Below are 56,287 nucleotides of genomic sequence, written 5' to 3' on the forward strand. Positions count from 1 at the left end.
AGATCGCAGCCTTCGGCAGCTGTGGTCGAGGCGAAGGTTTCAGTGTTGGGCTTTGTGATCCAGCGCGGCGTAGAAGTTGGCGCTCTGTTGCAGGTATTTCTGGGTGTAGCTCTGGGTGTGGGATTTTTTGCTGTTGATTTCAACGTTGGCACTGGCTGGCAGTACAACGGTGGCGGAGATGGCGGAAGCGGCGATGACGGAGAAGAGATTGAAGTTCATGGCGGTAACCCTCGTGTTCGGTTGGCTTGCTTGCCCGGTTGGGCTGTGGAGCAAACTTAACGCTCGAGGGTTGATCGCTTGAAATGCTTTGTAGCATTACCGGATATCAGCGCGATTAATACAAAGAGACAGGCCCCGTAAACCGGGGCCTGTGGCTTATTGTCGCACCAGAAACTTGAGGTCGCTCGGCGCGTCCATCGGCAGTTTTTGCACGGTTTTGCCGAGCAGACCGGTCTTGCCATCACGTTCGACGACGACAATCTGGTTGCTCTTCTGGTTGGCGATCAGCAGGAATTTGCCACTCGGATCAAGGCTGAATTCGCGCGGGTGATCACCTTCCACCGAGCGTTTTTGCAGCTCTTTGAGCTGGGCAGTCGCCGGATCGATCGCGAACACCACCAATTGATTGGCGGTACCACGGTTGCTGACGTAGAGGAACTTGCCATCCGCCGAGGCGTGCAAAGCGGCACCGGCCTTGTCCGAAGTCGGCTGGCCGGCGGCCAGATCGACCAGTTGCGTCTGGGTCAGCACGCCGTCGTTGTAATCGAATACCGCGACTTGCGCGCTCATTTCCATGGTCAGCCAGGCGTGTTTGCCATCGGCGCTGAACAATAGATGACGCGGGCCGCTGCCGGCGGGCAACGTCACCGAGGCAGTTTTCGCCGGGGTCAGCGGCAGGTCTGGATTGGCCTTCGGGTCGAATTTGTAGATGAAGACCTTGTCCGCGCCCAGGTCATTGGAGAACACGTAACGACCGTCCGGCGAAGAGATCGTCGAGTGCACGTGGTTCGACGCCTGACGCTCGGGATTAACCCGGCTCGCCGGGTGCGCGCTCATCTGCACGACGGGTTTGAGTTTGCCGTCGGCACCGACTGGCAACACCGCCAGGGTTCCGCCCGGATCTTCCACCACCGAATAATTGCTGACGAACAGGTGACTGGCGTCACTGCTGAGGCTGGAATGAGTTGGCTCGTTGCCCAGGCTCTGCACCTGATTGATCAGAGTCAGGGCGTGGGTTTTCGGATCAATCGAATAGCTGCTGACGCGGCCGACCGGGTCTTTTTGGCCCGGGCCGTTTTCATTGACCACGAACAGCCGATGCTGGTCTTTGGACAGGGTCAGCCACGACGGGTTTTCGCTCTTGACCACTTGCAGCGGCTTGGCGTCGATCTGGCCGGTGGCGCTGTCGAAGTTCATTCGATAGATGCCCTGGCTGGTGCCGGCGGTGTAGGAACCGACCAGCAACTGGAAGCTTTCTGCCGATGCCGTGGACAGGCCCATGGCACCGACGCTGCCGGCCATCAGCAGCGGCCAGAATTTACGCATTTTCATCAGTGTCATCCTCGTCGTCGCTGCTGCTGACTACATCGCCATGACACACCAGGCGGTGTTCGCCGATCGCTTTGGTTTCATTGAAGTAGCCGACGATCAACCAGCTCTGCAGTGAGTCATCGAAGGTTGCCGCGGCAACCTGAGCCGGCGTGAATTCCCAATGCTTGGCCGCTCGGCCATCGATACATTCGATGTGCAGGTTGTCGTCTTCGTCGAGGGCGAATTCGAAGGCATGCAGGCCGTCGATTTCGACCATACCGCAGTGTTCGAGGGCGTTGAGAAGGGTTTGGGCAGTCATGGCAAACAGTCTTTCTAGGGGGGAAAGGGCCAATGATAGCTCAATGTGATCCAGAGGCCCCGCTGTTACCCCTGTGGGAGCGAGCTTGCTCGCGAATGCAGTGTGTCAGTCGACAAATATGTTTCTGATACACCGCTTTCGCGAGCAAGCTCGCTCCCACAGGGGATATTGGCTGGCAGTTACAGCGCGTCGCGCGAGGGCTTGCCGTCGACCAGGCGCTGGATGCGCAGCGGGTTGGCGTTTTTCAGCGGCTCGGGCAACAAGCTGTCCGGGTAGTTCTGGAAGCACACCGGGCGCAGGAAACGGTCGATCGCCAGCGTACCGACAGAGGTGCCGCGCGCATCTGACGTCGCCGGATACGGCCCGCCATGCACCATCGAATCACACACCTCGACACCGGTCGGATAACCGTTGAGCAGGATCCGCCCGACCTTCTGTTCCAGCAACGGCGTCAGCTCAGGGAAACGCTCGAAGTCCGCCTGCTCGCCAATGATCGTCGCCGTCAGTTGCCCGTGCAGGCCATGCAGTGCGGCGCTGAGTTGCGCCTTGTCCGCCACTTCGACAATCACCGTGGTCGGACCGAACACTTCTTCCTGCAGCACTTCATCGCCATTGATCAACAGGCTGGCATCGGCCTTGAACAACTGCGGTTGCGCCTGGTTACCCTGCTGCGGATTGCCGGCCAGATGCTCGATGCCGGAATGCGCCAACAGCTTCTGCAAACCTTTGCCATAGCTCCCGAGGGTGCCGGCGTTGAGCATGGTTTGTGCCGGCTGATCACCGATCAAACCGACGACTTGCTGCACGAACGCGCTGAACTGCGGTGAGCTAATACCGATCACCAGACCCGGATTGGTACAGAACTGGCCGCAGCCCTGCACCACCGAAGCGGTCAGCTCGCGGGCAACCGTTTCCGAACGTTCGGCAAGCGCCTGCGGCAAGACAATCACCGGGTTGATGCTCGACATTTCGGCGAACACCGGGATCGGCTGCGGGCGTGCCGCGGCCATGTCACACAGTGCCCGACCGCCCTTGAGCGAACCGGTGAAACCGACTGCTTGAATCGCCGGGTGCTTGACCAGCCACTCACCGACACCACCGCCGTAAATCATATTGAACACACCGGCCGGCATCGCGGTTTTTTCGGCGGCGCGGATCAGCGCGTCGGCAACCAATTCCGCTGTCGCCATGTGGCCGCCGTGGGCCTTGAACACCACCGGGCAACCGGCGGCCAATGCTGAAGCGGTGTCGCCGCCAGCCGTGGAAAACGCCAGTGGAAAGTTGCTCGCACCGAACACGGCTACGGGACCGAGACCGATGCGGTATTGGCGCAGATCAGGACGTGGCAATGGCTGGCGATCCGGCAACGGAAGATCAATCCGTGCACCGTAGAAATCACCCCGGCGCAACACTTTGGCGAACAAGCGCATTTGCCCGCTGGTGCGTCCGCGCTCGCCTTGAATACGCCCGGCTGGCAACGCCGTTTCGCGGCAGACCACGGCGACGAAGTCATCACCGAGGGCATCCAGTTCATCGGCAATCGCATCAAGGAACTGCGCGCGGCGTTCGGCGCTGAGGCTGCGATAGGACGGGTACGCGGCAGCGGCGGCTTTGGCGGCGGCGTCGACTTCTTCAGCCGTGGCCTGGATGAAATCGTGGGGCAGTTGTTCGCCGGTGGTGGCGTCGACGGATTGCAATTTGACGTTGCCAGCGGCGCTGCGCTGACCACCGATGTAGTTGTGACCGAGAATCTGAGTCATGGGATCTCCTTAAAGGGTGGCGATGCTGTCCGGTTCGAACGCGGTTGCAATCGGCACGATGCCGTTGACCAGCGGCGCGCCGAATTCGGCCTGGCTGATTTCGAACAGGTCGCCCGGCTGCGTGCGAATGCCGTCGGCAAACGACAGGGTCGCAGTACCGAAGAAGTGAATGTGCACGTCGCCCGGACGGAGGAACTGACGGTATTTGAAGTGGTGGTATTCGAGGTTGGCGAGGCTGTGGCACATGTTCGCCTCGCCGCTGAGAAACTCGTTCTGCCAGAGCACTTCACCGTCACGCAGGATGCGACTGGTGCCGGCAAGGTGTTGAGGCAATTCACCGGTGCGAAGTTCCGGGCCGTAGCTGCAACTGCGCAGTTTCGAGTGCGCCAGGTACAGGTAATTCTTGCGCTCCATGATGTGATCGGAGAACTCGTTGCCCACCGCAAAGCCCAGTCGATACGGCTTGCCGTCGTTGCCGATGATGTACAGCCCGGCCATCTCAGGTTCTTCGCCGGCGTCTTCGGCAAACGGTGGTACCGGGAAGGGTTGGCCCGGGCGGACGACGATGCTGCCGTCGCCTTTATAAAACCATTCCGGTTGCACACCGGCCTGCCCCGCCGCCGGTTTGCCGCCCTCCACGCCCCATTTGAAGATGCGCATGGTGTCGGTCATCGTCGCTTCGTCGCCGGCCTGCTGGTGCATTTTGTCCCGCGCCGAAGCGCTGCCCAGATGGGTCAGGCCGGTGCCGCTGATCAGCATGTGTGCCGGGTCCGGGTGGTCGAGGGGCGGCAGGATGCGCAGTTGCGCGAGCAGTTCGGCGTAGTCGTGGCTGATGCCGAGGCCGAGGGTCTGCACTTGCTGCTCCAGGGTGCTGCCAGCCTCGATCGCGGCCAACGCCAGATCGCGGGTGCTGCGCGCGTCCTGCACTTCGCGCACCAGACCGTTGTCGACCACGCCGACGCGGCGCTCGCCGTTGCTTAATTCGAATTGAACCAGATGCATGATTTTCTCCTATTCCCTCAAAAACACCGCCTATCCCTTGTGGGAGCGAGCCTGCTCGCGAAAGCGGTGCATCAGTCACCGGAGATGCTGGCTGTGCCGGCCTCTTCGCGAGCAAGCTCGCTCCCACAGGGGGGTCAGCGTTGGTCTGTCAGGTTCGTGTGGCGCCTCGGGCACTGGCGGCAAATTGGTCAACGGGCAGGACGTGTTTGCGTTCCAGCACGCGGTAAACGATTCCGGTCAGGATCAAGCCAAACACCATCACCCCCGAGAGGAAATACAAGCCGGACGCAAGATTTCCGGTGTATTCCTTCAACGCCCCAATTACGAACGGCCCGATGTAGCCACCCAGATTCCCCACCGAATTGATCAAGGCAATCCCCGCCGCCGCACTCGCGCCGGCAAAGAACCGGCCCGGCAAGGTCCAGAACACCGCCGTGCAGGAAAACAGCGCGAACGCCACCAGACACAGCGCTGCCAGTTGCGCCACCGGCAACGACAGCCACGCACTCAGGAACAAGCCAATCGCACCCAGCACATAAAGCACGGCGAGATGGCCGTAGCGATCATTCATGCGATCGGAACTGCGCGGCACGATCAGCAAACCGATGATCCCGAAGATGTACGGCACCGACGACACAAAACCGGTGACCAGATCGCTGCCGCCGAACTGTTTGATCAGCGTCGGTAACCACAAACCCAGGCCATAAATACTCAACGTTACCGGCAGGTAAAACAGCGCCAGCAGCAACACGCGTTTGTCTTTCAGCGCATGCAGCGGATTGCCGTGACGGGTCTGGCCGTATGCCTGCAGATCCTTTTTCAGCTCGCCGGTCAGCCAGTCTTTTTCCGCCTGATCCATCCATTTCACTTGCTGTGGGCCGTCCGGCAACCAGCGCAGCACCGGCCAGGTCAGCAGGATCGCCGGGGTGCCGATGACAATGAACAGCCACTGCCAGCCATGCAGGCCAAGGACGCCGTCCATGCCGAGCAAACCGCCGGACACCGGGCCGGTGATCATCATGGCGATCGGTTGCGAAAGAATGAACAGCCCGAGGATCTTGCCGCGATGGCGCACCGGGAACCATTGGGTGATGTAGTAGAGAACGCCGGGGAAGAACCCCGCCTCGGCCGCGCCGAGCAGAAAGCGCATCACGTAAAAACTGTGCGGCCCCTGGACGAACGCCATGCCGATGGTGATGGCGCCCCAGGTGATCATGATTCGTGCGAACCAGCGTCGGGCGCCGAAGCGTTCGAGCATCAGGTTGCTGGGGATTTCGAGGAGGAAGTAGCCAATGAAGAACAGCCCGGCGCCGAGGCCGTAAGCCGCATCGCCGATGCCGATGTCGGCGCCCATGTGCAGCTTGGCGAAGCCGACGGCGGAGCGATCCACATAGGCGATCAGGTACAGCAGGATCAGGAAAGGAATCAGTTTCAGCGTGATGCGCCGTATCAGCCGCAGTTCCTGGCTCATGAGATCGGTCTCCGATTGTTGTTTTTATAGAACCTCGGGGGACGCCTCTCACGGAAAACCGTCAGGGCCATCCCTCCGTCGAAAACGACTATATAGTAATACTAATTCACCAACAACACTTCCAAACCTAGGTTTTTGAGCTTAGATTAAGCCGTAGCTGGAACACTATAGTCATACAATAAGAGAATCGATCATGTCTGATAAGAAACCCACCCTGCGCTCCGCCCAATGGTTTGGCACGGCCGACAAGAACGGCTTCATGTACCGCAGCTGGATGAAGAATCAGGGCATCGCCGACCACCAGTTCCACGGCAAGCCGATCATCGGCATCTGCAACACCTGGTCGGAACTGACCCCGTGCAACGCGCACTTCCGTCAGATCGCGGAGCACGTCAAACGCGGGGTGATCGAGGCTGGCGGTTTTCCAGTGGAATTCCCGGTGTTCTCCAACGGCGAATCGAACCTGCGCCCGACCGCCATGCTCACCCGCAACCTGGCGAGCATGGACGTTGAAGAGGCGATTCGTGGCAACCCGATTGACGGCGTAGTGCTGCTGACCGGTTGCGACAAAACCACCCCGGCGCTGCTGATGGGCGCGGCCAGTTGCGACGTGCCGGCCATCGTGGTGACCGGCGGGCCGATGCTCAACGGCAAGCACAAGGGCAAGGACATCGGTTCCGGCACCGTGGTCTGGCAACTCAGCGAACAGGTCAAGGCCGGCACTATCACTATCGACGATTTCCTCGCGGCCGAGGGCGGCATGTCGCGTTCGGCGGGCACCTGCAACACCATGGGCACGGCGTCGACCATGGCCTGTATGGCTGAAGCGCTCGGCACTTCCCTGCCGCACAACGCGGCGATTCCGGCGGTGGATGCGCGCCGTTATGTGTTGGCGCACATGTCCGGCATGCGCGCGGTGGAGATGGTTCGCGAAGACCTTCGTCTGTCGAAGATCCTCACCAAGGAAGCCTTCGAAAACGCTATTCGGGTTAACGCGGCCATCGGTGGTTCGACCAACGCGGTGATTCACTTGAAAGCCATCGCCGGGCGCATCGGTGTCGAGCTGGATCTGGATGACTGGACGCGCATCGGTCGCGGCATGCCGACCATTGTCGACCTGCAACCGTCGGGGCGTTTCCTGATGGAAGAGTTTTATTACGCCGGTGGTTTACCAGCGGTGTTGCGCCGTCTCGGTGAAGCCAATCTGATTCCGAACCCGAATGCGCTGACGGTGAACGGCAAGTCCATCGGCGAGAACACCAAGGACGCGCCGATCTATGGCGAAGACGAGGTGATCCGCACGCTCGACAATCCGATTCGCGCCGACGGTGGCATCTGCGTATTGCGCGGCAATCTGGCGCCACTCGGCGCGGTGCTCAAGCCGTCCGCCGCAACGCCTGAGCTGATGCAGCATCGCGGCCGTGCGGTGGTGTTCGAGAACTTCGACATGTACAAGGCGCGGATCAACGACCCGGAGCTGGACGTCGATAAGGATTCGATTCTGGTGATGAAGAACTGCGGGCCAAAGGGTTATCCGGGCATGGCCGAAGTCGGCAACATGGGTTTGCCGGCCAAGCTGTTGGCCCAGGGTGTGACCGACATGGTGCGCATTTCCGATGCGCGGATGAGCGGCACGGCGTACGGCACGGTGGTTTTGCACGTGGCGCCGGAAGCGGCGGCTGGCGGACCTTTGGCGACGGTGCAGGAAGGCGACTGGATCGAGCTGGATTGCGCCACCGGGCGTTTGCACCTGGACATTCCGGATGCCGAACTGGCCGCGCGCATGGCGGATCTGCAACCACCACAGCAGTTGTTGGTGGGCGGGTATCGTCAGTTGTACATCGACCATGTGCTGCAGGCGGATCAGGGGTGTGACTTTGATTTCCTCGTGGGTTGCCGAGGAGCTGAAGTGCCGCGTCATTCTCACTGATCACACAAATCCCTGTGGGAGCGAGCTTGCTCGCGAAGGCGGCGGTACATTCAACAGTTATGTTGTTTGACCCACCGCTTTCGCGAGCAAGCTCGCTCCCACAGTTGTTCTTTACCCGCCTCAAGATTGTGCCGTGCCTGCTATGATGCGCGGCATCTCCATCGCTCAGGATTGCCCCGCTCCCCATGGATTACCGCAAACCTTCCGACCGCAAAAGCATGCACTCGCGCATCGTCCAGGAACTGGGCATGCAGATCGTCTCCGGACGCTTCTTGCCCGACGACAAACTGCCCGCCGAAGCCTTGCTCTGCGAGGAGTACGCGGTCAGCCGGCCGGTGTTGCGTGAAGCCACGCGGGTGTTGGTGGCCAAGGGTTTGGTGTATTCGAAGCCACGCGTCGGCACAGTGGTGAAGGCGCGCCGCGAATGGCACATGCTCGACCCCGACGTGCTGCACTGGTTGATGCAAAGCAGCCCGCAGAATGAATTCTTCAATGTGCTGACCAGTGTGCGCAGCATCATTGAGCCAGCTGCCGCTGCCCTCGCCGCTCAACATGCGACCGACGCTGAAATTGCGGGGATTGGTGAGGCGTACCAGCGCATGGAAGCGGCGCCGACGCCGGAAGCGTTGTTGCAGCCGGATCTGGATTTCCATAGCCGGATCGCCGATGCGACGCACAATGATCTGTTGGCGAATCTGTGCAATATGTTGTCGGTGGCGATTGCCGAGGCGTTGAAGCATTCGAATCAGCGGCCGAATCTGCATGAACTGGCGCTGCCTCGGCATAAGGCGATTTTGACGGCGATCGAGAATCGGGATGCGCTGGGGGCTCGGCATGCGACGTTGGTGCAGCTGGATGATGCGCGTAGTGCGTTGAGTGTTGTGCTTGGCGCTGAACTTACTTAACGCTTGAGATCTTCTGCCCTCACCCTAGCCCTCTCCCAGAGGTAGAGGGGACCGATTGGGGGATATTCCAGATCTACGCCGACTTGAACGATTTGTAGTGAATCCAAAATCGACTGGCATCTCAAGTCGAACGATCTGTTGTGAATCCATAATCGACTCGGTATCTCAGGTCGATGTATCAAGCCGCACACCTCGGTCAGTCCCCTCTCCCTCCGGGAGAGGGTTAGGGTGAGGGGCTCTTGATCTTGAGCCACAAAAAAAGCCGCAACCCCAAGGTTGCGGCTTTGTCGTTTCAAACCCTCGGATCAGTGGGCAAACAACGAATTACCCTTCTGCCCCGCCAGTTTCTCCGGCTTGATCAGGAACTTCGCCAGTGCCGGCAGCAGCCACAGCGCACCGAACATGTTCCACAGCAGCATGAAGGTCAGCATCAGGCCCATGTCGGCCTGGAACTTGATCGCCGAGAAGATCCAGGTGCACACGCCGATCGCCAGGCACAGGCCGGTGAACAGCACCGCTTTACCGGTGGATTTCAGCGTCTGGTAATAGGCTTCCTGCAAAGGCAGACCGGCCCGCAGGAAACTCTCCAGACGGCTGTAGATGTAGATGCCGTAGTCGACACCAATCCCCACGCCCAGCGCCACCACCGGCAGCGTCGCGACTTTCACGCCGATGCCCATGAACGCCATCAGCGCGTTGCCGAGTACCGAGGTCAGCACCAGCGGCAGGACGATGCACAAGGTCGCCGCCCACGAACGGAAGGTGATCATGCACATCACCGCCACGCAGATGTACACCAGAATCAGGATGGTCAGCTCAGCCTGTTTGATGACTTCGTTGGTGGCCGCTTCGATCCCGGCGTTACCGGCCGCGAGGATGAATTCCAGGCCGTCCTTGTTATTGTCCTTGGCGAATTCCTGCACGGCGGCCACCGCACGATCGAGGGTTTCAGCCTTGTGATCGTTGAGGAACACCAGCACCGGCGCCAGTGAGCAACTGTTGTTGTACAGGCCATCCGCACGGGCAATCGAGTTGTTCAGCACGTCCGGGTTGCGCGACAGGGTTTCCCATTTCAGGTTGCCCTCGTTCATGCCCTTGATCATCTGCTTGGACACGGTCACCAGCGAGATCGCCGACTGCACGCCCTCAGTGTTCTGCATCTTCCACATCAACTCATCGATCGGCGCCATGGCTTCATAGCGTGAGCAGCCTTCAGCCTTGGTCTTGACCATCACCACCAGCACGTCGGAACTGGTCGAGTAGTTGTTGATGATGAAGTTGTTGTCCTTGTTGTAGCGCGAGTCCGGACGCAGTTCCGGCGCGCCCTGGTCGAGGTCGCCGATTTTCAGGTTCTGGCTGTACCAGAGGCCGCCACCGAAAGCGATCAGCGCCAGCACCACCGAGATGCGCGCGACTTTCGGGTTGGCGAAGTTCGACAGCAGGCGCCAGAACGGGTGTTCGCGGTTGGCGTCCTTCTTGCTTCGGGCAATCGCGCGTTTGCTGATGCCGACATAGGAAATCGCCACCGGCAGCAAGATAAGGTTGGTGAACACGATCACCGCGACGCCGATCGACGCGCCGATGGCCAGCTCACGGATCACGCCGATGTCGATGATCAGCAGTGTGATGAAACCCACCGCATCCGCGAGAATCGCGATCATCCCCGGCAGGAACAGTTGCCGGAAGGTGCGTCGCGCAGCCGTCAGTGCGTTGTCGGCCTCGCTGGATTGCAGGGCGATACCGTTGATCTTCTGCACGCCGTGGGAAATGCCGATGGCGAAGATCAGGAACGGCACCAGCATCGAATACGGATCGAGCCCGAAGCCGAAGAAGTGCATCAACCCAAGCTGCCAGACCACCGCCACCAACGTGGTACTCAACACCGCGATGGTGCTGCGCAGGCAGTTGGTGAACCACAACAGCAGAATCAGCGTGATGACGAAGGCGATGCCGAAGAACATCACCACCATCACCAGACCGTCGATCAGGTCGCCGACCTTCTTGGCGAAACCGACGATGTGGATTTTGACGTTGGGGTTCTGCGCTTCGAACTTGTTGCGGATCTTGTCTTCGAGTTCATGGGAGAACTTGCGGTAGTCCAGGGCGAGCAACTTGCCCTGGTCTTCCGGGTCCGGGTAGGACTCCAGCAGCGGGATGTCGACGATGCTCGACTTGAAGTCGTTGGCCACCAGACGCCCGACCTGACCGGACTTGAGCACGTTGTTGCGCAGCAGATCGAGGCTGTCCTGTGAGCCGTTATAGCTCTGCGGGATCACTTCACCGCCGGCAAAACCCTCTTCGGTCACTTCGGTCCAGCGTACGCTCGGGCTCCACAGCGACTTCAGGCCGGAGCGGTCGACGCCGGAGATGTAGAACACCTCGTCGTTGATCTGGCGCAGGGTCTCCATGTATTCCTTGGAGAAGATGTCACCGTCCCTGGCTTCCACCGAAATGCGCACGGTGTTGCCCAGGTTGGCCAGATCGTTGCGGTGCTCCATCATCTTCTCGATGAACGGATGCTGGAGCGGGATCATTTTTTCGAAACTGGTCGACGGCCGGATCAGCGTCGCCTGCCAGAACAGGAAAATGCTCACCACCAGGCAGATGAGGATCACGGCCGGGCGGTTGTTGAAAATCAGGCGTTCAAGATACGTCGCCTTTTCCTGCTGAGGAGTGATCAAGGAAGTCATAGCCCCGCCTTCTTATTATTAACTTCGGCGCCGTTTGGCTGTGTGGTGTGGACGCCACCCTGCCCGGTCAGAATCAGGTTGCCGTCGCCGGCAGCGGTGACGGAAGACAGCGAGATGCGGTCCGGACGGTTGAACACGCTGAAGGTTTCGCCATTGTCGCTGCTGCTGATCACCGAGCCGCCGTTGCCGACGATCACGATCGAACCGTCGGCGAGCAAGGTTGCGCCGGACAGGCCGAACTCCAATGCACCACGTGCGGCTTTCAGTTCGACCTGCTCCCAGGTGCTGCCGAAATCAGTGGAGCGGTAGAGGTTGCCGCGCAAGCCATAAGCCAGCAGGGTCTGCGGTTGCGCCGTGCCGATCACGCCGAACAGCGAACCTTCGTACGGGCCTTCGAGTTTTTCCCAGGTCTGGCCCCAGTCGGCGGAGCGAAACATGCTGCCCGACTCGCCAACGATGAACAGCCCGGCTTCTTTCACCGCCGCGATGGCGTTGAGGTGGAATTGATCTTCGTTGTCGAGGCGGTCGCTGACGTCTTCCCAGTTTTTGCCGCCATCGGTGGTTTCCAGCAACGCGCCATAAGCGCCCACGGCGAAGCCGCTGTTGACGTCCTTGAACCAGACGTCGAGCAGCGGCGATTCACGTTTGAGGTCTTCGAATTGCTTGGTCCAGGTCAGACCGCCGTCTGCGCTGGCGAGGATTTGCGCGTCGTGCCCGACCGCCCAGCCGTGCTTGTCGTCGACAAAATACACCGCGGTCAGCAGTTGCCGGCTCGGCACCTTGGCCTGGGTCCAGGTTTTGCCCTGGTCATCGGAATAGACAATGTGCCCGCGATCCCCGACCGCGACCAGGCGCGTGCCGGCGTGGACGACATCGAGAATCAGGCTTTTCGCGGCTTTGGTGGATTCAGTGGCATAGACCACGTCGGCTGGCGCCTCGGCGGCCATCACCGGTGCCGATAACGTGGCAAAGCCCAGCAGAGAGAGTGCTGTGGCCAGCAACGCGGTGTTGCGTAACGCCGGCGGGCGGCAACGACTCATAGACCTTCCCCTATTTATTATTGTTAGGCCATTTGGCCTTCAAGGGCGCCGCAAGTGTGCTCCGCTGATGGCTGCTCAGGAGCATAGTCCTGAAACCCGCAATCCAGAGCCACTTCGGAAGCTGGCTCATCCTATCGGGCTTTCGAAACGTCTGACAATCGGCGCCACGTTATCTTTTGTTAACCGAAAGCCGCCCTCTGTAACGAAGAAATTCCCCTGTGGGAGCGAGCTTGCTCGCGAAAGCGGTGGGTCAGGCAATGAAGATGTCGACTGAAAGGGCCTCTTCGCGAGCAAGCTCGCTCCCACAGGGGTTGGTGGGGGCTTTGGGACCTGAATACATGACCATTCGCCGGGGTGATGCGGCAAAAGTCATCGAGGGGACTTGCACGATCGGTATTATGGTATACCATCAGACGCACAGACACTCTCAATCCCCCAACGGAGCAGCTCATGAGTTTCGAAATTCGCAAGATCGTCAGCTATGTCGAAGAAACCTTCATCGAAGGCGGCAAAGCCACTGACAAGCCAGTGACCATGGTCGGCCTCGCCGTGGTGATGAAAAACCCTTGGGTGGGCAACGGTTTCATCGAAGACCTCAAACCGCAGATCCGCGCCAACTGCTCCGACCTCGGTGCGCTGATGGTCGAGCGTCTGGTCGGCATCATCGGCGGTGCCGAGAAGATCGAGGCCTACGGCAAAGCCGCCGTGGTCGGCGCGGATGGCGAGATCGAACACGCCTCCGCCGTAATCCACACCTTGCGCTTCGGCAACCACTACCGCGAAGCCGTCAACGCCAAGAGCTACCTGAGCTTCACCAACAAGCGCGGCGGCCCGGGCACCTCGATCCAAATCCCGATGATGCACAAGGACGACGAAGGTCAGCGTTCGCACTACATCACTCTGGAAATGCAGATCGAAGACGCGCCGCGTGCCGACGAAATCGTTGTCGTGCTGGGTTGCGCCGACGGTGGTCGTCTGCACCCGCGCATCGGCAACCGCTACATCGATCTGGAAGAACTGGCCGCCGAAAAAGCCCAGTAACCACAATAAAAAGGCATTGCAGGAGCGCTCCATGATTCGGCTCACCGCTGAACTCACCCCGGCTGGCACCAGTTACCTGGCGACCGGCCAAGGCCAGCCCGTGGTTTTGATCCACGGCGTGGGCCTGAACAAAGAAATGTGGGGCGGCCAGATTGTCGGCCTGTCCAGCCAATATCAAGTGATCGCCTACGACATGCTTGGCCATGGCGCCAGCCCGCGACCGGCCAGCGGCACCAACCTGCTCGGGTACGCCGATCAGTTGCTGGAGTTGCTCGATCACCTGAATCTGCCACAGGCAGCGGTGATCGGTTTCTCCATGGGCGGTCTGGTCGCGCGGGCTTTTGCCCTGCATTACCCGCAGCGCCTGCAAAGCCTGGTGGTGTTGAACAGTGTGTTCAACCGCAGCGAAGAACAGCGAGCCGGCGTCATCGCACGTACCGCGCAAGCCGCCGAACATGGCCCGGACGCCAATGCCGAAGCGGCGCTTTCGCGCTGGTTCAGCCGCGAATATCAAGCGGCCAATCCGGCGCAGATCGCCGCATTGCGCCAGACCCTTGCCAATAATGATCCGCAGGGTTACCTGACCACCTACGAATTGTTCGCCACCCAAGACATGTACCGCGTTGACGACCTGGGCAGCATTCAGGCGCCGACGCTGATCGCCACCGGCGAACTCGACCCCGGTTCGACCCCGGAAATGGCCGAGCAACTGGCCCGGCGCATCCCCGGTGCGAAGGTTGCCGTGCTGCCTGAGCAACGGCATATGATGCCGGTAGAGTCGCCGCGTCTGGTCAATCAGACGCTGCTGGAATTTCTGCAATTCGCACACTCCCGACAAAACCATATAAAGGGGATCGTTGCATGACACTCGCACGCTTCCAGATGTGCATCGGCGGAGAATGGGTCGATGCCCTCTCCGGCAAGACTTTCGAAAGCCTCAACCCGGCCACGGCGCAAGCCTGGGCGCAACTGCCTGACGCTGATGAAGCGGACGTCGAACGCGCCGTGCAATCGGCACAGACTGCTTTCGACAGCCCGGCCTGGCGTAGCCTGACCGCCACCGCACGCGGCAAATTGCTGCGTCGTCTCGGCGACCTGATCGCGGAAAACAAGCAACAACTGGCGCAGCTGGAAAGCCGCGACAACGGCAAGCTGATCCGCGAAACCCGTGGCCAGGTCAGCTATCTGCCGGAGTTCTTTCACTACACCGCCGGCCTTGCCGACAAGCTCGAAGGCGGCACGCTGCCGCTGGATAAGCCGGATCTGTTTGCCTACACCGTGCACGAAGCCATGGGCGTAGTCGCCGCGATCATTCCGTGGAACAGCCCGCTGTATCTGACCGCAATCAAACTGGCCCCGGCCCTCGCCGCTGGCAACACGATTGTGATCAAACCGTCCGAGCACGCCTCGGCGACCATTCTTGAGCTGGCGCGTCTGGCCCTCGAAGCCGGGATTCCGCCGGGCGTGGTCAACGTCGTCACCGGTTACGGCCCGAGCACCGGCGCCGCCCTCACCCGCCATCCGCTGATCCGCAAAATCGCTTTCACCGGCGGCGCGGCGACGGCGCGTCATGTGGTGCGCAGCAGCGCCGAGAACTTCGCCAAGCTGTCGCTGGAACTTGGCGGCAAGTCGCCGAACATCATCTTCGCCGACGCCGATCTGGACAGCGCGATCAACGGCGCGATTGCCGGAATCTATGCGGCGTCCGGTCAGAGTTGCGTGTCCGGTTCGCGCTTGTTGGTGCAGGACGAGATCTACGACGAATTCGTCAATCGCCTGGTCGAACGCGCCCAGCGCATTCGCATCGGCAACCCGCAGGAAGACAACAGCGAGATGGGCCCGATGGCCACCGCGCAGCAACTGGCGGTGGTCGAAGGTCTGGTCGCTGATGCCATCGCTGAAGGCGCGCGTTTGCGCACCGGCGGCAAGCGTCCAACGGGTCTCGGCGAAGGCTGGTTCTACGAGCCGACGCTATTCGAGTGCGATCGCAATTCGATGAAGATCATGCAGGAAGAAGTCTTCGGCCCGGTGGCGTCGGTGATCCGCTTTAAAGATGAAGCCGAAGCGCTGGCCATCGCCAACGACTCGCAGTTCGGCCTCGCGGCCGGCATCTGGACCCGCGATCTCGGTCGCGCCCATCGTCTGGCGCGCGATGTGCGTTCGGGGATTATCTGGGTCAACACGTACCGCGCGGTGTCGGCGATGGCGCCGATCGGCGGCTTCAAGAACAGTGGCTATGGACGCGAAAGCGGCATCGATTCGGTGCTGGCCTACACCGAACTGAAAACGGTGTGGATCAACCTTTCCCAGGCGCCAATGCCTGATCCGTTTGTGATGCGCTAGGAGTCCTGCGAAATGATCGAACCCGGCATTTACAAAGACGTCATGAGCTCGTTCCCGTCCGGCGTCACGGTGGTTACCACTGTTGACCCGGAGGGCGGCATTGTCGGCATCACCGCCAGCGCCTTCAGCGCGCTGTCGATTGATCCGGCGCTGGTGCTGTTCTGCCCCAACTATGCTTCCGACACTTACCCGGTGCTGCGCGACAGCAAGAAGTTCGCGATCCATTTGCTGTCGGCTGACCAGACGGCTGAGGCCTATGCGTTTGCCGGTAAAGGCAAGGACAAGGCCGCCGGTATCGAGTGGCATTTGAGCGAGTTGGGCAACCCGATCCTCGCCAAAGCCACCGCAATCATCGAGTGCGAGTTGTGGCGGGAATACGATGGTGGCGATCACGCGATTATTGTTGGCGCGGTGAAGAACCTGATCCTGCCAGCGCAACCGGTGACACCGATGATCTACCACAAGGGCAAGCTTGGGCCCCTGCCGACCCTGGCCTGAGGCGACAATGCGAAACCCTGTGGGAGCGAGCTTGCTCGCGAAGGCGTAGTGTCAGTCGACATCAATGTTGAACGTAGTGACGCTTTCGCGAGCAAGCTCGCTCCCACAAGGGATAGTGGTGACAGGAGGAATGATGAGTAACGAAAAGTACGAAAAAGGCCTGAAGATCCGCACTCAGGTATTGGGTGAAGCCTACGTGCAGCGCTCGATCGACAACGCCGACGACTTCACCCGTCCCCTGCAGGAAATGGTCACCGAATACTGCTGGGGCCATGTCTGGGGCCGCGAGGGCTTGTCGCTCAAGGAACGCAGCATGATCAACCTGGCGATGATCTCGGCGCTTAACCGTCCGCACGAACTCAAGCTGCATGTGCGCGGCGCCTTGCGTAACGGCCTGAGTCGTGAGCAAATACGCGAAATTCTGCTTCAGGTCGGCATTTATTGTGGCGTTCCGGCAGCCGTGGACAGTTTCCGGCTGGCCCGTGAAGCCTTTGCCGAAGCCGACGCCGAAGCCCCAGTTAACCCCTCGGCTGTTTAGATGCCCGTCTGGCATGGACAGCCAACCGAAAGAGCGGACCCCATGAAACGCCAGCCCCTCGACGACAGCTTCAAGGTCAATCGCAACCCCGTTACCCTGCGCGAAATCGTGCTGGATAAACTGCGTAGCGCGATCATGAATTTCCAGCTCATGCCAGGGGATCGTCTGGTCGAGCGCGATCTGTGCGATCGCCTCGGCGTCAGCCGTACCTCCGTTCGCGAGGCCTTGCGTCACCTGGAATCCGAAGGTCTGGTGGAATTCGCCGATGCCAAGGGCCCGCGAGTCGCCATCATCACCTTGGCCGATGCCGTCGATATCTACGAACTGCGTTGCGTGCTCGAAGGTTTGATCGTGCAGTTGTTCACCCTGCGCGCCAAAGCCAAGGACATCAAAGCCCTGGAAAAAGCCCTCGACGACAACCGCAAGGCGTTGAAAGACGGCGAGTTGCAACAGGTGATCGACTCGGTGCAGGGCTTCTATGACGTGCTGCTCGAAGGCTCGGGCAACCATGTCGCGGCCACTCAGTTGCGTCAGTTGCAGGCGCGCATCAGCTACCTGCGCGCGACTTCGGTTTCCCAGGAAAACCGTCGCGGCGCGAGTAATCAGGAAATGGAAAAAATGGTCGCGGCGATCAAAAGCGGCGATCCGCTGGTGGCGCATCAGGCCTGTGTCGATCACGTTCGCGCTGCCGCTGCGGTAGCGCTCGACTACCTCAAGCGCAAACAGGAAGAAACCGGCGCTACGCCACCGATCACCCTGCCCATCGCGCTGAAAGAACCCCGTATAGGTCACTGATATGTTCAGCCCGAGCTTTTGCCCGAAATGCGGTGGCCCTGACCTCGGTCAGCAGGTACCGGCGGGCGATACGCACGAGCGCCTGATGTGTCGCGGCTGCGGCTACATCCACTACGTCAATCCGAAGATCATCGCCGGCTGCATCATCGAGCAGGACGGCAAATACCTCTTGTGCCAACGGGCGATTCCCCCGCGCCCCGGCACCTGGACGCTGCCGGCCGGTTTCATGGAAAGCGGCGAAACCACTGAGCAAGCCGCACTGCGTGAAGTCTGGGAAGAAAGCGGTGTGCGCGCGGAAATCGTCTCGCCGTATTCGATTTTCAGCGTGCCGAAGATCAGCGAGGTGTACATCATCTTCCGCGCGATCGCACTGGAGATTACCGGGCAGTACGGGCCCGAAACCCTGGACTACAAGTTCTTCGCGCCGCAAGACATCCCGTGGGAACAGATCTATTACCCGGCGATCCGGCAGATTCTTGAGCGCTATATCGAAGAGCGTCAGGCTGGGGTGTATGGGATCTATATGGGCAATGATGACAGCGGGAAGATTCACTTTATCCGCTGAAGATTGCCCATCTCCTGTGGGAGCGAGCTTGCTCGCGAAAGCGTCGTGCCAGTCGATACAAATGTTGAATGAATGACCGCTTTCGCGAGCAGGCTCGCTCCCACAGTGTTTTGTGGTGTTGCTTAAATTGGGGCGATGCCTTCGACGATGATGATTTGCGCCCTCGCCCATTCTTCGCGATAACTTTTCGCTTCCTGGTACGCCGCCGAGTGGTAGCACGCCACGGCTTTTTCGTAACTCTCAAACTCGATCACCACGCTGCGTTGCGGCGTCTCGCGCCCTTCCATCGCCTCGCTGCGCCCGCCTCTGGCCAGAAACTTCGCGCCGAATTCGGCGAAAGCCGCCGGCGCGCGCTGGGTGTATTGGCTGTAATGATCGGCATCGGCTATATCCACATGAGCAATCCAGTACGCCTTCATAGTGACCTCTTTGCTGATTTTGTATTATGGTATACCAATATATTTCCAACAAACCCTGAGAGTCCAGCATGGCCTTCAACAGCATCGAAGAAATCATCGAAGATTATCGTCTCGGCAAAATGGTCCTGCTGGTCGATGACGAAGACCGCGAAAACGAAGGCGACCTTCTGCTGGCCGCCGACCGCTGCACGCCTGAGGCGATCAGCTTCATGGCCCGTGAAGCGCGCGGGCTGATTTGCCTGACCCTGACCGACGCACATTGCCAGCGTTTGGGCCTGGAGCAAATGGTGCCGGCCAATGGCAGCGTGTTCAGCACCGCGTTTACCGTGTCGATTGAAGCGGCGGTTGGCGTGACCACCGGTATTTCGGCGGCAGATCGCGCCTGCACCGTGGCCGCGGCCGTCGCACCGAATGCTCGCGCTGAAGACCTGGTGCAGCCGGGCCATATCTTTCCGCTGCGTGCCAAGGAAGGCGGCGTGCTGACCCGCGCCGGGCATACCGAGGCGGGTTGTGATCTGGCCCGTTTGGCCGGTTTTACCCCGGCCTCGGTGATTGTCGAAGTAATGAATGACGACGGCACCATGGCCCGGCGCCCGGATCTGGAAGTGTTTGCGCGCAAGCACGGCATCAAGATCGGCACCATCGCCGACCTGATCCACTATCGCCTCAGCACCGAGCACACCATCGAACGGATTGGCGAACGCGAACTGCCGACGGTGCACGGCACCTTCCGTTTGATCACCTTTGAGGATCGCATCGAGGGCGGTGTGCACATGGCGATGGTCATGGGCGACTTGCGCCGTGAAGAGCCGACGCTGGTGCGGGTGCATGTGATTGATCCGCTGCGCGATCTGGTCGGCGCTGAATACAGCGGGCCGACAAACTGGACGTTGTGGGCAGCGTTGCAACGGGTCGCGGCTGAGGGGCATGGGGTTGTCGTGGTGCTGGCCAATCATGAGTCGTCGCAGGCGTTGCTGGAGCGGGTGCCGCAATTGACCCAGCCGCCACGGCAGTTCAGTCGCTCGCAATCGCGGATTTATTCCGAGGTGGGGACTGGGGCGCAGATTCTGCAGAATCTGGGGGTGGGTAAGTTGCGTCACCTAGGCCCTCCTCTGAAATACGCCGGCCTGACCGGGTATGACCTGGAGGTGGTCGAGAGTATTCCGTTCACTGAATAAAGTTGCCCTCACCCCAGCCCTCCCGAAACGTCGGACCGCCCGTAGGGAGAGGGAGCCGACCGAGGTGTTTGCCCACTTAGACATCGACCTGAAATACCGAGTCGAACTCAGATTTTGAACAGCACAAAGATCGGCTCCCTTTCCAATGCCGAGTCGAGCGCGGTTTTGAACGACATGAAGATCTGCTCCCTTTCCCCCTCTCCCATTGGGAGAGGGCTGGGGTGAGGGGCTGGATCTAAAATTTCTACACATCTCTCAAGTGAAAAACCATCAGCCTCCAGATAACCGGTAAGGCAAAGTGCTTGCACAAAGTTTGGAATACCATAATATGATATTCCATAGACCGGACACTCGAACGAACGTCCGGCTACTGCTCCCGACAGGCGGGCAACAACGCAAGCCCGCTCAAAAACACAACAATGAGGGCGTGAAAATGGTGTTGAACAAAGCTGCAACCGCGATCTTTTTGGCGGGACTGCTCAGCGTCACCGGCCAGGCTGCAATGGCTGCCGACAGCGTGAACTTCGTCAGCTGGGGCGGAAGCACCCAGGATGCGCAGAAACAGGCCTGGGCCGATCCGTTCAGCAAGGCCAGCGGCATCACCGTCGTGCAGGACGGCCCGACCGACTACGGCAAACTCAAAGCCATGGTCGAGAGCGGCAACGTGCAGTGGGACGTGGTCGATGTCGAAGCCGATTTCGCCCTGCGCGCCGCCGCTGAAGGCCTGCTCGAACCCCTCGATTTCAAAGTCATCCAGCGCGACAAGATCGACCCGCGCTTCGTCAGCGATCACGGCGTCGGCTCGTTCTTCTTCTCCTTCGTCCTCGGCTACAACGAGGGCAAACTCGGCGCCAACAAGCCGCAGGACTGGAGCGCCCTGTTCGACACCAAAACCTACCCCGGCAAACGCGCCCTCTATAAATGGCCTAGCCCTGGCGTACTCGAACTGGCGCTGCTGGCCGACGGCGTACCTGCCGACAAGCTCTACCCGCTGGACCTCGATCGCGCCTTCAAGAAACTCGACACCATCAAGAAAGACATCGTCTGGTGGGGCGGCGGCGCGCAGTCGCAGCAACTGCTGGCGTCCGGTGAAGCGAGCATGGGCCAGTTCTGGAACGGTCGCATTCATGCCCTGCAAGAAGACGGCGCCCCGGTCGGCGTGAGCTGGAAACAGAACCTGGTCATGGCCGACATTCTGGTGATTCCAAAAGGCTCGAAAAACAAGGACGCGGCGATGAAGTTTCTGGCCAGCGCCAGCAGCGCCAAAGGCCAGGCCGACTTCTCCAACCTGACCGCCTACGCCCCGGTCAACCTCGACAGTGTGGAGCGTCTGGATTCGACGCTGGCCCCCAACCTGCCGACTGCCTACGCTAAGGATCAGATCACTCTTGATTTCGCGTACTGGGCCAAAAACGGCCAGGCCATCGCGACACGGTGGAACGAATGGCTGGTCAAATGAAAATGGCGGCCACCGCGTCCCGTCCCTCCACTGCCACCGGGAGCGCCGCCAGCGCTGCCGGTTCGGCCCACGGAAACCAGGCGGTTGCGATGCAGCAAGCCCCGTCCCTCAGACAACGCTGGCGCGGCGCCGGCAACCTTGCGCCGGCGCTGCTGTTCATCGGCCTGTTCTTTCTCGCGCCGTTGATTGGCCTGCTGTTGCGCGGCGTGCTCGAACCTGTGCCTGGCCTTGGCAACTATGAACAACTGTTCGCCAACTCGGCGTATGCCCGGGTGCTGCTCAACACCTTTTCGGTGGCCGGGCTGGTGACGCTGTTCAGCCTGCTGCTGGGCTTTCCATTGGCTTGGGCGATCACTCTGGTGCCGCGCGGCTGGGGGCGCTGGATCCTCAACATCGTGCTGCTGTCGATGTGGACCAGCCTGCTCGCCCGCACCTATTCGTGGCTTGTGTTGCTGCAAGCGTCCGGCGTGATCAACAAGGCGCTGATGGCGATGGGCATCATCGATCAGCCGCTGGAGATGGTGCACAACCTCACCGGCGTAGTGATCGGCATGAGCTACATCATGATCCCGTTCATCGTGCTGCCGTTGCAGGCGACCATGCAGGCCATCGACCCGATGATCCTGCAGGCCGGCTCGATTTGCGGCGCCAGCCCGTGGACCAACTTCTTCCGGGTGTTCCTGCCGCTGTGCCGGCCGGGTCTGGCCTCCGGCGGCTTGATGGTGTTCGTCATGTCGCTCGGTTACTACGTGACCCCGGCGCTGCTTGGCGGGGCGCAGAACATGATGCTGCCGGAGTTCATCATTCAGCAGGTGCAATCGTTCCTCAACTGGGGCCTGGCCAGTGCCGGCGCCGCGTTGCTGATCGCGATCACTTTGGTGCTGTTCTACTTCTACCTGAAGCTTCAGCCGGAATCCCCGGTTGGCGCCAGTAACGCGAGGTAAGCCGACATGCTCCTGACCCCCAATGCGATGAGCCGGCGCATGCGCTTCGGCTTGTATGCAACCACCGGGCTGATCGGTCTGTTCCTGCTGTTGCCGATCGTGTTCATCGTGCTGCTATCGTTCGGCTCATCCCAGTGGCTGGTGTTTCCACCGCCGGGCTGGACGTTGAAATGGTACGGCCAGTTCTTCTCCAACCCCGACTGGATGAACGCCGCAGCCGCCAGCCTCAAGGTCGCCGTGCTGACCACGATCTGCGCCGTGGCCCTCGGTTTGCCGACTGCGTTTGCGCTGGTGCGCGGACGTTTTCCGGGCCGGGAAATGCTCTACGGTCTGTTCACCCTGCCAATGATCGTGCCGCTGGTGATCATCGCCGTGGCGGTGTACGCGCTGTTCCTCAAGCTCGGCTACACCGGGACGATGTTCGCGTTTGTCGTCAGCCATGTGATCGTCGCGCTGCCGTTCACCATCATCTCGATCATCAACTCGCTGAAACTGTTCGACCAGTCGATTGAAGACGCGGCGGTGATCTGCGGCGCGTCACGCCTGCAAGCGGTGTTCAAGGTAACGTTCCCGGCGATCCGTCCGGGCATGGTCGCCGGCGCCCTCTTCGCCTTCCTCGTTTCGTGGGACGAAGTGGTGCTCAGCGTGATGATGGCCAGCCCGACCCTGCAAACCCTTCCCGTGAAAATGTGGACCACCCTGCGCCAGGACCTGACGCCAGTGATCGCCGTCGCTTCGACGCTGCTGATCGGTTTGTCTGTTTTGGTCATGGTCATCGCCGCCGCGCTGCGCCGGCGCAACGAAATCAGCGCCTGAGCGCCCAGGAGTACGACATGAGTGCCGTGATCAAAGACGCTTCCCAGCAGAATGACAAACCCCTGGTCAGCCTGCGCAATCTGAACAAGCACTACGGCGACTTTGCCGCCGTCGACAATATCTCGCTCGACATCAAGGACGGCGAGTTCCTGACCTTCCTCGGCTCCAGCGGCTCGGGCAAAAGTACCACGCTGTCGATGCTCGCCGGGTTTGAAACGCCGAGCAGTGGCGAGATCCTCGTCAACGGTCAGTCGCTGGTCAATGTGCCGCCGCACAAGCGCGACATCGGCATGGTGTTCCAGCGTTATTCGCTGTTCCCGCATTTGTCGGTGCGCGACAACATTGCCTTCCCTTTGGCGATCCGCAAACTAGCGGCCGCCGAACGTGAAAAGCGCGTCGATGCGATGTTGAAACTGGTGCAGCTTGAGCAATTCGCCCATCGCCGCCCTTCGCAACTGTCTGGCGGCCAGCAGCAACGTGTCGCCATTGCCCGCGCGTTGGTCTACGAGCCGCGAATTTTGTTGATGGATGAACCGCTCGGTGCACTGGATAAAAAGCTGCGCGAGGATTTGCAGGATGAATTGCGCCAACTGCATCGGCGCTTGGGCATCACCATTGTTTACGTGACCCACGACCAGGAAGAAGCCATGCGCTTGTCGCAACGCATCGCGATTTTCAGTCACGGCAAGATTGTTGGTCTGGGTAGCGGTTATGACCTTTATCAGAATCCGCCGAATGCGTTTGTCGCGTCGTTCCTCGGCAACTCGAACTTCCTCAAACTCAAGGCGCAAGGCAATGCGGCGGCTGCGTTTGAAGGGCAGTCATTGTCGATTCGCCTGACCGCTGGGTTGCACACCGATCAGGATGTTTTGCTGATGGTGCGGCCGGAAAAGGCACTGGCGTTGAGCGTGGCACAGGCGATCAGTGAACCGTTGCCGTCGGGCTGGAATGAGGTATCAGCGAAGGTTGTGGAAGTGTTGTTTCTGGGTGAGAGCCAGACGTGCAGCGTGGTCACTTCGGGCGGGACTTCGATGACGGTGAAAGCACTGTCGGCGGCGGGCATGCCGCTCCAGGCCGGGGATCCGGTTCAAGTGCGCTGGGCTACGGCTGATGCTTGTGTGTATACCGAATGGACTGAAAGCGACCTGAACAAAGCGGCCGGCTCCCACTGAAATCCCCTGCGGCAGCTCCTACAGGAATGCATTCCGAATGTGGGAGCGAGCTTGCTCGCGAAGGGGCCGTGTCAGTCACCAGCAATGTTGAATGACACACCGCATTCGCGAGCAAGCTCGCTCCCACAGGGTCTGCCGTCATTTCAAGAATGTCCCCCTCAGGGCCACCCCGGCGTCGGGCTGCGGTGGCTCTTTTTTTGGTCTCAAGGCGCGACCGTCACATCGCCCTGCCCACTCTCGGCCAGCGCTGCAGCGACAACCCCCTCAGCCTTCTTGCGCTCGACAAACGCTCGCACATACTCCGCGCCTGCCTCTCGCCCACGGGGCACCGCCATGGCCTGGCGAATCGCCGTGAACGCGCCGTCCAGCACGCGGTAACGCGCGTCGGCATCCGCGACTTTCTGCAATGGCTGACGGACACCGGCGGCGGCATCCAGGTGTTGCTCGATAAACAGGTCAACGGCACCCGCCGAGGTTTCGGCACGCTCCAATTGTGCGTGCTGCAGCGTGCGACTGAGGAACAGGTCGTAGGCTGCGCCTTTGCCAACGGCCAGTCGCAATCCTGGCTGATCGAGGTCCTCGACGTTGCGATACGGGGCCTGCGCCTCGACCAGATAAGTCCCTTCAATGATCACGTACGGCTCGCTGAACGCAATCTGCGCCTCACGTACCGGCTCGATGGCGAGGAATGCCAGGTTCCACACGCCCTCCTCCAGCGCCGCGAAAACCTTGCCCGCCGCATCATACGTGCGCATCTCCAATTCGACACCCAGTTCGGCAGCCAGCGCGATCGCCAAAGCCACCGAAACACCTTGCGGCGCACCATCCGCCCTGCGCTGCGCCAGCACCGGGTTACCGAAGTTGATCGCGGCATGCAGCACGCCGTCGGGCGCGAGATCGGCCATCACGGCCGGGGTGATTGCACTCATGGTGTTGCTCCCTGATTGGATAAGAAATCAGTGTGTGTGTCGTGACTGACAACTGTCGAGGACACAACATCCAGCGGGTAAGCCTTATGTCGGTGCCTGACAGGCACTCAAGTGTTCTAGCGCCCGACGCGTCACCGCATCGATGTAAGCCGCGTCACCATAGACCCGCGCCAGCAGAATCGCCCCCTCGTAATCCGCCACCCATTGTCGAGCGGTCAGCAAGGCTTGTCCCTCATCGACCTCGCCTTCCAGCAAATGCGCAAACGCCTTGGCCCATGCATCGAAAAAGCCGCGAATCGGCTCCAGCAATTCACTTTTACCGTACGCCGCATCGACCGCCACCACGCCCATCAGGCAACCAATCGAGTCATCCTGAAACAGCCGCGCCGCCTTGCGGCCCATTTTGCTCAGGCGTTCTTGTGGCGTGAGTTTTTCGTCGAAGGCCACGGCAAACAGGGTCTGGTTGATGACCTGATGCGTCCAGTCGAGCACGTCACGCAGCAAGGCCTCCTTGTTCGGATAGTGGTGATAGAACGAAGCCTTGGTAAAGCCGCAAGCGGACGCAAGCACGTCCATGGTGGTGCCATGATAGCCAAGGCGCTTGAAGGTATTGGCGCACCGCAGAAGCAGCTCTTCACGGGGGATTTTCAACGGTCGCACGAGTATTTCCTGATCCGGATAACTGGCGGTGATTCTATGACATAAGCCTGCCCTTCTCAATTTGACGGTTACCAACTGTTCGTTTAGTTTCTATTTACCGAACGGATGGTCAGTAACTGGCCGCCGACAAAAAATCAGGGAGAGCAGAGATGAACGAAGCCAACAGTGGCCCCGGCCGAGTCACCCGCGAACAACGCGGTCAGTTGTTTTTGATCGGTCTGGATCGCGCCGGCAAACGCAACGCATTCGACAGTGCAATGCTGACGGACCTGGCATTGGCCATCGGCGAGTATGAGCGCAATGACGAACTGCGCTGCGCCGTGCTGTTCGCCCATGGCGAGCACTTCACTGCGGGTCTGGACTTGATGGAACTGACGCCAAAACTGGTGTCAGGCGCCTTCAAGTATCCTGAAGAAGGCATCGACCCATGGGGCGTTTCCAAACCACGCAGGCGTAAACCGGTGGTGGTTGCCATTGAAGGCATTTGCTGGACGGCAGGCATCGAATTGATGCTCAACGCCGACATCAGCATTGCCGCCACCAATGCCCGTTTCGCTCATCTGGAAGTGCTGCGCGGAATCTCACCCGCCGGCGGTTCCACCGTGCGCTTCACCCGTGCAGCGGGCTGGACCGCCGCCATGCGCTACATGCTCACCGGTGAAGAGTTCAATGCCACTGCCGCCCTGCACATGCGCCTGCTGACCGAAGTAGTCGAGCCCGGTCAGACACTGCCTCGCGCCATCGAGTACGCCGAGCGCATCGCCAAAGCTGCACCGCTGGCGATTCAGGCGACATTGCAATCGGCGTTTCTGGCGCAGGACCAGGGAGACGATGCGGCATTGTCGAAGCTTGATGAACAACTGCTGGCCCTGATCAAAACCGAGGATGTCCGCGAGGGCGTCATGGCGATGATGCAGAAGCGCGAACCGCAGTTCAAAGGCCGCTGAAGGCTTTGCTCAACTCACTCGGAACAATTTCATGAACACCATGGCCGCAGCCTTTGCCGAATCGATCCAGAGACAGGACATCGCCCTCATTGCCCGCGATGGTTATCCGTTGTCAGCCAAGCGCTACAGCGCGGCGGGCGCGGTCAAAGGCAACCTGATCATGGCCGGCGCCACCGGGGTGCAACAGCGCTTTTATCGGCGTTTTGCCGAGCACGCGGCGCGCCAGGGCTTTCACGTGCTGACCCTCGATTACCGGGGCATCGGTGAGTCGAAACCGGCTTCCCTCAAAGGCTTTGAGATGTCTTATCTGGATTGGGCTTATCAGGATCTGGCGGCGGCAGTGGATCTGCTAAGCCAGGAAGCGTTGCCGTTGTATTGGGTCGGCCATTCGTTTGGTGGTCACGCGATTGGTCTGTTGCCCAATCACCACGCCCTGACGGCTTGCTACACCTTGGGCAGTGGTGCGGGATGGAGCGGCTGGATGTCCAGAGCCGAGGCCTGGAAAATCCGTCTGATGTGGACGTTTGTGCTGCCGGTGATTGTCGCCCGCAAAGGCTACATGGCCTGGAGCATGCTGGGCATGGGCGATGATTTGCCGCTGGGCGTTTATAACGACTGGAAACGCTGGTGCAAATTACCCCACTACTACTTCGACGACCCCGAGATGAGCCATCTGCAAGCGCTCTACGGCGAGGTCACAACGCCATGCGTTTTCGCCACGTCGGTCGATGATCCGTGGGCGCCGCCGCGTTCGCGCGATGCGTTTGTCAAAGCCATGGTGAATGCACCGCTGACATTGCTGGATCTGCAGCCGCCACTGGGCAGCAAACCGTACGGGCACATGGGTTACTTCCGCGAAAGCGCACAGCCGTTGTGGGATGAGGTGCTTGATTGGCTGCAAAGCGCCCCTGCACGCACCCCATAACCTGAGCTGCTGCAGGCTGCGATCTTTTGATCTTGCTTCAAAACAAGATCAAAAGATCGCAGCCTCGCTTCACTCGACAGCTCCTACAGGAGTGCATTCCAACTGTGGGAGCGAGCCTGCTCGCGAATGCGGTGTGTCATTCAACGTTGAGGTTGACTGACACGGCCTCTTCGCGAGCAAGCTCGCTCCCACAGAGGGTTATGGTGTTTAGGTGATCGGGGAATAGCCTTCGATTTCGTCCGGCCACGCCGTGAGGATTTCGAAGCCCGTCTCCGTCACCGCCACCATATGCTCCCACTGCGCCGACAACGAGCCATCCTTGGTCAGCACCGTCCAGCCATCGGGCATGTTCTTCACATGACGCTTACCGGCATTAAGCATCGGCTCCACGGTAAAAATCATCCCGGCCTTGAGCTTCATGCCCTGATTGGGAAAGCCGTAATGCAGAATCTGCGGCTCATCGTGATAAACCTTGCCGATCCCGTGTCCGCAATACTCGCGCACGACGCTGAAGCCTTCCTTTTCCGCCAACGTCTGGATCGCGTGGCCGATATCGCCCAAGGTGGCGCCCGGCTTGACCACGCGAATCCCCGCGCACATGGCGTCATAGGTAGTCTTGATCAGATGCTGCGCCTCGGGTGTTGCCTCACCGACCACGTACATGCGGCTGGTGTCGCCGAACCAGCCGTCCTTGATCACCGCGATATCGAGATTGACGATATCGCCATCCTTCAGCGGCGTGCCCGACGGGATCCCGTGACACACCACGTCATTGACCGAGGCGCAGACGGTTTTCGGAAAGCCGTGATAGCCGACGTTGGCCGGCACGGCTTTCTGCACGTTGACGATGTAGTCGTTGCACAGTTGATCGAGCTGATCAGTGGTGACGCCCGCCTTAACGTGCGGCACCAGCATCGCCAGCACTTCAGCGGCGAGTTTGCCGGCAGCGCGCGATTGGGCGATGTCGGCCGGGGTGTTGATCTTGATCTGGTTTCTCATGCGCTGACGGCTTCCTGAGTCAGTTGTTGCAGATCCAGCCCGCCGTTCTGTTCGGCGCGGATCAGCAAGCGGCAAATGGCGCTGTGGTCGAGGTTGGGGTGCAGTTCGGCGAGCATGCCGATGCGCATCCAGTGCTCGGCCTGCGCGTTTATCGAGCGGCTGAGCGCGTTGCTGGAGATACGCAGATTCTCGTGCATGTCCTCTGAAATCTTTACGATGCCCATATATGAATCCGATACGATGTGTATATGGAACGTATATTAGCCAAGCCTTAAGCGAAATTGCAAATCAACTCAGCGCCGCATCGAAAAACGATGAGATAAGCCGACTGGAACGCCGTTCGGCCAGGCAGTACAGATAAGTCTCGGTAAAGAGTTCTTCGCCATCGATTCTGATCGTGCGGATTTTTGGATCGGCAATGAACTCCGCTTCCGACACCACACCCAATCCCAACCCGCGCACCACCGCTTCCCGCAACGCCTCTCGACTGCCGATTTCCATGGCGATACGCGGTTTCACCTGCGCCGCATTCAGCGCCTGTTCCAGCACCAGCCGCGTGGTCGAGCCGGGTTCGCGTTGCAGCAGCCGCTGCCCTTCCAGTTCTTCCAGGCGCACGCTGCCACGATTGGCCAGCGGATGCTCATGATGGGCAAACAAGATGATCGCGTGCCGCGCATAACGCACCGAACACAACGCCGGATCATCCTGACGCCCGGCCAACACCGCGATATCGGTCACATAGTTTTCCAGATCCGACAACACCTGCGCCGAGTTACCCACACGAATCGACACATCGATATTCGGATGCTGTTGCAGATAACTGTCGACCATCTCGATCACATGAAACGGCCCCACCGCACCGACCTTGAGCTGGCCGCTGTCGAGCCGCCCGGAATCGCGCAGCAAGTTGTGCGCCTCCAACTCCAACAAGGCAATCCGTTGCGCGATCGGCAGCAATTGCCGTCCCACATCCGACAACTCGATGCGCCGCCCACGGCGATGGAACAGCTCAACATTGTGCTGACGTTCCAAGGCCTGCACCTGAGTGGTCAGGGTCGGTTGGCTCAATCCCGACGCCCGCGCCCCGGCACTGAAACTGCCGTGGCGGGCGACAGCGAGAAAGGCCCGTAGTTTGGCGCTCGACATCCATAGACTCCATCAATAGTTAGCTACGGTTTCGCATATTGAATTGATTGAATGACTGTCACGTGACAGACCTAGCCTGTGGCAACTCCCAACCACACCGTGGAATGCCATGAAAACAATCAAACAGTTTCTGCGTGTCGCCAGCCTCACCGTTATTGCCTTGGGCGCCAGCCAGGTCTGGGCCAAAGACAAACTGACCATTGGCCTGATCCCCTCCGAAGACTCCCAGGCGATGATCGAATCGAGCAAACAAGTGCTCGACGATCTGCAAGCCAAAATCGGCATGCCAGTGGTGCCGTTCGTGGCCACCGATTACAACGGCATCATCGAAGCGCTGCGCTCGGGCAAACTCGACGTCGCCTACCTCGGGCCGTTCTCTTACGTGCTAGCGACCTCGGTGGCGGACGTCGAAGCGTTCTCCGTGGCGGTGACCAAGAAGACCGGCCAGAGCGCTTACAAAAGCGTGATTCTGGCACGCAAGGACAGCGGCATTCACTCGCTGGCCGACCTCAAGGGTCATACATTCGCATTCGTTGACCCAAGCTCGGCGTCCGGTCATCTGTTCCCGAAAGCAGGACTGGAGCAGGCCGGGTTTGTGCCGGACACTTTGTTCAAACGCGTGATTTTCTCTGGCTCCCACGACGCCAGCATCCTCGCGGTGGAGAACAAGAAAGTAGACGCCGCCGCCGTGGCTGACCGCATCTTCGCCAGCGCTGTGGCCAAGGGTGTGGTGAAGCAGGATGACTTCGAAATCGTCTGGAGTTCCAAGCCGATCCCCGAATCGCCGATGGTCTGGCGCAAGGCACTCGACCCGGAGTTGAAGAAGAAAATCGCCGCCGCACTGGCTTCGATCAAGGACGTGCCGTGGGGTGATCAGGGCGTGCTAAATGGCTTCCAGCCGACCACCGACGCGTCGTATGACGTGGTGCGCGAAACCGCCAAGGTGCTCGATCTCGATTTGCGGAGCATGAAATGATCAGCATCCGCCAACTGACCAAACACTACGGCAGCAATCCGGTATTGCGCGGCATCGACCTTGACGTCGCTGCGGGCGAATTCGTCGTGGTGCTCGGTCAGTCCGGCGCCGGCAAATCGACCTTGCTGCGCTGCATCAATCGCCTGGCACAGGCCGACAGCGGCACATTGACCGTGGCTGGTATCGATGCCCTCGCCTGCCCTGACACCAGCGTTTTACGCCGTGAAGTGGCGATGATTTTTCAGCACCACAACGTCGTGCCGCGCCTGAGCGTGTTGAAGAATGTGCTGACCGGGCGTCTCGGTTCCGTCGGCACCCTCGCCTCGATTCTGCAACTGTTTCGCCGTGACGATGTGGCGCTGGCAATGCAATGCCTGGAACGCGTCGAACTGGCACACAAGGCCGGTGAGCGCACCGATTCATTGTCTGGCGGACAGAAGCAGCGCGTCGGTATCGCCCGCGCCTTGGCGCAACGACCGCAGGTAATTCTGGCCGATGAACCGATCGCCAGCCTCGATCCGAAAACCGCGCGACTGGTGTTGCAGTACCTGCGCGATGCCACCCGCGAATTGGGCATCACCGTGCTGTGCAATCTGCATCAAGTCGAATATGCCCGCGAGTTCGGCGACCGCGTGGTCGGCCTCGCTCACGGCAGTCTGGTGTTCGATGGCAAAGCGTCGAGCATGACCGACGCCGATCTGGCGCGAATCTATCCCGGGCAATCGGCAGAACACTCCGCTGACGTCCCGGCGCCCACCCTGTCCTACCGCGCCGCCTCGAGGGCCTGAGCATGCAATCGCCAAACTATCAGTGGGTCGGCGAGCGGCCCCGTGGCACACGCGGTTGGCTGACCACCGCCGGCATCGTCCTGATCGTGCTGTGGACGCTGAACTGGAGCGCGCAAGGTGCGCAACTCAGTCTCGGTGAACTGGCGGCGGGATTGCCGCAGATTGGTGACTTTCTCTCGCGCACCTTCCCGCCGGATCTGAGCATTCTTCCGCGTCTGGTCGCGCCAGCGGTGGAGACTTTGCAGATCGCCATTTGGGGAACCCTGCTCGGCGTGTTGCTGGCGATTCCGCTGTCGTTTCTCGCCGCGCGCAATCTGAGCCGCAATCGCTGGGTGTTTCACATCACCCGTCAGGGGCTGAATTTCACCCGCAGCATCAACGAACTGATCCTCGCGCTGATCTTCGTCTCGGCCGTTGGCCTCGGCCCGTTCCCCGGCGTCTTGGCGCTGGCGCTGCATGGCTTGGGCATGCTCGGCAAGTTCTTCGCCGAGAGCATCGAAGAGATCGACCAAGGCCCGATTGAAGCGCTGCAAGCGACCGGTGCACGACCGTTGCAGGTGATCGTGTTTGGCGTTCTGCCGCAGGTGATCACGGCGTGGATTGCGGTGATTTTGTACCGCTTCGAAGTCAATCTGCGTTCGGCCACGGTGCTGGGAATGGTCGGCGCCGGCGGCTTGGGGTTCGAACTGGTGAGCAGCCTGAAGTTGTTCAAATACCCGGAAACCGCGACCTGCATCATCGTCATCACCTTCATGGTGATCGTCGCCGACGCCCTCTCCAGTCGCCTGCGCGCGGCGATCCAGAGCGGCTCGGCACACTGACGTCGAGCGGCTATCGGCTGAGCCGATTCAAACCTGCGAATTATCGATTTGAGCCGTTGTCGATGGGCGCTGAGTATGGCGCCACACGACAACAACAATAAGGATCCACCATGACTGCCCGCTTCCAGAACCCAGTTGATACCCGTTTCGGCTGGGGCAGCCTGCAAGACCTCGTTGCCATTACCGACCAGCAAACCGTGGCCCTCGTCACCTTCCCTGAGGCCCGTGGGCTGGGGCTGCTCGATCGCCTGCAAGCGTTGCTGGGTGAGCGTCTGGTCTACGTGTTCGAAGACGTTCAACCCAACCCGGACGTCGCTCACCTGCGCAGCACTTATGAACATTTCTGGCAGCACGCCGCTGCTTGCGACGTGGTGCTCGCAGTCGGTGGCGGCAGCGCCATCGACACCGCCAAAGCGTTGATCGTCGGCACCGAGTCCGGGCATTTCGATGAGTTGTTGACGCTGCTGGCGAGCGGCAAACCGTTCACCCCGGCCCGTTGCAAACAACTGATCGCCGCGCCGACCACCGCCGGCACCGGCAGCGAAGTCACCCCGTGGGCGACGATCTGGGACAGCGCCAGCCAGAAGAAATACTCGCTGCATCTGGATTGCACCTGGCCGCGCGTGGCGATCATCGACCCGCAACTGATGCTCACCGTGCCGGCCAGCGTCACCGTATCCACCGGGCTCGATGCGTTGTCCCACGCGCTGGAAGCGATCTGGAACGTCAACGCCAATCCGGTCTCCGACACTTTCGCCATTTCTGCGATTGAAGACATTCTCGAATGCCTGCCGCATCTGCAAAAAGATCTGTCGAGCCAAGAGTTGCGCACGCGCATGGCACTGGCCGCACTCAAGGCCGGGCTGGCGTTTTCCAACACCAAAACCGCGCTGGCCCATTCGATTTCCTACGAGATGACCCTGCGCCACGGCTTGCCCCACGGCATCGCCTGCTCCTTCACCCTGCCGTTGGTATTGGGTTTGGCCTGGGGTCACGACGCCACTCGCGACCGTACCTTGCAACGGGTGTTCGGCGCGGACCTGGGCAAAGCACAACAGCAGTTGCGCGAGTTCCTCCACCGCCTCGGGGTGAAGACCGAGTTCGCCGATTACGGCGTCTCGGCCAAGGATGCCGAAGCCATCATCCACCTCGCGATGCAGGGCGCGCGCGGCAAGAACTTCATTGGTTCACAAGCCGCCTGACGCCTGATAAAACCCGAGTAACTCAAGCACCGCCAGCGGCATGCAGCCGCGGTGATTTCCTGCCGCACCGAAAAAGAGTGCACCCGCCAACGACACCCGGCGGGAACCGACAACAATAAGGAAAAGATCATGAATCGTGCCGAAACAATGCCTGGTCTCGCCGTCCGTTCTGCCTCGTTCCGGGTCGCGCAGTGGCGCATGCTGCTGGCGGCGATGTTCTGTTACCTTTTTTTCTACACCGGTCGGCAGACCTTCGGTTTTGCCATTCCGGGGATTCAGGCCGAGTTCGGTTTGAGCAAGGAAACCCTCGGATGGGCGTCTGCTGCAATGCTGTGGGCCTACGCGATTGGTCAGGCAATCAACGGCAACCTCGCCGATAAGTTCGGTGGCCGGCGCATCATGACTCTCGGCGCAGTGCTGTCCTGCGCGGCGAACTGGGTGACCAGTTTTGCCGGCGGTTTCACCAGTCTGATCCTGCCGTGGGGCGTCAACGGCTACTTTCAGGCACTGGGCTGGGCGCCGGGTGGGCGGCTGATTGCCAATTGGTGGGCGGCGGGTGAGCGCGGCAAGGTATACGGGTTCTATACCTTCGCCGCCGGGTGCGCGTCGATTCTGTCCTACGTCACCTCTATCGTCGTGCTTGAAGTGCTGCAACTGGAATGGCGCTGGATCTTCCGTTTACCGGTGCTGTTGATGCTCGCCGGCGGGATCATCTTCTATCTGGTGGCCCGCGAACGTCCGCAGGATCTGGGCTTCGAACCCGTCGGTGATACCGGCGTGGCCAACGCTGACGACAAACATCAGGAAGCCGCCCATGGCGAAGTCGAGACCTCGGCGCAACGCTATAAAGCCGTGCTGAAGAATCCGCGCCTGCTGATCGCCGCTCTGTCACTGGGCTTTCAGAATGCGGCGCGCTACGGCTTGATCGTCTGGGTGCCGGTGCACTTTCTCGGCGCTGACTGGAAAAGTGGTGACGGCATGATCGATCCGAAATGGATCACCGTCGCCCTCCCCGTCGGCATGGCGGTTGGCGCATTGAGCAACGGCTGGGTATCGGACAAGTTGTTCGGCTCCAAGCGCTATCTGGCGATCATGCTTTATATGTTCCTCGGCGCCGCCACCAGCCTGTGGATGTGGAGCCTGCCGCCGCACAGTGTGATCGGCCTGGTCGCGCTGTTCCTTTGCGGCTTCTTCGTCTACGGCCCGGCCTCGAGTTTCTGGGCGCTGTGCCCGGATCTGGTCGGCGCCAAACGCGCCGGTACGGCGACCGGGATCATGAACTTTTCGTCCTACCTGTTCGCCGGCCTGGCTGAGCCGATGATTGGTCGTTTGCTTGACACCACGGCAAATACGTCTCTGATCTTCATAGTGGTCACCAGCGCCTGCCTGTGCAGTGCGGCAGTGGCCTTGTTCATTCGACGCTGACGGGGCTTGCATGTACCAGTATCACAAGTGGTTGCGTTCGTTTCATGCGGTGGCCAAAACCGGCAGTTTCACTCTCGCAGCGGAGTACCTCAGCGTCGGTCAGCCGACCGTCAGCGAGCAGGTCAATGCGCTGGAGAAAACCTTCTCGGTGGAGCTGTTCCATCGCCGTGGACGCTACATCGAAATGAGCGCAGCCGGGCACAAGCTCTACGCAATCACTCAAGGCCTGTTCGGCCAGGAAGATGAAGCGGTGCAACTGTTGCAGAGTTTCAAACAACGTAAAAACGGCATGTTGCGCCTCGGCGCGGTGTCGCCGCCGATTGCCATGAACCTGACCTATGAGCTGATGCAGCGCCACCCGGATATCGAACTGGAAACTTCGTTCTCGTCGGAAAAGGACACCCTGGCGCGGTTGTTCAACTTCGATATCGATGTGGCGATTCTGGCCTTGTCGGAATTCGATGAACGCTTCCATACGCGGCTGTATCACCGTTATCCGATCATCGCCGTGGTCCGCGATGACCATCCGTGGGCCAGTCAGGCGCAGGTTCACGTCAGCGAGATCAGCCGCGAGAAATGGGTAATGCGCGAGAAAAGTGCGCGCACCCGGCAACTGGTCGAAGAAAGCTGCAAACGCCTCGATATCGAGCTCGATTGCGTCATGCAACTCAACAGCCGCGAAGCCATCGTTCACGCCATCGTCAAGGGCATCGGCATCGGGTTTGTCTCAGCGGTCGAGTACGCCGAAACCCCGGGCACCACGCCGATCACCTTTGTCGATCACCCGTTCTTTATCGAATACCACCTGTGCTGCCTTGGCATCCGCAGGAACCGACCAGTGATTGCCGAACTGTTTGATTCGAATCCACCGCTTAACTGATCAGCAAAATCAAACCTTGAAACCGCCTACCTCATTGCCGAGGGACGGCCCGCGCTTACTCGAAAACGGAGAATGACCATGCAATACAAGCAACCAACTCACCTGCAAGCCGCGATCCTTGACTGGGCCGGCACCGTTGTCGATTTTGGCTCGTTTGCGCCAACGCAGATTTTCGTCGAAGCCTTTGCCGAGTTCGGCGTCGCGGTGTCGCTGGAAGAAGCGCGCGGGCCGATGGGCATGGGCAAGTGGGATCACATCCGCACCCTGTGCAACCTGCCGCAGATTGCCGAGCGTTATCGTGCGGCGTTCGATCGCGTCCCGAGCGATGACGATGTGACGGCGATCTACGAACGTTTCATGCCGCTGCAGATCGAGAAAATCGCCCTGCATTCGGCGCTGATTCCGGGCGCGCTCGAGACGATTGCGGCGTTGCGCAACAAGGGTTTGAAAATCGGTTCGTGCTCCGGTTATCCGGCGGTGGTGATGGCCAAGGTCGTCGAACTGGCGCGGGAAAATGGCTACATCGCCGACCATGTCGTCGCCACCGATGAAGTCCCCAATGGCCGGCCGCATCCGGCGCAGGCGCTGGCTAACGTGATTGCTTTGGGCATCGATGACGTGGCGGCGTGCGTCAAGGTCGATGACACCTGGCCGGGGATTCTCGAAGGGCGCGCCGCCGGCATGTGGACGGTGGCGTTGACCTGCTCGGGCAACGCACTGGGCCTGAGCTATGAGCAATACAAGGCGTTGCCGTCGGACCGACTGGCTGAGGAGCGCGCGCGAATCGGCAAGATGTTCGCGCCTTCGCGCCCGCATTACCTGATCGACACCATCGCCGAGCTCCCGGAAGTGATCGAAGACATCAATGCGCGCCTGGCGCGCGGCGAAACTCCACAAGCCTGCTGATTGATCGTCCGCACCCCGCGCTGAGCGTTCACACGCTCCGCGTGGGAACGCTCAGCGGCCTCGCTCGAATCGCGGGCAAAAAAAAGCTGCCAAAACTGGCAGCAAAAACTTTAAGAACACGCGATGTATTGGCCTCAGCATAGCCGCCGGATAATGACAGTGTCATGACAGCCGAAAATTCATTCAACCGCCCCGCCCCCGTCATCAGGATGTCATCAAGATCACGGCAGAATCCTCGCAAACCGTCTCGCGCCTCCCGACGGGTGCTTTGCAAGGATTCCCATGAAAGACGACGCCTCGCTGTTTGCCGCCATCGACCTGGGTTCGAATGCCTTTCGCCTGATGATCGGCCAGTCGGTGCGCAGTCGCAAAGGCTTCCTGATCCAGGAAGTGAAAACCCTGCGCGAACCGGTGCGTCTTGCCGAAGGTTTTGATGGCGGCGCGCTGGATGCGTTGGCGCTGGATCGCGGCTGGCAAGCGTTGGCGCGGTTCGGCAAGAAGCTGCGCGGTTTTGAGGCGGGCCGAGTGCGTGCGGTGGCGACCAGTGCAGTGCGCGAGGCGGACAATGCGCAGCTGTTTCTGGCCAGTGCCGAACGGCATCTGGGCTTCCCCATCGACGTCATTTGCGGCCATGAAGAGGCGCGTCTGGTCTATGCCGGCGTGACCCATGCCTTGCCGAGCGCCGAAGACCTGCGCCTGGTGGTCGACATCGGCGGCGGTTCCACCGAGCTGATCCTCGGCCAGGGCGCGCAACCGTTGCTGACCGAAAGCATCGCCATCGGCAGCGGCACCTTGAGCACGCGGTTCTTTCGCGGCGGTGACGTGTCTGCCGGCGCGCTACAGGAAGCCGAACGCTTCGCCATTCTGCAGTTTGAAAGAGTCGCCCGGCGCTACCGTGCTCAGGGCTGGCAGCAGACCATCGGCTCTTCCGGCACTGCGCGCATGCTCGCCAAAGTGCTCAAGGCTAATCGCCTCAACGACTTCGGTCAGGACGGCATCACCTATGGCGGGCTGCTGCGCCTGTCGCTGCTGCTGTTGAAAGTGAACAATGTGCAACAGCTCAAGCTCGCCGGGCTGCAACCTCATCGCCAGAGCATTCTGCCCGGCGGTCTGGTGCTGATGCTGGCGGCATTCAAGGTGTTCGGCATCGCGCAAATGGAGCCGTCCGAACCGGGCCTGCGCCTGGGCGTGTTGCACGGTTTGATGAGCCAGCACTAATCCTCGCCGCGACAGATTCGTCTCCCCTTCAGCGGCATGATCGACTACCATGCCGCCGCCGGTTCCCGAAGGGGACTAATAGGGAATCCGAGGTGCTTGCACAGCACTGATCGGAACTGCCCCCGCAACTGTAGGTGCCGAGCCTGCTCCACGACTGCCACTGGGTGAACCCCGGGAAGGCCGGAGCCAGGCGATGACGCATCAGTCAGGAGACCTGCCGGCACAGTGATTACTAACCGGCGGGGTGTCCGGGAAGGACATCGTGCCGTGCGCGTCTTCGTTGGCTGCCCGGCCTTGCGCTGTTTTCCTGACCGCGTTCGATGGTGTGTTTCCAGACCGTACTCTCCCGCTCCCCGTACGGTTCCCTCGGAGACTGCCCCATGCTGCTGCCCCGCATCGCCACCCTCATCACCGGCCTGAGCCTTGGCGCCATGGCGCAGGCGGCCCCGACTGTCTATCCACTGACCGTCGAAAACTGCGGCAGCAGCCTGACCTTCCAGCACGCCCCGACGCGCACGGTGACCATCGGCCAGGCCGGCACGGAAATGCTCTACGCCATGGGCCTGAGCGACAAAGTCGTCGGCACCTCGTTGTGGTTCAACAATGTGCTGGCCAAATACAAAGCCCAGGACGACAAGATCGAGCGACTGGCCGATAACGAACCGAGCTTTGAATCGGTAATCGGCAAGCGCCCGGAACTGGTCGCCGTGGAGCTGGAATGGATGGTCGGCCCGCAAGGCGCGGTCGGCACCCGTGAGCAATTTCATGAATTGAAGATTCCGACCTACCTGCTGCCCTCCGATTGCGAAGCCAAGGACAACCTCGTCGGCGCCGACGGCACGCGGCTCGCACCGTTTCGCATCGACTCGATTTACAAGAGCGTGAGCCAACTGGCGCAGATCTTCGATGTTCAGGAGCGTGGCCAGCAGCTCAATGATCAACTCAAGGCCAGCCTCGCCCAGTCGATTGCCACCGCCCAAGGCAAACAATTGAAGGACGCCAGCGCGCTGGTCTGGTTCTCCAGCGCACAGATGGACATCGAGCCGTTCGTGGCCGGGCACAAAGGCGTTCCGGATTTCATGCTTAGCACCCTCGGCGTGCGTAACGTGGTGGAGTCCGATGAAGAGTGGCCAACGGTCGGCTGGGAAACCATCGCCAAGGCCAATCCGACCTTCCTCGTCATTGCGCGCATGGACCGTCGTCGCTTTCCTGCCGACGATTATGAAAAGAAGCTCGCCTTCCTGCGCAGCGACCCGGTGACGCGCAACATGGACGCGGTGAAGCACAACCGCATCATCATTCTCGACGCCATGGCCATGCAGGCGAGCCTGCGCATGTTCGATGGCATCGAGCAATTGGCCACGGCCATCAACGGCTATGACCTGTCGAAATGAGGGCCAGCCTGATCCGTACGCTGTTGGCCTTGGCGACATTGTTGATAGCAGTGGTTGCCGGTGTGGCCATTGGTGAAACCTCGATTGAACCGGGCGTGGTCGTGCAAGTGCTGGCGAATAAATTGTGGGGCGCCGGGTACGCGCTCGATCCTATCGACGAAGGCATCGTCTGGAACTATCGATTGACCCGCGCACTGGTCGCCGCTGCGTGCGGTGCCGGATTGGCGACCTGCGGAGTGATTTTGCAGTCGTTGCTGCGCAATCCGTTGGCCGATCCGTATCTGCTGGGTATTTCCGCCGGCGCCTCGACCGGCGCGGTGATGGTCGCGTTGCTCGGCGTTGGCGCCGGGCTGGTGTCATTGTCAGTCGGTGCCTTCGCCGGCGCGGTCACGGCGTTCGTCCTGGTGATTGTGCTGGCGCGGGTCAGTGGCTCGGCCAGCGGCACCGGACAAATCATTCTCGCGGGGATCGCCGGCTCGCAGCTGTTCAATGCGCTGACGGCGTTCTTGATCACCCGCTCGGCAAGCTCCGAACAGGCGCGCGGCATCATGTTCTGGCTGCTGGGCAATCTCGGCGGCGTGCGCTGGCCATCGGTGTGGCTGGCGGTGCCGGTTGCCGTGCTGGGACTGGTCGTGTGCCTGTGGCATCGGCGCGCGCTGGATGCGTTTACCTTTGGCGCGGACTCGGCGGCGTCCCTCGGCATTCCGGTGCGCCGGGTGCAGATTCTGCTGATTGGCTGCGCGGCGTTGGTGACGGCGGTGATGGTGTCGATTGTCGGTTCGATCGGTTTTGTCGGACTAGTGATTCCGCATGCGGCGCGGCTGTTGCTTGGCACTGGTCATGCACGACTGCTGCCGGCCAGTGCGTTGGGCGGCGCGGTGTTTCTGATTGCTGCCGATGTGTTGTCGCGCACGTTGATCAAGGGCCAGGTGATTCCGGTCGGGGTAATTACCGCGCTGGTCGGCGCGCCGGTGTTCGCGTTGATTCTGGTTGGCCGCAGGTCCGCACGATGAACAGTGTTCTGAGTTGTTCAGGTCTGACGTTCAAGGTGCGCGGCGCCGAGTTGCTCAACGGTGTCAGCCTTGAAGTTCGGCGTGGCGAAACCCTGGGCATCGTTGGGCCGAACGGTTCGGGAAAATCCACCCTGCTGAAACTGCTGGCCGGGTTGCGTGAACCGAGCGCTGGCGAGGTGCTGCTGGAAGGTCAGCGCCTCGGCAAAATGCCCCGACGGAGCATTGCCCAACAGCTCGCGGTGGTTGAACAACAGGCTGATACCGACGATGGCATTCGCGTGTTCGATGCGGTGGCGCTGGGGCGTACGCCGTGGTTGTCGGCGCTGCAACCGTGGTCGCACGCGGACGACGCCATTGTGCAGCAGGCGTTGATCGACGTTGACGCTCTGCACCTGCGCACGCGGCTCTGGCGCAGCCTGTCGGGCGGTGAGCGGCAGCGGGTACACATCGCTCGGGCACTGGCGCAGCGACCGCAGATTCTACTGTTGGATGAACCGGCCAATCATCTCGACATTCAGCATCAACTGACCATCCTCAACGTGGTGCAGGCGTTGCCGGTGACTACGCTGATCGCCTTGCATGACCTTAATCAGGCGTTGAAATGCGATCGTCTGGCGGTGCTCGAACGAGGTCGGCTGGTGGCATTGGGCAAGCCACTGGACGTGCTGACTCCGCAGCGCTTACAGGAGACTTTCGGGGTCAGGGCGCATTACCTGACGGACCCGTTCGATGGGGCGCAGATTCTTCGATTCCATTCATGAGGTTGTGCATGTGCGTCGTCTGCCAGACCGGGTCAGCGTCGACATCGATTATCGCGAAACCCTGCCGCTGCCAGAACTCGATGGCGCCCGGTAAAAACGGATGGGTGTGCAGGTAGATCACCTCGACGCCGTCGGCGACCGCCAAGTCTTTGAGTGACCGATACAGCGCGGCGGCCAACCCTGAGCGGCGCTGCGATGGCAGGACAAACAGACGGACGATTTCCACCACTTTGCGCTCGGGATAATCAAGGTGCGGGAAGCGTCGGTCGTAAGGGAGATAGCCTATCGAGGCTACGATCTTCCCCTCATGGCGAGCAGTCAGAAAGCGCCCTTCCCCTCGCAGATAAACCTCGGCAAAACGCGCCAGATCGTCGGGCATGCCGGTCGCGCTCAGCTTGGGGAAAAGCTCGGCGCGGGCCGCCAGAACAAAATTCAGCACTTCAGGAATGTCTGCGTCAGACACCGCCTGAATAGTCAGTTGATGATTCATGCAGCGGGAAACACCTGAAAAGCGGTTGGCCACAGTAGCAACTGCCACCCGGCGATGCCATGAAAACTCCCGAACCTGAATGTCATGCAAACGACAGCGATCTATTTTCAGAGCAGGAATTTTCTTCACAGATCAAGCGATTGATGCCAGTGACGACGCCCTTTGAATACTCAATGACGCGTCTATATAAACGCAGGTAAATCGTGCCCTGCAGCCCTCTGATTTCGTTCTATCGTTAGATCGAATTGGCTGTATTTACCACGGACTAATGGTTGCGACAGAGGATGTCTGAGCCTATGTTGCACGCGAGTCTTTTCCCCGCGATTGGAACGCGATCAACACCACCAAGAGGTGAAGAAATGTCAAAGGAATCACGCCCTGCCGTACTTGGGCTGATCGGCAATACTCCGCTTGTGCAAGTCACCCGTTTTGATACCGGGCCGTGCACGCTGTTTCTCAAACTCGAATCGCAGAACCCCGGCGGTTCGATCAAGGACCGCATCGGTCTGGCGATGATCGACGCCGCCGAACGTGATGGTCGCCTGCAACCCGGTGGCACCATCGTCGAAGCCACCGCCGGTAACACCGGTCTGGGCCTGGCACTGGTTGGCCGCGCCAAAGGTTATCGCGTGGTGCTGGTCGTCCCAGACAAAATGTCCACCGAGAAAGTCCTGCACTTGAAGGCCATGGGCGCCGAGGTGCACATCACTCGTTCCGATGTTGGCAAGGGCCATCCCGAGTATTACCAGGACGTCGCCGCCCGTTTGGCGAAAGACATTCCCGGCGCATTCTTCGCCGACCAGTTCAACAACCCGGCCAACCCGCTGGCCCACGAATGCAGCACCGCGCCGGAAATCTGGGCGCAGACCGAACATGATCTGGACGCCATCGTCGTCGGTGTCGGTTCGGCCGGTACGCTGACGGGCTTGAGCCGTTTCTTCAAACGCGTGCAGCCGGATCTGGAAATGGTCTTGGCCGACCCGGTCGGTTCGGTGATGGCGCAATACAGCCGCGACGGTACGATGCCGACGCCCGGTTCATGGGCGGTGGAAGGCATCGGCGAGGACTTCATTCCGTCGATCACCGACCTCTCCAGCGTGCGCCACGCCTACTCGATCAGCGATGAAGAAAGCTTCGACCACGCCCGCCAGTTGCTCAAGGCCGAAGGTATTCTCGGCGGCTCGTCGACCGGTACTCTGCTGGCTGCGGCGCTGCGCTATTGCCGCGAACAGACCGAGCCAAAACGCGTGGTCAGCTTCGTTTGCGACACCGGCACGCGCTACTTGTCGAAGGTCTACAACGACCAATGGATGACCGATCAAGGCCTGTTGCAGCGTAAGGGTTACGGTGATCTGCGCGACCTGATCGCCCGCCGCTTCGAAGACGGCCGCGTGATCAGCGTCGGCCCTGACGATACCCTGCTGACCGCGTTCCAGCGCATGCGCCTGGCGGATGTTTCGCAGTTGCCGGTGCTGGTGGAAGGCAAGCAACTGGTCGGTGTAATCGACGAATCGGACATCCTGCTGCCGGTGCACGAAGACGCCGCGCGCTTCAGTCAATCGGTCTCCAGCGTGATGACCGACAAACTGCAAACCCTCGCCCCCGGCGCCACTCTTTCCGAGCTGGAAGCGGTGCTCAGCCGTGGCCTCGTCGCCATCATTGCCGACACGTCGGGCTTCCATGGCCTGATCACCCGCACCGACATGCTCAACCAATTACGGAGATCCCTCGCATGAGTCAGCACGACGATAAATCCCAAGGCTTCGCGACCCGGGTGATCCACGCCGGGCAGACGCCGGACCCGACAACCGGCGCGTTGATGCCGCCGATCTACGCCAACTCTACCTACCTGCAAGACAGCCCCGGCGTGCACAAGGGTTTTGACTACGGGCGCTCGCACAACCCGACGCGTTTTGCCTTGGAGCGTTGCGTGGCGGACCTTGAAGGCGGCACCCAGGCGTTCGCATTCGCCTCCGGGCTGGCGACGATTTCCACGGTGCTCGAACTGATCGATGCCGGTTCGCACGTGATCTCCGGCAATGACTTGTACGGCGGCACGTTCCGCCTGTTCGACAAGGTTCGTCAGCGCAGTGCCGGACACCGTTTCAGCTACGTCGATCTGACTGACCTGGCGGCGTTCGAAGCGGCGCTGCAGGACGACACACGACTGGTGATTGTCGAGTCACCGACCAACCCGCTGCTGAGCCTGTCGGACCTCGCCGCTATCGCCCGTATCTGCCGCGCTCGCGGGATCATCAGCGTGGCCGACAACACTTTTGCCAGCCCGTATATCCAACGGCCGCTGGAGTTGGGTTTCGACATCGTGCTGCACTCGACCACCAAGTACCTGAACGGCCACTCCGATGTGATCGGCGGTATCGCCGTGGTCGGCCAGAACCAAGAACTGGCCGAGAAGCTGGGCTTCTTGCAGAACGCAGTCGGTGCGATTGCCGGGCCGTTCGATGCGTTCCTGACTCTGCGCGGGGTGAAGACTCTGGCGCTGCGCATGGAACGTCATTGCAGCAACGCACTGGATCTGGCGCAGTGGCTGGAACAGCAGCCGCAGGTCAAACGCGTCTACTATCCGGGCCTTGAGTCGCACCCGCAGCATGAGTTGGCCAAGCGCCAGATGCGTGGTTTCGGCGGGATGATTTCCGTCGATCTGAACAGTGATCTGGATGGCGCGCGGCGTTTTCTCGAAAACGTGAAGATCTTCGCACTGGCGGAAAGTCTGGGCGGCGTGGAGAGCCTGATCGAGCATCCGGCGATCATGACCCATGCGACCATTCCTGCTGAAACCCGCGCAAAACTGGGGATCGGCGATGGTCTGGTGCGTCTGTCGGTGGGCGTCGAGGACGTCGAAGACCTGCGCGCCGATCTGGCGCAGGCGTTGCAATCGATCTGACCTGGCAAGAACGACAAAGCCCGCACGAAGCGGGCTTTGGTGTTCGAGTAGGCGGCCAGTGCTGGTCTCTGGCTTACAAGGTTTATCGGGCTTCCCACAGTACCGGGCCAAATTGAAAAGGTACGGCCTCGGCTGCTTCACACGGCATAAGGGCTGGATCTCAGCGCGGAGATCTTTCTAACCGTGTACCTTTCGGAGCGCGCCCCACGCCCCCTTGCTATCCGATTGCGCATCAGTCTGCGTCTTCGCCTACATCTTTGAGCCTAGCAAAGGCTGGTCAGCGCGAATCAGTGTTTTTAGACTGATTTGAGCTTTGCCCGAATCGGGCAGGAAGAGAAGCGCCTAACGCCCGTCGATCCCCCCGCCCTACCGCTTCGCAATCGCGATCTATACTCAATCAGTTCGATCATGTTTCTGTCGACACCCGCGCGCCGGATGGTGTGCCCGTGCCTTTCGCCAACCAGGTTAACCCGAGCCAAATCAATCGTAACGCCCGCGAACACGCGGCGAACGATGCCTTATCGCTTTGTGGCTGCTGGGTCGTGGAGAAAAACTATGAAACACAAGCTGTTGTCAGGCGTGCTTCTGGCGGTCGTGGCGACCGTGGTGGTGCCCAATGTCTGGGCGGCGCAACCGCAGGCGCTGGCGTCCGATGGGTCGGATCATGTGGGTGCCGGGGCGGTAGCTTCTGATGGCGCCGATCATGTGGGTGCCGGTGCCGTGGCTTCTGACGGTTCCGATAAAGTAGGCGCGGGTGCCGTGGCTTCTGACGGTTCCGATAAAGTAGGCGCGGGTGCGGTGGCTTCTGATGGTGCCGATCATGTGGGTGCCGGTGCCGTGGCTTCTGATGGTGCTGATCATGTGGGCGCTGGCGCAGTCGCGTCCGATGGTGCCGATCATGTCGGCGCTGGTGCGGTTGCTTCTGATGGTGCCGATCATGTGGGTGCTGGCGCAGTCGCGTCCGATGGCGCCGATCATGTGGGTGCTGGCGCAGTCGCGTCCGATGGCGCCGATCATGTGGGTGCAGCCGCAGTCGCGTCCGATGGCGCTGATCATGTCGGCGCGGGTGCCGTGGCGTCTGATGGCGCCGATCATGTCGGCGCAGGCGCACTGGCTTCTGATGGCGCCGATCGTACCGGCGTCAACCGGGTTGCCTATTCCCGCGTCGGGGTCGGTTCTGATCGTGTCGCCTCCGCGTTGATGACAGGCAGTTATTCCGACCAGTTCAACAGTCCGCAATAATTCTCCCCTGGCCCGGCAGGCGGCTCCAGCGAGCCGCCTGTTGCGCGCCGCACTAGCACATTTGTGCTAATCGACCGCCCCGCCACCTGGCGTTATATTCCCCCGCACCCCCGATGTTCCTCAACGTTGCCTGTTTGCAGCGTGCGGGATCGTTGTGCCTGGAAATCAGAACAACACCAAGGAAGACACACCATGAAACTGCATGCAAACCTCACAAAAATCGCCGTATTCGGTGCCGTGCTGCTCGGCGTGGCCGGCTGCCAGACCGTCAAACCCACTGAATCGAGCATGAAAGAACGCGCGCAAACGGTGATCGGTAAACCGGTGTCGAAAATCGACAACGTCCGCAACGACAGCACCCTCACCTACTACACCGCCTACACCCCGGCCGGGGAATATAACTGTGAATTGCCCAGCGGCGTAATCATCGCCGTGGCGAGCATGGGCATCATGTCGCCGCCGCTGTCATGCCTGCCGAAAGGCGCCTCGCCGATTCCACTGCAATAACTTCCCCACCCGGTAAAGGACACCGTTTGCCCATGAAAACCCTGATCGCAACACTCACCCTCAGCGCGCTATTGCTCACTGGCTGCGCCACGCCGAAACAGTGGGAAGCCACCGGTGGCAGCAAAAACGATGGTGTGGTCCAGGTCTCCTATGAACTGGGCCAATTCGAAAGCGGCCAGACCAGCGCCGAACAAGGCCTGACCGTCGCCGCCCAACGCTGCAAGACCTGGGGCTACAAAAACGCCGAAGTCACCGGCTCCGAGAAAAACATCTGCCGCACCATGGGCCAGTACAACTGCCTGCAAACCACCATCACCCAGGATTACCTGTGCAAGCGCTGATCTGAAAGTGTGGGAGCCAGCCTGCTGGCCAAATCGCTAGCAGGCTAGCTCCCACAGGGATCTTTGGTTGGTCCGCGATGATCATTCACGAAACGCTTTCAGCGGGTTCGGGTTGCCGGTCGCGCAGGGCTCTCAAGGTCGCGCGCAGCTCGGCCGGGCGCACCGGTTTGGACAGGATGGCAATGTCGCGGTCGTGCAGGGCCGCCTGGATTTTTTCGACGTCGTGCCCGGTGATGATCATCGCCGGCACCGCCCAGCCTCTCTGCTTGCGCACATCGTCGATACATTCGACGCCGGTGGCATGGGTGCCGAGGTCATAATCGGCGACGATGATGTCGCAGTCGGTCATCAAACCCTGCCCGCTCAGCTCCGCTTGAACGACACAGCCCCAACGCTCCAATAATGCAGAAGTCGCGAGTAATACGTTGCGATCATCTTCCACCAGACACACCTTCAACCCGGTCAGCAAACCGACCTGACGCGCCTCATCCCGATTGACCGCCAAATGCGGCGCAGCAGCGATCGGCAATCCGTACAAAGTCACCGCCGTTCCCCGCCCGAGCCGCGAGCGCAGGGTGACGCCCACCCCGATCAACTCCCCCAGACGCTTGACGATAGACAGCCCCAGCCCCACGCCTTCGACGTCTTTATCGCGCACTTGCCGCACCCGATAAAACTCCTCGAACACCTTGCCCAGATGCTCCTCGGCAATGCCGTTGCCTTGGTCATAAACCACGATGGCCAGCCCTGCCCCGCGCCGACGTACGCCGATCAGTACCGGCCGATGCGCACCGTATTTAAAGCAGTTGGACAGTACGTTCTGCACCATGGTCGCGAGCAACGCCGGATCGGTTTGCACCCAGTACGGACAAGGACGCAAACGCAGCTCAACACCGGCCCAACGTGCGGCTTCGGCATTCTGGCGAATCAGCTCCGCCAGCCATTCGCCCAGGTTCACGCTGTGCAATTTCGGCAGCACCCGACCGTTATCGAGGGTGTACAGGTCGAGAATCGAGCGAAACAACTGCGACACGTTGAGCAACGAACGGTCGATATTGTCGACCAGCCGCCGCTCGTCATCACCCAGGCGCGACTCACGCAGGCACGCGGTAAACAGGCCAATCGAATGAATCGGCTGACGCAGATCATGACTGGCCTGGGCAAGAAACCGCGACTTTTCCAGATTCGCCGCGACCGCTTCTTCGGAAGCCTTGCGCGTACGTTCCAGCAACAAGTGCGCATAAAACGGAATCACCGTGCTGGTGAGCATCAGCATCAACACCATGAACGGTTGCGCTTGCCACACCGGTGTCAGGCGATACACACACAGCAGCGCCAGTAACGCCAGCGCGGTGGCGATCGCCAGATAGCGCGAGCCATAGCGCATGCCATTGCCGAGGTTGACCCAAATGATCACCGCATACAGTGGCAACGCCATCTCGCCGCCCACCACCAGACCAAAGCAGGTGCCGGTGTAATCGTGGATCATGGCGAAAATCCGTCGCGCCGGGTAATGCCCCGGCCAGTGCGCAATCGCCTGACGCAGCGCGATCGAGGCCAACAAAAACAGGATGATGTAGGTAATGATCGGCAGGTACGTATCGAAGCGCTGGCCCGGCAAAAAGCCCAGTATCAGCATATAAACCACGGCGATACTGGCGATGATGATGCGCAGATTGGCCTGGTCGAGTTCGGTGTTTTTCTCGAACTTCATGGTAAACGTCCTTGTGCGGCACTCGTCAGATTCAGCAGCAACCTACAGGCAACCCTCGCGCCCGATGCTAAGGTGCATGCCTTGAGTAATGTCTGATCCAGGGAGGGTCATGCCATGACATGCCGAATTATCATAGCCGACGATCACCCGTTGTTTCGCGAGGCGATGCTGCGCACGGTTCAACGGTTGTTGCCTGACGCAGCCCTTGAAGAAGCCGGTGACCTCGACGCCGTGCTCGCCCTGTTGCCCCTGGGCGACGAGCCGGATACGCTGATTCTTGATCTCAGATTTCCCGGACTGACCGGCGTCAGCCAACTCGCCGAGCTGCGTCGGCGCCTGCCGCGCACCACGTTGATCGTGGTGTCGATGGTCGATGATGAGTCGCTGATCAACGAAGTCATGGCCGCCGGGATCGACGGTTTCATCGGCAAGAACATCGCCCCCGATGAAATCGGTCAGGCGATTCTGGCGATTCGCCAAGGTGAAGTGCTGGTGAAGTTTGCGCCGTCGGGCCTGTTGCCGCTGGAAACCGGCGCGGCCCTCACGCCACGTCAACAAGAGGTGCTGCGCTTGATCGCGCAAGGCAAGACCAACAAGGAAATCGCCCGTGAACTGGATATTTCACCGTTCACGGTGCGCATTCACGTGTCGTCTTTATTACGCACGCTGAACGTACCCTCGCGGGCGGCTGCGGCGGTGAAATATTCCGGGAGTTTCTGACGCTCAATGTTCCAGGTGTTGTTGCAGCAACGCCCAGGCTTCGCCGGTAAAGCGGTAGGTCTTGTCACCTTCAAGCACGATCAGGCCCTCGTCACACAAGCGCTTGAGCACTTCACGCACGCTGACAAACGACAGCTCGGGCGATGACGACTCGACAAACGTATGCACGCCATTCACCCCGATCGCATACCCGTCGCGGCTGGCAATCACCAGGGCATTGATCACTTTGAAGCGGATCAGGCTGGTGCGTAGTCCGAAGTGTCGCAACAATTCGCGAATATGCTCATTGGCGCTGCGCTCGAATTCAAAGGCCAGTTGGTGGGTCGCTGTCCGAAAAACCGAAGGTGCGTTTACCACCTCGGTGCCTGGGTTGTTAAACATGACGAAGACTCCTTTTCAGAAATGTTCAGGCGGGCTGCGATGGCGTCCCGCCTGCCGGACCACGTGTCGGACAGCCAACGTAGTCATGACGCTCTATATAGAAGAGACCGTTGCCACCCTCTTCCCTCGACGTCAGAAATCGACCGTGGCCGACAGCTGCAAGGTGCGCGGATAGCCCGGCGAGATTGCCCCGTAGGACGCCACGCCCGACCAGTACTCGCGGTCAAACACGTTTTGCACGGTGGCGCGGAACGTGGTTGGCCGGCCTTCGATTCTGGTCGCATAACGCGCACCGGCGTCGACGCGGGTCCAGGAGTCCAGCTCTTGCGTGTTGGCCTGGTTGATGTACTGGCTGTCGGTGTAGATCGCACCGCCCGTGAGGGTGAAGCCTTCAAGCCATGGCGTATCCCACTCGGCCCAGAGGTTGGCTTGCACGTCCGGCACGCCGACCGGTTTATTGCCACGGTTGGCCTTGGTCGCCGAATCGGTCAGTTCGCCGTCGAGCACCGTGACGCCACCCATCAAACGCGTACCCGGAGCGACTTCACCGAACATGCTCAATTCAACGCCACGGTTGCGTTGCTCGGCCTGCACCGAGAACACGTTATCCGCGCCCACTTCACCGCTCGGTTTCTCGATCTGAAACAGCGCCAGCGAGGTCATGAACGTGCCGTGTTCGTACTTGACGCCGATCTCATGCTGCTTGGACTCGTACGGTGCGAAGGTTTCGCCAGCGTTGGCCGCGGTGCCCGGGGCGATGTCGCCCTTGCTCAAGCCTTCTACATAATTGTAGTAGAGCGAAACGTCTTCCCAAGGCTTGACCACCACGCCGACCAGCGGGGTCGTGGCGTTGTCCTTGTATTTCGAGCTGACGGCTCCGCTCGCGTTGTAGTTGCGCGACTCGATCTCCTGACGGCGCACGCCGAGGGTCAACTGGAAGCGGTCATCAAGCACCGACAGGGTGTCGGTCAGCGCCACACCGGACAGCTCCGATTCGGAAACGCGCAATACCTTCGGCGAATTGATGTACTGCTGCGGCCTGTCGATCGGATGGTAAATGTTCGAGAGGATCGGCGTGCCGTTGTTGATCCCGCGTGACAGTTCATCCTGATACCGGGTCGCCATCACCGTGGTGGTGTGGGTAATCGGGCCGGTGGCAAACACGCCGCGCATACCGACGTCGGCCGTCGAGCGATCCACGTTGAATTTGTAGTAACCGGGAATGTTGCTGGTGTCGCCGGCGTCATTGAGGATTCGCGGCACCTGATCGGACAGGCGCTTGACGTCGGATTTACCCCCGCCGGCATGGGCAAACACGGTGACGTTGTCTGTCAGGTCATACTCGCCACCGAGCAACGCCGACTGCTCTTTGGTATCGGACCAACCCCAGTCCTGCGAGTGGTTGGTGCGGCCATTCGGCGCCGACGGCACATCGATGCCCGGCGCGACGGTGAACGGCCGCGAAGCGCCCTCCCAACTTTCCTTCTGGCTGATGTAATCGAGGTTCAGGCGCAGACGCTCGCCGCGATAATCGAGGGCGATGGCGCCAATACCAAGGTCGCGGTGTTGATCATCGACAGCGGTATCGCCGCCCTGAAGATTGCCGTTGAACCGCACGCCGAACTGGTTTTCCGAACCGAAGCGCCGGCTCAGGTCCAGATGCCCACCGACCTGCGAGTCCGAGGCATAGGTGCCGGTGAACCGGGTCAGGTCTTCATCCAGCGGGCGCTTGGGCACGATGTTGATCACGCCACCGACGCCGCTGTTGGGCGAGATGCCGTACATCAGCGCGCCCGGCCCTTTGAGCACCTCGACACGTTCGGCGTATTCGGTGAACACGCGGTAGTTCGGCGCGACCCCGTAGACGCCGTCGAACGCCAGTTCACCGAGGTTGCCTTCACCGATCGGGAAGCCACGGACGAAAAACGAGTCGACGATACCGCCGGTCTGGCCGGTCGAGCGCACCGAAGGATCACGCTCCAGCGCGTCGGCGACGGTGACGGTTTGCAGATCAGCGAGGGTTTTGGCGGTGTAACTGGTGACGCTGAATGGCGTGTCCATCACGTCTTTGTTGCCCATCATGCCCAGCCGTGCGCCGCGCGCCACCTGGCCGCCAGCGAAGGTTTCCGGCAAGGCGGTCGCGCCGCTATAACGGGCGTTGACGTTGGTGGTGTCGAGGGTCAGCGCGTCCGGCGCGGCGTTCGATGCAGGGTCGGCGGCAACGCCTGGTTGCTCGGCACTGGCGGCCCAAGCGTTGGCGCTTCCTGCGACCAAAACGAAATTCAGCATGGCGGTACGCACAGCGAGTGTTAACACCCGCTCACCGCAAGGACGACTGACAACAGGCATGACGTGAGGATCCTTTTCATCGAGGGAAAATGGTAATCACTCCTATTGCCAGTCGATCTGCGAAAAAGTATCACCCGCAGTAAAGTTTTTTTGCCGTGGCGCGATCCGCCTCAGGCGTAGAGGCGCTCCAGCGGGATCGCAACCACTGGCAGCGCAGGGTCAAACGCGTGCCGGGTGGTCTTGTAAGGGAAAATCTCGCCACGGGCGATGGTGGTGAAAATCCGCGCCACCTCGAACGCCTGCCCGGTTTGCCAATGCCGCACACAGACGCGCGGATCGGTGTAATCGAGCTGGATGCACGGCACCCGTTTCAAGCCCAGTTGCAACGCCGCGGTGAAGCGGTGATTGCCGTCCATGACGATGCCGCGCGAACGCTCGACGATGATCGGTTCCAGCCAATGCCCGGCGCGGACAATCGACTCGCGCAGCAGCGTCACGTTGGCCGGGTCGACCTGCTCCGACTGCAACACCTCGCACAGCGGCCGCAGCGCAATCTGATAACCGTGGTCCATGGTGATCTCCTGATTCGCCGGGGTTTCAGCAAGCATCGGCGCGGGCAACCGGTGCGTGCTGGCTGGCCACATCGAGCAGGCGCTGGGCGTGCTCGATCAGCGGCAGGTCGACCATCTCGCCGTCCACTTGCACCGCGTGACTGCCCGTGGCGACCGCGCGCATCACCCGGTCGGCCCAGGCCAACTGGCGCGAATCCGGGAGGAACGCGCGCTGCACCGTGGTCAACTGACCGGGATGGATACACAGCTTGGCGCCGAAGCCCAGCGAACGCGCGTAAAGCGAATCCTTGGCGACCACCGCCAGATCGCTGATCGCCGGCGTCACGCCATCGATTGGCGCGGGCAAATCCGCCGTGCGCGACGCCAACACAATGCGATTGCGCGCGAACAGAAATGCCTCGGGCGTCTGGCTGCAGTTGATGTCCAGCGAGAAATCCAGCGAACCGAACGCCAGCCGCGCCAGGCCCGCAATGGCCGCGATCGACTCGACCTGTTGCAGGCCCTTGGCGGTTTCGATGATGGCGACGATCGCAAGCTTCGGTTGCCACTCCAGCAAGCCTTCGACCACGCGTATCAGGGCCTCGGGGCATTCGGCCTTGGGCAGGAAAATCCCGTCGCAACGCTCGGGGTGGTGCATGTCGCTGAGCCAGCTCAGGTCCTGGGCAAACGGCGCGCTGCTGACGCTGTTCAGGCGGATGTAACGCTCGCAGGCAACGCTCGGCGTTTTCTCCTGCCATGCGCGGATGGCGTCACGGGCGGCGGCTTTGCTGTCCGGATGAACGGCATCCTCGAGGTCGAGAATGATCGCGTCCGGCCCGGCATCGCAGGCTTTGGAAAAGCGCTCGGGACGATTGCCCGGCACGAACAGGTAGCTGATCGCGAGGGGTGCTTTGCGGCTGAGTCGATCGGATTGCATGGCGTTGCTCCTTGGCGTGAACCAGTCGTGGTTTCTGAAAATTTTCAGGCCCCTTCAGCGGCAAAATTGCCGGCCGTTCCGGGGCCTCTCGCAACAGCCCTTAACGCCTTATTGTTCAAGGAATTAACGGACTTTTTTATCTCCGGGCGAACGCGTCCTTGAGCGTGTAAATACACGTTCATTGATTCGCCTTGCGCAGGTCTTTATTCAAAAATATTTGAAAACCTTACTTGATAATCGTTCCTGTTCGCAATATTGTTCACGCCGTCAAGAGGAACTATCTTCGCTTCAAAGCAAGTTTTCAGTGTCTCGGGAAGTACCTGCCAGTGATGTCAGTTGAACATCAAGCTTTGGCATTTTCAGGGGATTGACCAGCAACTAATGGCCAATTAATACGTCCGTACAAACCTTAGGGAATGGGGTTCTCATGCCATTGTTTTGTGAACCATTTATTACGGCAGTCGCTGCAAATTCAACATCAAGCTTTGCCTGGCATCCGCCGCCTAATTGTTTAAAACCTCGTACCTGACGAGTAAAAAGACTACATAAATCGATAGCGCTGAGTTATCGAAACATCAATGGCGAGGTTATTTTCAGCGCCAGGGGTTAACTATGCCTACAACAAATACACCGACTGTTGAGCAGCAAAACAAAGTTCATCATCCGGAGACATTAACGCCGCTGATCGATCCGGTTATTTCCACGCTTATCAACAACTTCCCGAATACACTTGGCGATTTGGTCGAGCAGCACGGCTCACCGTTGAATATGGTTTGGCCGCATGCATTCGAATTAAACACGCAAGCGCTGTTGACGGTATTGAAGCAGTACAAAGTGGCCCATGCGATCTTCTACGGCGCCAAGGCCAACAAGTCGCAGAGCCTGCTCGGCGCTGCGGCAGATGCGGGAATCGGTGTCGATGTATCGAGCATCCATGAACTGCAGGCCGCCCTGCGAGCCGGTGTACCGGGGGCAAAAATCTGTGCCACGGGACCGGCCAAAACCGCTGTGTTTCACCAGGCTTTGATCAGCGCCGGCGCCCTGATTTGCGTCGACTCGCGGGAGGAACTCGAACATCTGACAGGCGTGATTGCAGCGCAGGCAACGCCGGTCAAAGCCAGGGTTTTACTGCGTTACAGACCAAAAGATTGTGAAAGCAGCCGCTTCGGCATGGGTGCGCAGGGCCTGCTCGACTGCCTGCAACGGCTGACGGAACAACGTGAGTTTTTTCACTTCGAAGGGTTTCATTTCCACCTTGGTGGCTATGGCTTCGAATCCCGGGTGCAAGCTTTTCGTGAGGTTGCCGGGTTCGTCGAAGCGGCCAGGGAAATGGGCTTGAATCCGCAGATGATCGATATCGGTGGCGGCCTGCCGATTCGTTATGTCGAGCCCGAGGCCTATGCCCGGTTTCTGCAAAATGACAACAACCCCAGCCATTATTACCACCAGAAAGTTCCCGCGGCTTATTACCCTTACGGCAGCGAATTGACCGCGCCGCAATGGTTGACGTTATTGCTCGAAGCGGAACTCTCATCGGGCTTGTCCATTGCCAACTACTTGAATCAGCACACTATAACGCTGGCACTGGAACCGGGACGAAGCCTGGTCGATCAGTCCGCGATTTCAATATTTCGCGTCACGCGCACAAAGAAGCTCGCCGATAATAAAACCGTCATCTTTGTTGAAGGCAGTAGCTTCAGCGCCTGCGAAACCTGGTTCGCCTCTGAATATCTGGTAGATCCAATACTGATCAGCACGCAGCAAACTCCATCTGCGCCGACTCAAGCGTACATTGCCGGGCATAGTTGTCTTGATGACGACGTCCTCAGCTATCGCTTGATCAACTTTGCCAACGAACCACGCAGCGGCGACTTATTGATTTACGTCAATACTGCCGGTTATCAGATGGACTTGCTGGAAAACGAGTTTCATCGCCATCCCCTGCCCCGGCGGCTGACGGCGACCTGTTGTACGGAAGGTAACTATGCGTTTTCACCTGACTACTAAAGGGAACAATTGCAATGATATTGAATAAAGTCTCGGACCTTATCGGTAATACGCCGATGTTGGGCATTGATGTTCCGGATACCAACGCGCGATTGTTGTTGAAGATTGAAAAGAACAATCCCGGTGGCAGTATCAAAGACCGCATGGCGCGCAACATGGTGCTGGCCGCGCTCAAGTCCGGTCGCCTGAAACCCGGTGGTGTGGTGGTCGAGTCTTCGTCGGGCAACACCGGGATTGGCCTGGCCATGGCCGCCGTCGAGTTTGGCCTGCACTTTATTGCCGTGGTCGATCACCACGCCGCACAAGACAAAATCGCTGTAATGAAAGCCCTTGGTGCCGACATTCGTTTCGTCAAAGGCACTTATCGCGAAGATGAAGTCGCGGTGGTCGAGCGCCAGCAAATGGCCGCCGAACTGGCCAGTGAGATTCCCGGCGCGGTGTTCATGAACCAGTCCGACAACGCCGCCAATGCCGGCGGTTACAGTGATTTCGTCCGCGAAACCATTGTGCAGGCTGAAGGCGTGGTCGGCGCTTACGTGGGCTGCGTCGGCACCGGCGGTTCGATGACCGGCATTGCGCGCGGCTTGAAAGTGCACAACCCGGACACCGTTACCGTCGCGGTGGAACCGGCCGGTTCGATTGTCTTCGGTCACCCTGGCTATCCCTACTATCAATCCGGCACCGGCACGCCGGCCGGCGACACCGTGGGTCTGGTGCTCGACTACAGCTGCATCGATCTGGGCGTGCAAGTCACCGACTCGCAGGCGTTCGAAACCGCGCGCTACATCGCGCGCAACT

The 56,287-nt window shown here is 60.2% G+C and carries 56 protein-coding genes, 1 pseudogene and 1 riboswitch (1 of these 58 only partly in view); of the genes and pseudogenes, 35 read left to right on the plus strand and 22 right to left on the minus strand.

Annotated elements, in window-relative coordinates; translation table 11 throughout:
• Positions 1-39: 39 nt before the first annotated feature.
• The 6 genes from A8O26_RS22015 to A8O26_RS22040 form a co-directional block, all read right to left on the minus strand.
• Positions 40-219 (minus strand): hypothetical protein, encoded by a 180-nt coding sequence (locus A8O26_RS22015; protein ID WP_007917967.1) that lies wholly within the window; start codon positions 217-219, stop codon positions 40-42.
• 156 nt (positions 220-375) lie between these two features.
• Positions 376-1,551, minus strand: a complete 1,176-nt coding sequence (locus tag A8O26_RS22020; RefSeq protein WP_064119847.1) for a lactonase family protein — start codon at positions 1,549-1,551, stop codon at positions 376-378.
• Complete coding sequence (locus A8O26_RS22025; RefSeq protein ID WP_008088034.1) at positions 1,538-1,849, minus strand: DUF5629 family protein; 312 nt, start codon at positions 1,847-1,849, stop codon at positions 1,538-1,540. The genes A8O26_RS22020 and A8O26_RS22025 overlap by 14 nt, the downstream gene beginning before the upstream one ends.
• Positions 1,850-2,028: 179 nt before the next feature.
• Positions 2,029-3,609 carry an aldehyde dehydrogenase (NADP(+)) gene (locus tag A8O26_RS22030; RefSeq protein WP_064119848.1) on the minus strand — a complete coding sequence of 527 codons (1,581 nt, stop codon included), beginning with the start codon at positions 3,607-3,609 and terminating at the stop codon, positions 2,029-2,031.
• A 9-nt stretch (positions 3,610-3,618) separates the two neighbouring features.
• Complete coding sequence (araD1, locus tag A8O26_RS22035; RefSeq protein ID WP_064119849.1) at positions 3,619-4,611, minus strand: AraD1 family protein; 993 nt, start codon at positions 4,609-4,611, stop codon at positions 3,619-3,621.
• Between the two features lie 148 nt (positions 4,612-4,759).
• Positions 4,760-6,082 carry an MFS transporter gene (locus A8O26_RS22040; protein ID WP_064119850.1) on the minus strand — a complete coding sequence of 441 codons (1,323 nt, stop codon included), beginning with the start codon at positions 6,080-6,082 and terminating at the stop codon, positions 4,760-4,762.
• Between the two features lie 193 nt (positions 6,083-6,275).
• On the opposite strand from A8O26_RS22040, the gene A8O26_RS22045 reads away from it, so the two are divergent.
• Together A8O26_RS22045 and A8O26_RS22050 are read left to right on the plus strand one after the other, a co-directional pair.
• Positions 6,276-8,012, plus strand: a complete 1,737-nt coding sequence (locus tag A8O26_RS22045; RefSeq protein ID WP_064119851.1) for an IlvD/Edd family dehydratase — start codon at positions 6,276-6,278, stop codon at positions 8,010-8,012.
• 185 nt (positions 8,013-8,197) lie between these two features.
• On the plus strand, positions 8,198-8,917 hold the full coding sequence (locus tag A8O26_RS22050; protein WP_064119852.1) for a FadR/GntR family transcriptional regulator: 720 nt from the start codon (positions 8,198-8,200) through the stop codon (positions 8,915-8,917).
• Between the two features lie 305 nt (positions 8,918-9,222).
• On the opposite strand, the gene A8O26_RS22055 is transcribed toward A8O26_RS22050, so the two are convergent.
• Both A8O26_RS22055 and A8O26_RS22060 read right to left on the minus strand, forming a co-directional pair.
• A complete protein-coding gene (locus tag A8O26_RS22055; RefSeq protein WP_064119853.1) occupies positions 9,223-11,607 on the minus strand; it encodes an efflux RND transporter permease subunit in 2,385 nt (794 codons plus the stop codon).
• Positions 11,604-12,647 (minus strand): WD40/YVTN/BNR-like repeat-containing protein, encoded by a 1,044-nt coding sequence (locus tag A8O26_RS22060; RefSeq protein ID WP_064119854.1) that lies wholly within the window; start codon positions 12,645-12,647, stop codon positions 11,604-11,606. The genes A8O26_RS22055 and A8O26_RS22060 overlap by 4 nt, the downstream gene beginning before the upstream one ends.
• Positions 12,648-13,097: 450 nt before the next feature.
• On the opposite strand from A8O26_RS22060, the gene A8O26_RS22065 reads away from it, so the two are divergent.
• From A8O26_RS22065 to A8O26_RS22095, 7 genes are all read left to right on the plus strand, one after another.
• Positions 13,098-13,688, plus strand: coding sequence for an amino acid synthesis family protein (locus tag A8O26_RS22065; RefSeq protein ID WP_064119855.1), 591 nt, complete (start codon positions 13,098-13,100; stop codon positions 13,686-13,688).
• A gap of 31 nt (positions 13,689-13,719) precedes the next feature.
• Positions 13,720-14,553 (plus strand): alpha/beta fold hydrolase, encoded by an 834-nt coding sequence (locus A8O26_RS22070; protein WP_064119856.1) that lies wholly within the window; start codon positions 13,720-13,722, stop codon positions 14,551-14,553.
• Entirely contained in the window at positions 14,550-16,031 is a 1,482-nt protein-coding gene (locus tag A8O26_RS22075; protein WP_064119857.1) for an aldehyde dehydrogenase, read from the plus strand. The genes A8O26_RS22070 and A8O26_RS22075 overlap by 4 nt, the downstream gene beginning before the upstream one ends.
• A gap of 12 nt (positions 16,032-16,043) precedes the next feature.
• Positions 16,044-16,529, plus strand: coding sequence for a flavin reductase family protein (locus tag A8O26_RS22080; protein ID WP_064119858.1), 486 nt, complete (start codon positions 16,044-16,046; stop codon positions 16,527-16,529).
• A gap of 133 nt (positions 16,530-16,662) precedes the next feature.
• Entirely contained in the window at positions 16,663-17,067 is a 405-nt protein-coding gene (locus A8O26_RS22085; RefSeq protein ID WP_053121180.1) for a carboxymuconolactone decarboxylase family protein, read from the plus strand.
• A gap of 42 nt (positions 17,068-17,109) precedes the next feature.
• On the plus strand, positions 17,110-17,862 hold the full coding sequence (locus A8O26_RS22090) for a GntR family transcriptional regulator (RefSeq protein WP_064119859.1): 753 nt from the start codon (positions 17,110-17,112) through the stop codon (positions 17,860-17,862).
• A 1-nt stretch (position 17,863) separates the two neighbouring features.
• Positions 17,864-18,427: an NUDIX hydrolase gene (locus A8O26_RS22095; protein WP_064119860.1), complete on the plus strand. Its 564-nt coding sequence runs from the start codon at positions 17,864-17,866 to the stop codon at positions 18,425-18,427.
• A gap of 122 nt (positions 18,428-18,549) precedes the next feature.
• Here the strand turns inward: A8O26_RS22095 and A8O26_RS22100 are convergent, their stop codons facing one another.
• Positions 18,550-18,846: a DUF1330 domain-containing protein gene (locus tag A8O26_RS22100; protein WP_064119861.1), complete on the minus strand. Its 297-nt coding sequence runs from the start codon at positions 18,844-18,846 to the stop codon at positions 18,550-18,552.
• Between the two features lie 68 nt (positions 18,847-18,914).
• Here A8O26_RS22100 and ribBA point away from each other — a divergent pair, with 68 nt between their 5' ends.
• From ribBA to A8O26_RS22125, 5 genes are all read left to right on the plus strand, one after another.
• On the plus strand, positions 18,915-20,024 hold the full coding sequence (ribBA, locus tag A8O26_RS22105) for a bifunctional 3,4-dihydroxy-2-butanone-4-phosphate synthase/GTP cyclohydrolase II (RefSeq protein WP_064119862.1): 1,110 nt from the start codon (positions 18,915-18,917) through the stop codon (positions 20,022-20,024).
• A 433-nt stretch (positions 20,025-20,457) separates the two neighbouring features.
• Complete coding sequence (locus A8O26_RS22110) at positions 20,458-21,483, plus strand: ABC transporter substrate-binding protein (protein ID WP_064119863.1); 1,026 nt, start codon at positions 20,458-20,460, stop codon at positions 21,481-21,483.
• Positions 21,480-22,427 carry an ABC transporter permease gene (locus tag A8O26_RS22115; RefSeq protein WP_064119864.1) on the plus strand — a complete coding sequence of 316 codons (948 nt, stop codon included), beginning with the start codon at positions 21,480-21,482 and terminating at the stop codon, positions 22,425-22,427. The genes A8O26_RS22110 and A8O26_RS22115 overlap by 4 nt, the downstream gene beginning before the upstream one ends.
• Positions 22,428-22,433: 6 nt before the next feature.
• The gene (locus tag A8O26_RS22120) at positions 22,434-23,243 is read left to right on the plus strand and encodes an ABC transporter permease (protein WP_007918021.1); all 810 of its coding nucleotides are present in this window, start codon (positions 22,434-22,436) and stop codon (positions 23,241-23,243) included.
• Positions 23,244-23,260: 17 nt separating this feature from the next.
• On the plus strand, positions 23,261-24,415 hold the full coding sequence (locus A8O26_RS22125; RefSeq protein ID WP_064119865.1) for an ABC transporter ATP-binding protein: 1,155 nt from the start codon (positions 23,261-23,263) through the stop codon (positions 24,413-24,415).
• Positions 24,416-24,618: 203 nt separating this feature from the next.
• Here the strand turns inward: A8O26_RS22125 and A8O26_RS22130 are convergent, their stop codons facing one another.
• On the minus strand, positions 24,619-25,344 hold the full coding sequence (locus A8O26_RS22130; RefSeq protein WP_064119866.1) for a transporter substrate-binding domain-containing protein: 726 nt from the start codon (positions 25,342-25,344) through the stop codon (positions 24,619-24,621).
• 84 nt (positions 25,345-25,428) lie between these two features.
• Positions 25,429-26,004 (minus strand): TetR/AcrR family transcriptional regulator, encoded by a 576-nt coding sequence (locus tag A8O26_RS22135; RefSeq protein WP_038368069.1) that lies wholly within the window; start codon positions 26,002-26,004, stop codon positions 25,429-25,431.
• Between the two features lie 149 nt (positions 26,005-26,153).
• Here A8O26_RS22135 and A8O26_RS22140 point away from each other — a divergent pair, with 149 nt between their 5' ends.
• Positions 26,154-26,951: a crotonase/enoyl-CoA hydratase family protein gene (locus A8O26_RS22140; RefSeq protein ID WP_064119867.1), complete on the plus strand. Its 798-nt coding sequence runs from the start codon at positions 26,154-26,156 to the stop codon at positions 26,949-26,951.
• Positions 26,952-26,982: 31 nt separating this feature from the next.
• Positions 26,983-27,876, plus strand: a complete 894-nt coding sequence (locus A8O26_RS22145) for an alpha/beta hydrolase family protein (protein ID WP_064119868.1) — start codon at positions 26,983-26,985, stop codon at positions 27,874-27,876.
• A 99-nt stretch (positions 27,877-27,975) separates the two neighbouring features.
• Here the strand turns inward: A8O26_RS22145 and A8O26_RS30345 are convergent.
• From A8O26_RS30345 to A8O26_RS22160, 4 genes and pseudogenes are all read right to left on the minus strand, one after another.
• Positions 27,976-28,068: pseudogene (locus A8O26_RS30345) on the minus strand (metal ABC transporter ATP-binding protein); the annotation flags it as partial.
• Between the two features lie 15 nt (positions 28,069-28,083).
• The gene (map, locus tag A8O26_RS22150; protein ID WP_064119869.1) at positions 28,084-28,875 is read right to left on the minus strand and encodes a type I methionyl aminopeptidase; all 792 of its coding nucleotides are present in this window, start codon (positions 28,873-28,875) and stop codon (positions 28,084-28,086) included.
• A complete protein-coding gene (locus tag A8O26_RS22155; RefSeq protein ID WP_007918027.1) occupies positions 28,872-29,099 on the minus strand; it encodes a ParD-like family protein in 228 nt (75 codons plus the stop codon). The genes map and A8O26_RS22155 overlap by 4 nt, the downstream gene beginning before the upstream one ends.
• Before the next feature lie 64 nt (positions 29,100-29,163).
• Positions 29,164-30,021, minus strand: coding sequence for a LysR substrate-binding domain-containing protein (locus tag A8O26_RS22160; protein WP_064119870.1), 858 nt, complete (start codon positions 30,019-30,021; stop codon positions 29,164-29,166).
• Between the two features lie 109 nt (positions 30,022-30,130).
• Between A8O26_RS22160 and phnD the strand changes: the two genes are divergently transcribed.
• From phnD to A8O26_RS22215, 11 genes are all read left to right on the plus strand, one after another.
• Positions 30,131-30,997: a phosphonate ABC transporter substrate-binding protein gene (gene phnD, locus A8O26_RS22165; protein WP_081265240.1), complete on the plus strand. Its 867-nt coding sequence runs from the start codon at positions 30,131-30,133 to the stop codon at positions 30,995-30,997.
• Positions 30,994-31,785, plus strand: coding sequence for a phosphonate ABC transporter ATP-binding protein (gene phnC, locus A8O26_RS22170; protein ID WP_064119871.1), 792 nt, complete (start codon positions 30,994-30,996; stop codon positions 31,783-31,785). The genes phnD and phnC overlap by 4 nt, the downstream gene beginning before the upstream one ends.
• 2 nt (positions 31,786-31,787) lie before the next feature.
• Complete coding sequence (gene phnE, locus A8O26_RS22175) at positions 31,788-32,606, plus strand: phosphonate ABC transporter, permease protein PhnE (RefSeq protein WP_064119872.1); 819 nt, start codon at positions 31,788-31,790, stop codon at positions 32,604-32,606.
• Positions 32,607-32,716: 110 nt separating this feature from the next.
• Positions 32,717-33,808: an iron-containing alcohol dehydrogenase PsrA gene (gene psrA / locus A8O26_RS22180; RefSeq protein WP_064119873.1), complete on the plus strand. Its 1,092-nt coding sequence runs from the start codon at positions 32,717-32,719 to the stop codon at positions 33,806-33,808.
• A gap of 129 nt (positions 33,809-33,937) precedes the next feature.
• The gene (locus A8O26_RS22185; RefSeq protein ID WP_064119874.1) at positions 33,938-35,233 is read left to right on the plus strand and encodes an MFS transporter; all 1,296 of its coding nucleotides are present in this window, start codon (positions 33,938-33,940) and stop codon (positions 35,231-35,233) included.
• A gap of 10 nt (positions 35,234-35,243) precedes the next feature.
• Positions 35,244-36,113, plus strand: coding sequence for a LysR substrate-binding domain-containing protein (locus A8O26_RS22190; RefSeq protein WP_064119875.1), 870 nt, complete (start codon positions 35,244-35,246; stop codon positions 36,111-36,113).
• Between the two features lie 78 nt (positions 36,114-36,191).
• Positions 36,192-37,019, plus strand: a complete 828-nt coding sequence (gene phnX / locus A8O26_RS22195) for a phosphonoacetaldehyde hydrolase (protein WP_064119876.1) — start codon at positions 36,192-36,194, stop codon at positions 37,017-37,019.
• A 282-nt stretch (positions 37,020-37,301) separates the two neighbouring features.
• Positions 37,302-38,237 (plus strand): Ppx/GppA family phosphatase, encoded by a 936-nt coding sequence (locus tag A8O26_RS22200; protein ID WP_064119877.1) that lies wholly within the window; start codon positions 37,302-37,304, stop codon positions 38,235-38,237.
• A gap of 42 nt (positions 38,238-38,279) precedes the next feature.
• Positions 38,280-38,473, plus strand: a riboswitch (cobalamin riboswitch).
• A gap of 144 nt (positions 38,474-38,617) precedes the next feature.
• Positions 38,618-39,631, plus strand: a complete 1,014-nt coding sequence (locus tag A8O26_RS22205) for an ABC transporter substrate-binding protein (RefSeq protein WP_064119878.1) — start codon at positions 38,618-38,620, stop codon at positions 39,629-39,631.
• A gap of 8 nt (positions 39,632-39,639) precedes the next feature.
• Positions 39,640-40,644 (plus strand): FecCD family ABC transporter permease, encoded by a 1,005-nt coding sequence (locus A8O26_RS22210; RefSeq protein ID WP_172828195.1) that lies wholly within the window; start codon positions 39,640-39,642, stop codon positions 40,642-40,644.
• Entirely contained in the window at positions 40,641-41,405 is a 765-nt protein-coding gene (locus tag A8O26_RS22215; RefSeq protein ID WP_064119880.1) for an ABC transporter ATP-binding protein, read from the plus strand. Before A8O26_RS22210 ends, A8O26_RS22215 begins: the two co-directional genes overlap by 4 nt.
• On the opposite strand, the gene A8O26_RS29540 is transcribed toward A8O26_RS22215, so the two are convergent.
• A complete protein-coding gene (locus A8O26_RS29540; protein WP_172828193.1) occupies positions 41,344-41,895 on the minus strand; it encodes a GNAT family N-acetyltransferase in 552 nt (183 codons plus the stop codon). The two genes, A8O26_RS22215 and A8O26_RS29540, sit on opposite strands and share 62 nt — an antisense overlap.
• Before the next feature lie 359 nt (positions 41,896-42,254).
• On the opposite strand from A8O26_RS29540, the gene A8O26_RS22225 reads away from it, so the two are divergent.
• Together A8O26_RS22225 and A8O26_RS22230 are read left to right on the plus strand one after the other, a co-directional pair.
• A complete protein-coding gene (locus A8O26_RS22225; RefSeq protein ID WP_064119882.1) occupies positions 42,255-43,631 on the plus strand; it encodes a pyridoxal-phosphate dependent enzyme in 1,377 nt (458 codons plus the stop codon).
• On the plus strand, positions 43,628-44,800 hold the full coding sequence (locus tag A8O26_RS22230) for a cystathionine gamma-synthase (protein WP_064119883.1): 1,173 nt from the start codon (positions 43,628-43,630) through the stop codon (positions 44,798-44,800). The genes A8O26_RS22225 and A8O26_RS22230 overlap by 4 nt, the downstream gene beginning before the upstream one ends.
• A gap of 573 nt (positions 44,801-45,373) precedes the next feature.
• On the opposite strand, the gene A8O26_RS29835 is transcribed toward A8O26_RS22230, so the two are convergent.
• Positions 45,374-45,622: a hypothetical protein gene (locus A8O26_RS29835; RefSeq protein ID WP_155740677.1), complete on the minus strand. Its 249-nt coding sequence runs from the start codon at positions 45,620-45,622 to the stop codon at positions 45,374-45,376.
• On the opposite strand from A8O26_RS29835, the gene A8O26_RS29840 reads away from it, so the two are divergent.
• The 3 genes from A8O26_RS29840 to yecR all read left to right on the plus strand — a co-directional run bounded on the left by A8O26_RS29840 (position 45,609) and on the right by yecR (position 46,890).
• Entirely contained in the window at positions 45,609-46,001 is a 393-nt protein-coding gene (locus A8O26_RS29840; RefSeq protein WP_064119884.1) for a hypothetical protein, read from the plus strand. The two genes, A8O26_RS29835 and A8O26_RS29840, sit on opposite strands and share 14 nt — an antisense overlap.
• A gap of 233 nt (positions 46,002-46,234) precedes the next feature.
• Positions 46,235-46,549, plus strand: coding sequence for a hypothetical protein (locus A8O26_RS22240; protein ID WP_064119885.1), 315 nt, complete (start codon positions 46,235-46,237; stop codon positions 46,547-46,549).
• Between the two features lie 32 nt (positions 46,550-46,581).
• The gene (yecR, locus tag A8O26_RS22245; RefSeq protein ID WP_064119886.1) at positions 46,582-46,890 is read left to right on the plus strand and encodes a YecR family lipoprotein; all 309 of its coding nucleotides are present in this window, start codon (positions 46,582-46,584) and stop codon (positions 46,888-46,890) included.
• An 85-nt stretch (positions 46,891-46,975) separates the two neighbouring features.
• Here the strand turns inward: yecR and A8O26_RS22250 are convergent, their stop codons facing one another.
• A complete protein-coding gene (locus tag A8O26_RS22250; RefSeq protein WP_064119887.1) occupies positions 46,976-48,604 on the minus strand; it encodes an ATP-binding response regulator in 1,629 nt (542 codons plus the stop codon).
• 114 nt (positions 48,605-48,718) lie between these two features.
• On the opposite strand from A8O26_RS22250, the gene A8O26_RS22255 reads away from it, so the two are divergent.
• A complete protein-coding gene (locus A8O26_RS22255; RefSeq protein ID WP_064119888.1) occupies positions 48,719-49,324 on the plus strand; it encodes a LuxR C-terminal-related transcriptional regulator in 606 nt (201 codons plus the stop codon).
• 3 nt (positions 49,325-49,327) lie between these two features.
• Here the strand turns inward: A8O26_RS22255 and A8O26_RS22260 are convergent, their stop codons facing one another.
• From A8O26_RS22260 to A8O26_RS22275, 4 genes are all read right to left on the minus strand, one after another.
• The gene (locus A8O26_RS22260; RefSeq protein WP_064119889.1) at positions 49,328-49,705 is read right to left on the minus strand and encodes a hypothetical protein; all 378 of its coding nucleotides are present in this window, start codon (positions 49,703-49,705) and stop codon (positions 49,328-49,330) included.
• A gap of 132 nt (positions 49,706-49,837) precedes the next feature.
• A complete protein-coding gene (locus tag A8O26_RS22265) occupies positions 49,838-52,054 on the minus strand; it encodes a TonB-dependent receptor (RefSeq protein WP_064119890.1) in 2,217 nt (738 codons plus the stop codon).
• Positions 52,055-52,164: 110 nt separating this feature from the next.
• Positions 52,165-52,566: a ParB N-terminal domain-containing protein gene (locus A8O26_RS22270; RefSeq protein WP_064119891.1), complete on the minus strand. Its 402-nt coding sequence runs from the start codon at positions 52,564-52,566 to the stop codon at positions 52,165-52,167.
• Positions 52,567-52,591: 25 nt separating this feature from the next.
• On the minus strand, positions 52,592-53,482 hold the full coding sequence (locus tag A8O26_RS22275; RefSeq protein WP_064119892.1) for an HpcH/HpaI aldolase/citrate lyase family protein: 891 nt from the start codon (positions 53,480-53,482) through the stop codon (positions 52,592-52,594).
• Positions 53,483-54,094: 612 nt separating this feature from the next.
• On the opposite strand from A8O26_RS22275, the gene A8O26_RS22280 reads away from it, so the two are divergent.
• Together A8O26_RS22280 and A8O26_RS22285 are read left to right on the plus strand one after the other, a co-directional pair.
• The gene (locus A8O26_RS22280; protein WP_064119893.1) at positions 54,095-55,489 is read left to right on the plus strand and encodes a Y4yA family PLP-dependent enzyme; all 1,395 of its coding nucleotides are present in this window, start codon (positions 54,095-54,097) and stop codon (positions 55,487-55,489) included.
• Positions 55,490-55,503: 14 nt separating this feature from the next.
• Positions 55,504-56,287 carry the 5' portion of a PLP-dependent cysteine synthase family protein gene (locus A8O26_RS22285; protein WP_016987084.1) on the plus strand. The gene runs 260 nt beyond the window's last position, so 784 of the gene's 1,044 nt are visible here — the first part of the coding sequence; it begins with the start codon at positions 55,504-55,506; the stop codon falls past the right edge of the window.

The organism is Pseudomonas fluorescens, from assembly GCF_001648775.1.
Taxonomy (GTDB): domain Bacteria; phylum Pseudomonadota; class Gammaproteobacteria; order Pseudomonadales; family Pseudomonadaceae; genus Aquipseudomonas; species Aquipseudomonas fluorescens_M.

Coding starts and splice junctions, on each gene's coding strand:
- A8O26_RS22015 (WP_007917967.1), bottom strand. CDS start 219: ATGAACTTCAATCTCTTCTCCGTCATCGCCGCTTCCGCCATCTCCGCC.
- A8O26_RS22020 (WP_064119847.1), bottom strand. CDS start 1,551: ATGAAAATGCGTAAATTCTGGCCGCTGCTGATGGCCGGCAGCGTCGGT.
- A8O26_RS22025 (WP_008088034.1), bottom strand. CDS start 1,849: ATGACTGCCCAAACCCTTCTCAACGCCCTCGAACACTGCGGTATGGTC.
- A8O26_RS22030 (WP_064119848.1), bottom strand. CDS start 3,609: ATGACTCAGATTCTCGGTCACAACTACATCGGTGGTCAGCGCAGCGCC.
- araD1 (WP_064119849.1), bottom strand. CDS start 4,611: ATGCATCTGGTTCAATTCGAATTAAGCAACGGCGAGCGCCGCGTCGGC.
- A8O26_RS22040 (WP_064119850.1), bottom strand. CDS start 6,082: ATGAGCCAGGAACTGCGGCTGATACGGCGCATCACGCTGAAACTGATT.
- A8O26_RS22045 (WP_064119851.1), top strand. CDS start 6,276: ATGTCTGATAAGAAACCCACCCTGCGCTCCGCCCAATGGTTTGGCACG.
- A8O26_RS22050 (WP_064119852.1), top strand. CDS start 8,198: ATGGATTACCGCAAACCTTCCGACCGCAAAAGCATGCACTCGCGCATC.
- A8O26_RS22055 (WP_064119853.1), bottom strand. CDS start 11,607: ATGACTTCCTTGATCACTCCTCAGCAGGAAAAGGCGACGTATCTTGAA.
- A8O26_RS22060 (WP_064119854.1), bottom strand. CDS start 12,647: ATGAGTCGTTGCCGCCCGCCGGCGTTACGCAACACCGCGTTGCTGGCC.
- A8O26_RS22065 (WP_064119855.1), top strand. CDS start 13,098: ATGAGTTTCGAAATTCGCAAGATCGTCAGCTATGTCGAAGAAACCTTC.
- A8O26_RS22070 (WP_064119856.1), top strand. CDS start 13,720: ATGATTCGGCTCACCGCTGAACTCACCCCGGCTGGCACCAGTTACCTG.
- A8O26_RS22075 (WP_064119857.1), top strand. CDS start 14,550: ATGACACTCGCACGCTTCCAGATGTGCATCGGCGGAGAATGGGTCGAT.
- A8O26_RS22080 (WP_064119858.1), top strand. CDS start 16,044: ATGATCGAACCCGGCATTTACAAAGACGTCATGAGCTCGTTCCCGTCC.
- A8O26_RS22085 (WP_053121180.1), top strand. CDS start 16,663: ATGAGTAACGAAAAGTACGAAAAAGGCCTGAAGATCCGCACTCAGGTA.
- A8O26_RS22090 (WP_064119859.1), top strand. CDS start 17,110: ATGAAACGCCAGCCCCTCGACGACAGCTTCAAGGTCAATCGCAACCCC.
- A8O26_RS22095 (WP_064119860.1), top strand. CDS start 17,864: ATGTTCAGCCCGAGCTTTTGCCCGAAATGCGGTGGCCCTGACCTCGGT.
- A8O26_RS22100 (WP_064119861.1), bottom strand. CDS start 18,846: ATGAAGGCGTACTGGATTGCTCATGTGGATATAGCCGATGCCGATCAT.
- ribBA (WP_064119862.1), top strand. CDS start 18,915: ATGGCCTTCAACAGCATCGAAGAAATCATCGAAGATTATCGTCTCGGC.
- A8O26_RS22110 (WP_064119863.1), top strand. CDS start 20,458: ATGGTGTTGAACAAAGCTGCAACCGCGATCTTTTTGGCGGGACTGCTC.
- A8O26_RS22115 (WP_064119864.1), top strand. CDS start 21,480: ATGAAAATGGCGGCCACCGCGTCCCGTCCCTCCACTGCCACCGGGAGC.
- A8O26_RS22120 (WP_007918021.1), top strand. CDS start 22,434: ATGCTCCTGACCCCCAATGCGATGAGCCGGCGCATGCGCTTCGGCTTG.
- A8O26_RS22125 (WP_064119865.1), top strand. CDS start 23,261: ATGAGTGCCGTGATCAAAGACGCTTCCCAGCAGAATGACAAACCCCTG.
- A8O26_RS22130 (WP_064119866.1), bottom strand. CDS start 25,344: ATGAGTGCAATCACCCCGGCCGTGATGGCCGATCTCGCGCCCGACGGC.
- A8O26_RS22140 (WP_064119867.1), top strand. CDS start 26,154: ATGAACGAAGCCAACAGTGGCCCCGGCCGAGTCACCCGCGAACAACGC.
- A8O26_RS22145 (WP_064119868.1), top strand. CDS start 26,983: ATGAACACCATGGCCGCAGCCTTTGCCGAATCGATCCAGAGACAGGAC.
- map (WP_064119869.1), bottom strand. CDS start 28,875: ATGAGAAACCAGATCAAGATCAACACCCCGGCCGACATCGCCCAATCG.
- A8O26_RS22155 (WP_007918027.1), bottom strand. CDS start 29,099: ATGGGCATCGTAAAGATTTCAGAGGACATGCACGAGAATCTGCGTATC.
- A8O26_RS22160 (WP_064119870.1), bottom strand. CDS start 30,021: ATGTCGAGCGCCAAACTACGGGCCTTTCTCGCTGTCGCCCGCCACGGC.
- phnD (WP_081265240.1), top strand. CDS start 30,131: ATGAAAACAATCAAACAGTTTCTGCGTGTCGCCAGCCTCACCGTTATT.
- phnC (WP_064119871.1), top strand. CDS start 30,994: ATGATCAGCATCCGCCAACTGACCAAACACTACGGCAGCAATCCGGTA.
- phnE (WP_064119872.1), top strand. CDS start 31,788: ATGCAATCGCCAAACTATCAGTGGGTCGGCGAGCGGCCCCGTGGCACA.
- psrA (WP_064119873.1), top strand. CDS start 32,717: ATGACTGCCCGCTTCCAGAACCCAGTTGATACCCGTTTCGGCTGGGGC.
- A8O26_RS22185 (WP_064119874.1), top strand. CDS start 33,938: ATGAATCGTGCCGAAACAATGCCTGGTCTCGCCGTCCGTTCTGCCTCG.
- A8O26_RS22190 (WP_064119875.1), top strand. CDS start 35,244: ATGTACCAGTATCACAAGTGGTTGCGTTCGTTTCATGCGGTGGCCAAA.
- phnX (WP_064119876.1), top strand. CDS start 36,192: ATGCAATACAAGCAACCAACTCACCTGCAAGCCGCGATCCTTGACTGG.
- A8O26_RS22200 (WP_064119877.1), top strand. CDS start 37,302: ATGAAAGACGACGCCTCGCTGTTTGCCGCCATCGACCTGGGTTCGAAT.
- A8O26_RS22205 (WP_064119878.1), top strand. CDS start 38,618: ATGCTGCTGCCCCGCATCGCCACCCTCATCACCGGCCTGAGCCTTGGC.
- A8O26_RS22215 (WP_064119880.1), top strand. CDS start 40,641: ATGAACAGTGTTCTGAGTTGTTCAGGTCTGACGTTCAAGGTGCGCGGC.
- A8O26_RS29540 (WP_172828193.1), bottom strand. CDS start 41,895: ATGAATCATCAACTGACTATTCAGGCGGTGTCTGACGCAGACATTCCT.
- A8O26_RS22225 (WP_064119882.1), top strand. CDS start 42,255: ATGTCAAAGGAATCACGCCCTGCCGTACTTGGGCTGATCGGCAATACT.
- A8O26_RS22230 (WP_064119883.1), top strand. CDS start 43,628: ATGAGTCAGCACGACGATAAATCCCAAGGCTTCGCGACCCGGGTGATC.
- A8O26_RS29840 (WP_064119884.1), top strand. CDS start 45,609: ATGGTGCCGATCATGTGGGTGCCGGTGCCGTGGCTTCTGATGGTGCTG.
- A8O26_RS29835 (WP_155740677.1), bottom strand. CDS start 45,622: ATGATCGGCACCATCAGAAGCCACCGCACCCGCGCCTACTTTATCGGA.
- A8O26_RS22240 (WP_064119885.1), top strand. CDS start 46,235: ATGAAACTGCATGCAAACCTCACAAAAATCGCCGTATTCGGTGCCGTG.
- yecR (WP_064119886.1), top strand. CDS start 46,582: ATGAAAACCCTGATCGCAACACTCACCCTCAGCGCGCTATTGCTCACT.
- A8O26_RS22250 (WP_064119887.1), bottom strand. CDS start 48,604: ATGAAGTTCGAGAAAAACACCGAACTCGACCAGGCCAATCTGCGCATC.
- A8O26_RS22255 (WP_064119888.1), top strand. CDS start 48,719: ATGACATGCCGAATTATCATAGCCGACGATCACCCGTTGTTTCGCGAG.
- A8O26_RS22260 (WP_064119889.1), bottom strand. CDS start 49,705: ATGTTTAACAACCCAGGCACCGAGGTGGTAAACGCACCTTCGGTTTTT.
- A8O26_RS22265 (WP_064119890.1), bottom strand. CDS start 52,054: ATGCCTGTTGTCAGTCGTCCTTGCGGTGAGCGGGTGTTAACACTCGCT.
- A8O26_RS22270 (WP_064119891.1), bottom strand. CDS start 52,566: ATGGACCACGGTTATCAGATTGCGCTGCGGCCGCTGTGCGAGGTGTTG.
- A8O26_RS22275 (WP_064119892.1), bottom strand. CDS start 53,482: ATGCAATCCGATCGACTCAGCCGCAAAGCACCCCTCGCGATCAGCTAC.
- A8O26_RS22280 (WP_064119893.1), top strand. CDS start 54,095: ATGCCTACAACAAATACACCGACTGTTGAGCAGCAAAACAAAGTTCAT.